Origin of the sequence: Streptomyces sp. CS113 (genome assembly GCF_002188365.1) — a bacterium.
In the GTDB taxonomy this organism is placed as follows: Bacteria; Actinomycetota; Actinomycetes; order Streptomycetales; family Streptomycetaceae; genus Streptomyces; species Streptomyces tendae.
In genome coordinates this window covers 6,746,215-6,801,239 of record NZ_KZ195574.1, presented here as the reverse complement: position 1 = coordinate 6,801,239, position 55,025 = coordinate 6,746,215, and the positions used below count along the sequence as shown (strand labels likewise).

At 73.5% G+C, this 55,025-nt stretch carries 57 protein-coding genes (1 of these 57 running past the window's edge); 25 read left to right on the top strand and 32 right to left on the bottom strand.

All coding sequences use genetic code 11. The features are described 5' to 3' along the window. Positions 1-422, bottom strand: partial view of a TetR/AcrR family transcriptional regulator gene (locus B9W62_RS30570; protein ID WP_087810178.1) — the 5' portion only. 208 nt of this gene lie to the left of the window's left edge; only the first 422 of its 630 coding nucleotides appear in the window; the start codon lies at positions 420-422; its stop codon lies off the left edge, out of view. A gap of 106 nt (positions 423-528) precedes the next feature. Further along, a complete protein-coding gene (locus B9W62_RS30565; RefSeq protein WP_087810177.1) occupies positions 529-1,098 on the bottom strand; it encodes a hypothetical protein in 570 nt (189 codons plus the stop codon). 223 nt (positions 1,099-1,321) lie between these two features. On the opposite strand from B9W62_RS30565, the gene hmgA reads away from it, so the two are divergent. The 3 genes from hmgA to B9W62_RS30550 are packed head-to-tail and all read left to right on the top strand — an operon-like array spanning position 1,322 to position 4,607. Next, complete coding sequence (gene hmgA, locus B9W62_RS30560; protein ID WP_087810176.1) at positions 1,322-2,647, top strand: homogentisate 1,2-dioxygenase; 1,326 nt, start codon at positions 1,322-1,324, stop codon at positions 2,645-2,647. 27 nt (positions 2,648-2,674) lie between these two features. Next, positions 2,675-3,424, top strand: a complete 750-nt coding sequence (locus B9W62_RS30555) for a GntR family transcriptional regulator (protein WP_087810175.1) — start codon at positions 2,675-2,677, stop codon at positions 3,422-3,424. 22 nt (positions 3,425-3,446) lie between these two features. Beyond that, positions 3,447-4,607: a type ISP restriction/modification enzyme gene (locus B9W62_RS30550; RefSeq protein ID WP_179235751.1), complete on the top strand. Its 1,161-nt coding sequence runs from the start codon at positions 3,447-3,449 to the stop codon at positions 4,605-4,607. 25 nt (positions 4,608-4,632) lie between these two features. Here the strand turns inward: B9W62_RS30550 and B9W62_RS30545 are convergent, their stop codons facing one another. Continuing rightward, positions 4,633-5,337, bottom strand: a complete 705-nt coding sequence (locus tag B9W62_RS30545) for a TetR/AcrR family transcriptional regulator (RefSeq protein ID WP_087810173.1) — start codon at positions 5,335-5,337, stop codon at positions 4,633-4,635. A gap of 63 nt (positions 5,338-5,400) precedes the next feature. Between B9W62_RS30545 and B9W62_RS30540 the strand changes: the two genes are divergently transcribed. Together B9W62_RS30540 and B9W62_RS30535 are read left to right on the top strand one after the other, a co-directional pair. After that, positions 5,401-6,396 carry an ATP-binding cassette domain-containing protein gene (locus B9W62_RS30540; RefSeq protein WP_087810172.1) on the top strand — a complete coding sequence of 332 codons (996 nt, stop codon included), beginning with the start codon at positions 5,401-5,403 and terminating at the stop codon, positions 6,394-6,396. Then, positions 6,393-7,208, top strand: a complete 816-nt coding sequence (locus B9W62_RS30535) for an ABC transporter permease (RefSeq protein ID WP_087810171.1) — start codon at positions 6,393-6,395, stop codon at positions 7,206-7,208. Before B9W62_RS30540 ends, B9W62_RS30535 begins: the two co-directional genes overlap by 4 nt. A 233-nt stretch (positions 7,209-7,441) precedes the next feature. Here the strand turns inward: B9W62_RS30535 and B9W62_RS30530 are convergent, their stop codons facing one another. From B9W62_RS30530 to sigK, 3 genes are all read right to left on the bottom strand, one after another. Then, positions 7,442-7,711 carry a hypothetical protein gene (locus tag B9W62_RS30530; RefSeq protein ID WP_087810170.1) on the bottom strand — a complete coding sequence of 90 codons (270 nt, stop codon included), beginning with the start codon at positions 7,709-7,711 and terminating at the stop codon, positions 7,442-7,444. 115 nt (positions 7,712-7,826) lie between these two features. Then, positions 7,827-8,579, bottom strand: coding sequence for an anti-sigma factor (locus B9W62_RS30525; RefSeq protein ID WP_087810169.1), 753 nt, complete (start codon positions 8,577-8,579; stop codon positions 7,827-7,829). Continuing rightward, a complete protein-coding gene (gene sigK / locus B9W62_RS30520; RefSeq protein ID WP_087810168.1) occupies positions 8,576-9,118 on the bottom strand; it encodes an ECF RNA polymerase sigma factor SigK in 543 nt (180 codons plus the stop codon). Before sigK ends, B9W62_RS30525 begins: the two co-directional genes overlap by 4 nt. 199 nt (positions 9,119-9,317) lie before the next feature. Between sigK and B9W62_RS30515 the strand changes: the two genes are divergently transcribed. Beyond that, positions 9,318-11,066: a serine/threonine-protein kinase gene (locus tag B9W62_RS30515; RefSeq protein WP_087810167.1), complete on the top strand. Its 1,749-nt coding sequence runs from the start codon at positions 9,318-9,320 to the stop codon at positions 11,064-11,066. On the opposite strand, the gene B9W62_RS30510 is transcribed toward B9W62_RS30515, so the two are convergent. Beyond that, the gene (locus tag B9W62_RS30510) at positions 11,036-11,842 is read right to left on the bottom strand and encodes an SGNH family lipase (RefSeq protein WP_087810166.1); all 807 of its coding nucleotides are present in this window, start codon (positions 11,840-11,842) and stop codon (positions 11,036-11,038) included. The two genes, B9W62_RS30515 and B9W62_RS30510, sit on opposite strands and share 31 nt — an antisense overlap. 216 nt (positions 11,843-12,058) lie before the next feature. On the opposite strand from B9W62_RS30510, the gene B9W62_RS30505 reads away from it, so the two are divergent. Then, the gene (locus B9W62_RS30505; RefSeq protein ID WP_087810165.1) at positions 12,059-13,153 is read left to right on the top strand and encodes a DUF5925 domain-containing protein; all 1,095 of its coding nucleotides are present in this window, start codon (positions 12,059-12,061) and stop codon (positions 13,151-13,153) included. A 38-nt stretch (positions 13,154-13,191) separates the two neighbouring features. Further along, complete coding sequence (locus B9W62_RS30500) at positions 13,192-14,025, top strand: DUF72 domain-containing protein (protein ID WP_087810164.1); 834 nt, start codon at positions 13,192-13,194, stop codon at positions 14,023-14,025. Here B9W62_RS30500 and B9W62_RS30495 read toward each other — a convergent pair. Next, positions 14,016-14,381, bottom strand: a complete 366-nt coding sequence (locus B9W62_RS30495) for a GntR family transcriptional regulator (RefSeq protein ID WP_179235750.1) — start codon at positions 14,379-14,381, stop codon at positions 14,016-14,018. The genes B9W62_RS30500 and B9W62_RS30495 overlap by 10 nt on opposite strands. 71 nt (positions 14,382-14,452) lie before the next feature. On the opposite strand from B9W62_RS30495, the gene B9W62_RS30490 reads away from it, so the two are divergent. Further along, complete coding sequence (locus B9W62_RS30490) at positions 14,453-15,379, top strand: GNAT family N-acetyltransferase (protein WP_087810162.1); 927 nt, start codon at positions 14,453-14,455, stop codon at positions 15,377-15,379. Beyond that, positions 15,360-15,860, top strand: a complete 501-nt coding sequence (locus B9W62_RS30485) for a ribonuclease FAU-1 family protein (protein ID WP_087810161.1) — start codon at positions 15,360-15,362, stop codon at positions 15,858-15,860. The genes B9W62_RS30490 and B9W62_RS30485 overlap by 20 nt, the downstream gene beginning before the upstream one ends. A gap of 63 nt (positions 15,861-15,923) precedes the next feature. Here B9W62_RS30485 and B9W62_RS30480 read toward each other — a convergent pair whose 3' ends face one another. Continuing rightward, on the bottom strand, positions 15,924-16,541 hold the full coding sequence (locus B9W62_RS30480) for a class I SAM-dependent methyltransferase (RefSeq protein ID WP_087810160.1): 618 nt from the start codon (positions 16,539-16,541) through the stop codon (positions 15,924-15,926). Positions 16,542-16,692: 151 nt separating this feature from the next. Between B9W62_RS30480 and B9W62_RS40935 the strand changes: the two genes are divergently transcribed. Beyond that, the gene (locus tag B9W62_RS40935) at positions 16,693-16,827 is read left to right on the top strand and encodes a hypothetical protein (RefSeq protein ID WP_087810159.1); all 135 of its coding nucleotides are present in this window, start codon (positions 16,693-16,695) and stop codon (positions 16,825-16,827) included. 24 nt (positions 16,828-16,851) lie between these two features. Here B9W62_RS40935 and B9W62_RS30470 read toward each other — a convergent pair whose 3' ends face one another. Beyond that, positions 16,852-17,319: a GNAT family N-acetyltransferase gene (locus B9W62_RS30470; RefSeq protein ID WP_087810158.1), complete on the bottom strand. Its 468-nt coding sequence runs from the start codon at positions 17,317-17,319 to the stop codon at positions 16,852-16,854. Between the two features lie 177 nt (positions 17,320-17,496). Here B9W62_RS30470 and B9W62_RS30465 point away from each other — a divergent pair, with 177 nt between their 5' ends. Next, positions 17,497-18,564: a lytic polysaccharide monooxygenase auxiliary activity family 9 protein gene (locus B9W62_RS30465; RefSeq protein WP_087810157.1), complete on the top strand. Its 1,068-nt coding sequence runs from the start codon at positions 17,497-17,499 to the stop codon at positions 18,562-18,564. A 99-nt stretch (positions 18,565-18,663) separates the two neighbouring features. Here the strand turns inward: B9W62_RS30465 and B9W62_RS30460 are convergent, their stop codons facing one another. Further along, positions 18,664-19,527, bottom strand: coding sequence for an esterase/lipase family protein (locus tag B9W62_RS30460; protein WP_087810156.1), 864 nt, complete (start codon positions 19,525-19,527; stop codon positions 18,664-18,666). A 178-nt stretch (positions 19,528-19,705) separates the two neighbouring features. Beyond that, complete coding sequence (locus B9W62_RS30455; protein ID WP_087810155.1) at positions 19,706-20,152, bottom strand: MarR family winged helix-turn-helix transcriptional regulator; 447 nt, start codon at positions 20,150-20,152, stop codon at positions 19,706-19,708. Between the two features lie 101 nt (positions 20,153-20,253). Between B9W62_RS30455 and B9W62_RS30450 the strand changes: the two genes are divergently transcribed. Then, entirely contained in the window at positions 20,254-20,628 is a 375-nt protein-coding gene (locus B9W62_RS30450; RefSeq protein ID WP_087810154.1) for a cupin domain-containing protein, read from the top strand. A 12-nt stretch (positions 20,629-20,640) separates the two neighbouring features. Here B9W62_RS30450 and B9W62_RS30445 read toward each other — a convergent pair whose 3' ends face one another. Next, positions 20,641-21,609, bottom strand: a complete 969-nt coding sequence (locus B9W62_RS30445) for a DNA polymerase Y family protein (protein WP_087810153.1) — start codon at positions 21,607-21,609, stop codon at positions 20,641-20,643. Further along, positions 21,606-25,157: a DNA polymerase III subunit alpha gene (locus tag B9W62_RS30440; protein ID WP_087810152.1), complete on the bottom strand. Its 3,552-nt coding sequence runs from the start codon at positions 25,155-25,157 to the stop codon at positions 21,606-21,608. Before B9W62_RS30440 ends, B9W62_RS30445 begins: the two co-directional genes overlap by 4 nt. Positions 25,158-25,330: 173 nt before the next feature. On the opposite strand from B9W62_RS30440, the gene B9W62_RS30435 reads away from it, so the two are divergent. Continuing rightward, entirely contained in the window at positions 25,331-26,410 is a 1,080-nt protein-coding gene (locus tag B9W62_RS30435; RefSeq protein WP_087810151.1) for an ABC-2 transporter permease, read from the top strand. 166 nt (positions 26,411-26,576) lie between these two features. Here B9W62_RS30435 and B9W62_RS30430 read toward each other — a convergent pair whose 3' ends face one another. Next, entirely contained in the window at positions 26,577-27,659 is a 1,083-nt protein-coding gene (locus B9W62_RS30430; RefSeq protein ID WP_087810150.1) for a S1 family peptidase, read from the bottom strand. A 262-nt stretch (positions 27,660-27,921) separates the two neighbouring features. On the opposite strand from B9W62_RS30430, the gene B9W62_RS30425 reads away from it, so the two are divergent. Genes B9W62_RS30425 through B9W62_RS30410 form a run of 4 tightly spaced genes read left to right on the top strand, consistent with a single transcriptional unit; the run spans position 27,922 to position 31,356 of the window. Further along, a complete protein-coding gene (locus tag B9W62_RS30425; RefSeq protein ID WP_087810149.1) occupies positions 27,922-28,842 on the top strand; it encodes an ABC transporter ATP-binding protein in 921 nt (306 codons plus the stop codon). Further along, positions 28,839-29,558 carry an ABC transporter permease gene (locus tag B9W62_RS30420; protein WP_087810148.1) on the top strand — a complete coding sequence of 240 codons (720 nt, stop codon included), beginning with the start codon at positions 28,839-28,841 and terminating at the stop codon, positions 29,556-29,558. Before B9W62_RS30425 ends, B9W62_RS30420 begins: the two co-directional genes overlap by 4 nt. Then, positions 29,555-30,694: a sensor histidine kinase gene (locus tag B9W62_RS30415; protein WP_087810147.1), complete on the top strand. Its 1,140-nt coding sequence runs from the start codon at positions 29,555-29,557 to the stop codon at positions 30,692-30,694. Before B9W62_RS30420 ends, B9W62_RS30415 begins: the two co-directional genes overlap by 4 nt. Further along, complete coding sequence (locus tag B9W62_RS30410; RefSeq protein ID WP_087810146.1) at positions 30,691-31,356, top strand: response regulator; 666 nt, start codon at positions 30,691-30,693, stop codon at positions 31,354-31,356. The genes B9W62_RS30415 and B9W62_RS30410 overlap by 4 nt, the downstream gene beginning before the upstream one ends. A gap of 159 nt (positions 31,357-31,515) precedes the next feature. On the opposite strand, the gene B9W62_RS30405 is transcribed toward B9W62_RS30410, so the two are convergent. Then, complete coding sequence (locus tag B9W62_RS30405) at positions 31,516-32,418, bottom strand: S1 family peptidase (RefSeq protein ID WP_087810145.1); 903 nt, start codon at positions 32,416-32,418, stop codon at positions 31,516-31,518. 359 nt (positions 32,419-32,777) lie between these two features. Beyond that, positions 32,778-33,965 carry a DUF5685 family protein gene (locus B9W62_RS30400; protein WP_179235749.1) on the bottom strand — a complete coding sequence of 396 codons (1,188 nt, stop codon included), beginning with the start codon at positions 33,963-33,965 and terminating at the stop codon, positions 32,778-32,780. A gap of 289 nt (positions 33,966-34,254) precedes the next feature. Here B9W62_RS30400 and B9W62_RS30395 point away from each other — a divergent pair, with 289 nt between their 5' ends. Continuing rightward, positions 34,255-34,695, top strand: coding sequence for a cell division protein SepF (locus B9W62_RS30395; RefSeq protein WP_007447969.1), 441 nt, complete (start codon positions 34,255-34,257; stop codon positions 34,693-34,695). A 42-nt stretch (positions 34,696-34,737) separates the two neighbouring features. On the opposite strand, the gene B9W62_RS30390 is transcribed toward B9W62_RS30395, so the two are convergent. Then, positions 34,738-35,931 carry an acyl-CoA dehydrogenase family protein gene (locus tag B9W62_RS30390; protein ID WP_087810143.1) on the bottom strand — a complete coding sequence of 398 codons (1,194 nt, stop codon included), beginning with the start codon at positions 35,929-35,931 and terminating at the stop codon, positions 34,738-34,740. Positions 35,932-36,243: 312 nt separating this feature from the next. Beyond that, the gene (locus tag B9W62_RS30385) at positions 36,244-37,848 is read right to left on the bottom strand and encodes an MFS transporter (protein WP_087810142.1); all 1,605 of its coding nucleotides are present in this window, start codon (positions 37,846-37,848) and stop codon (positions 36,244-36,246) included. Between the two features lie 259 nt (positions 37,849-38,107). Here B9W62_RS30385 and B9W62_RS30380 point away from each other — a divergent pair, with 259 nt between their 5' ends. Further along, a complete protein-coding gene (locus B9W62_RS30380; protein WP_087810141.1) occupies positions 38,108-39,289 on the top strand; it encodes a mannosyltransferase family protein in 1,182 nt (393 codons plus the stop codon). A gap of 249 nt (positions 39,290-39,538) precedes the next feature. After that, on the top strand, positions 39,539-40,558 hold the full coding sequence (locus tag B9W62_RS30375) for a phosphatase PAP2 family protein (protein WP_087810140.1): 1,020 nt from the start codon (positions 39,539-39,541) through the stop codon (positions 40,556-40,558). Between the two features lie 40 nt (positions 40,559-40,598). Here the strand turns inward: B9W62_RS30375 and B9W62_RS30370 are convergent, their stop codons facing one another. Together B9W62_RS30370 and B9W62_RS30365 are read right to left on the bottom strand one after the other, a co-directional pair. Beyond that, positions 40,599-40,814 carry an I78 family peptidase inhibitor gene (locus B9W62_RS30370; protein ID WP_087810139.1) on the bottom strand — a complete coding sequence of 72 codons (216 nt, stop codon included), beginning with the start codon at positions 40,812-40,814 and terminating at the stop codon, positions 40,599-40,601. Positions 40,815-41,147: 333 nt separating this feature from the next. Beyond that, a complete protein-coding gene (locus tag B9W62_RS30365) occupies positions 41,148-41,999 on the bottom strand; it encodes a hypothetical protein (protein ID WP_087810138.1) in 852 nt (283 codons plus the stop codon). 411 nt (positions 42,000-42,410) lie between these two features. On the opposite strand from B9W62_RS30365, the gene B9W62_RS30360 reads away from it, so the two are divergent. Together B9W62_RS30360 and B9W62_RS30355 are read left to right on the top strand one after the other, a co-directional pair. Further along, the gene (locus B9W62_RS30360) at positions 42,411-43,202 is read left to right on the top strand and encodes a hypothetical protein (RefSeq protein WP_087810137.1); all 792 of its coding nucleotides are present in this window, start codon (positions 42,411-42,413) and stop codon (positions 43,200-43,202) included. 73 nt (positions 43,203-43,275) lie between these two features. Continuing rightward, positions 43,276-43,569: a hypothetical protein gene (locus tag B9W62_RS30355; protein WP_030868139.1), complete on the top strand. Its 294-nt coding sequence runs from the start codon at positions 43,276-43,278 to the stop codon at positions 43,567-43,569. A gap of 71 nt (positions 43,570-43,640) precedes the next feature. On the opposite strand, the gene der is transcribed toward B9W62_RS30355, so the two are convergent. The 5 genes from der to aroH all read right to left on the bottom strand — a co-directional run bounded on the left by der (position 43,641) and on the right by aroH (position 48,106). Then, positions 43,641-45,119: a ribosome biogenesis GTPase Der gene (gene der, locus B9W62_RS30350; protein WP_087810136.1), complete on the bottom strand. Its 1,479-nt coding sequence runs from the start codon at positions 45,117-45,119 to the stop codon at positions 43,641-43,643. 74 nt (positions 45,120-45,193) lie between these two features. Continuing rightward, on the bottom strand, positions 45,194-45,856 hold the full coding sequence (locus tag B9W62_RS30345) for a lysophospholipid acyltransferase family protein (protein WP_087810135.1): 663 nt from the start codon (positions 45,854-45,856) through the stop codon (positions 45,194-45,196). Beyond that, the gene (gene cmk / locus B9W62_RS30340) at positions 45,853-46,548 is read right to left on the bottom strand and encodes a (d)CMP kinase (RefSeq protein WP_087810134.1); all 696 of its coding nucleotides are present in this window, start codon (positions 46,546-46,548) and stop codon (positions 45,853-45,855) included. The genes B9W62_RS30345 and cmk overlap by 4 nt, the downstream gene beginning before the upstream one ends. Before the next feature lie 113 nt (positions 46,549-46,661). Next, positions 46,662-47,747: a prephenate dehydrogenase gene (locus tag B9W62_RS30335; RefSeq protein ID WP_087810133.1), complete on the bottom strand. Its 1,086-nt coding sequence runs from the start codon at positions 47,745-47,747 to the stop codon at positions 46,662-46,664. Beyond that, a complete protein-coding gene (gene aroH, locus B9W62_RS30330) occupies positions 47,744-48,106 on the bottom strand; it encodes a chorismate mutase (RefSeq protein WP_087810132.1) in 363 nt (120 codons plus the stop codon). Before aroH ends, B9W62_RS30335 begins: the two co-directional genes overlap by 4 nt. Before the next feature lie 144 nt (positions 48,107-48,250). On the opposite strand from aroH, the gene B9W62_RS30325 reads away from it, so the two are divergent. Then, a complete protein-coding gene (locus B9W62_RS30325; protein WP_087810131.1) occupies positions 48,251-48,655 on the top strand; it encodes a Rieske (2Fe-2S) protein in 405 nt (134 codons plus the stop codon). Positions 48,656-48,677: 22 nt separating this feature from the next. Beyond that, positions 48,678-49,430, top strand: coding sequence for a nucleotidyltransferase domain-containing protein (locus B9W62_RS30320; RefSeq protein WP_087810130.1), 753 nt, complete (start codon positions 48,678-48,680; stop codon positions 49,428-49,430). Here B9W62_RS30320 and B9W62_RS30315 read toward each other — a convergent pair. From B9W62_RS30315 to B9W62_RS30290, 6 genes are all read right to left on the bottom strand, one after another. Continuing rightward, positions 49,356-50,108 (bottom strand): nucleotidyltransferase domain-containing protein, encoded by a 753-nt coding sequence (locus tag B9W62_RS30315; RefSeq protein WP_087810129.1) that lies wholly within the window; start codon positions 50,106-50,108, stop codon positions 49,356-49,358. The two genes, B9W62_RS30320 and B9W62_RS30315, sit on opposite strands and share 75 nt — an antisense overlap. 4 nt (positions 50,109-50,112) lie before the next feature. Beyond that, positions 50,113-51,135 (bottom strand): ADP-ribosylglycohydrolase family protein, encoded by a 1,023-nt coding sequence (locus B9W62_RS30310; RefSeq protein ID WP_087810128.1) that lies wholly within the window; start codon positions 51,133-51,135, stop codon positions 50,113-50,115. Then, positions 51,132-51,851 carry an NUDIX hydrolase gene (locus tag B9W62_RS30305; RefSeq protein ID WP_087810127.1) on the bottom strand — a complete coding sequence of 240 codons (720 nt, stop codon included), beginning with the start codon at positions 51,849-51,851 and terminating at the stop codon, positions 51,132-51,134. The genes B9W62_RS30310 and B9W62_RS30305 overlap by 4 nt, the downstream gene beginning before the upstream one ends. A 92-nt stretch (positions 51,852-51,943) precedes the next feature. Next, positions 51,944-53,059: a pseudouridine synthase gene (locus B9W62_RS30300; RefSeq protein ID WP_087810126.1), complete on the bottom strand. Its 1,116-nt coding sequence runs from the start codon at positions 53,057-53,059 to the stop codon at positions 51,944-51,946. Beyond that, on the bottom strand, positions 53,059-53,730 hold the full coding sequence (gene scpB, locus B9W62_RS30295; RefSeq protein ID WP_087810125.1) for an SMC-Scp complex subunit ScpB: 672 nt from the start codon (positions 53,728-53,730) through the stop codon (positions 53,059-53,061). Before scpB ends, B9W62_RS30300 begins: the two co-directional genes overlap by 1 nt. Continuing rightward, positions 53,727-55,025 (bottom strand): segregation and condensation protein A, encoded by a 1,299-nt coding sequence (locus tag B9W62_RS30290; RefSeq protein ID WP_256976631.1) that lies wholly within the window; start codon positions 55,023-55,025, stop codon positions 53,727-53,729. The genes scpB and B9W62_RS30290 overlap by 4 nt, the downstream gene beginning before the upstream one ends.

The window sequence follows — 55,025 nt, the reverse complement described above, 5'->3', positions numbered from 1 at the left end:
TGATTGGGGACGGCGTTGCGGTCGCCGACCGGGATCTGGTTGCCGAAGTCGATCAGGGAGAAGCCGGGAGCGGTCCGCTTCATCGCCAGGTACTCGTCGAGCACGGCGTCCAGCGCGCCGCGCCAGCCACCGCCGTCCGGCCCCGAGTCCGTCTCCGTCAGCCGTTCGGTCACCCGCTCCGCGTAGCGCTCGAGGTTGCGCTGGGCCAGGGCGTCGGCCATCTGCCGCTTGTTGCCGAAGAAGCGGTACACGGACCCGATGGGGACGTCCGCGCGCAGTGCCACGGCCCGGGTGCTCAGGGCGTCGTAGCCCACCTCGTCGAGGAGGTCGGCGCAGGCGTCGAGGATCCGGGTCAGCCGTTCGGCGCTGCGCCGCTGTACGGGGGCACGGCGGAGCGGGGTCGCGTGGGACACGCTGCTCATGATGCCCTCCGGGACCGGCCGGGTGAACCGTGCCCTCCGGAAGAGCCGGCCGCACCGTGCGGACCCGGCCCTTGGGGGCGCGGGGCGGGCGCGGCGGGCGCGGCGCTCACCGGTCCGCCGCCGGTTCGGTGACCGTCCGGCCCTCGACCTCCTCCGGCTGCGTCGCCCCGGTCGGCTCGGCGTCCGACGCCGTGATGTCCGCCGTGCTCTCCACGGGCTCGCCGTCGACGGCCCAGACGGTGTCGTCGTCGGCGTACAGACGGACCGTGACCTGGTGCGTGCCGCGCGGGACCAGGTCGGCGGGGAGGCGGTACCGGGGGCCGCGCAGGCGGGTGAGGAGGTCGCCGTCGAGGAAGAGGTGGGCGACGCCGCGGCCGGCCACCGCCTTCGCCTCCGTGCCGTTCGGCGAGAAGCGGAAGTCGCGGACGGTCAGGCGGACGTCCCAGCTGTCGTCGGTCTCGGGCTGCACCTCGATCCCGACCTCGGGGGCGTGCTCGGCGTCCACCTCGCGGTAGCGCCGGCCCTCCTCGTCGGTGACGTCGAGCAGCCTGCCCACCGGTGTGGCCGAATTTCCGGCCTCCGGTTCACCCACGTCACCCGAGCCGCAGCCCGCCGATCCCGTCAACAGCAGGACACAGACCGCGAGCACGGCGAGCACTCCCCGCGTCCACGACATGACGCGAGACTAGAACACGGGTCCGACACTCCGGATCCCCCGGGGGTCTGGTTCCGGTCATCCTCGGGACGGACGACCGGGCGGACGCGGTGCGGGGAAGCCTGCTCAGGGGCCCCTCCTGCGCCAAGTCCCCCACGCCCTCTTGCGCCCGGGAAACCGCAATCCTACGGTGTGCCATAGGAATGGCACCGGAATCGGGTGTCGGGCTGCGAGGGAGCGAGCGATGAGCGGGGACGCGCGGAAGACCGCGGAGGGGCTGGCCTATCTGTCCGGTTTCGGCAACGAGCACAGCTCGGAGGCCGTGGCGGGCGCACTGCCCGAGGGCCGGAACTCTCCGCAGCGGGCGCCGCTGGGCCTGTACGCGGAGCAGCTGAGCGGCACGGCGTTCACGGAGCCGAGGGCACACAACCGGCGCTCGTGGCTGTACCGGATCCGCCCGTCGGCCGCGCACCCCGCGTTCACCCGCACGGGCAACGGCGCGATCCGCACGGCGCCCTTCAACCAGGCCGTGCCGGACCCGAACCGGCTGCGGTGGAACCCGCTGCCGGTGCCCGGGCCGGCCACGGACTTCGTCGACGGCCTGTGGACGCTCGGCGGCAACGGCGACGCGACCCAGCGCACCGGCATGGCCGTGCACCTCTACCACGCGACGGCGTCCATGGAGCGCGTCTTCAGCGACGCGGACGGCGAGCTGCTGATCGTCCCGGAACGCGGCGGACTGCTGCTGCGCACCGAGTTCGGGCTGCTGCACGCCGAGCCGGGCCACGTCGCGCTGATCCCGCGCGGGGTGCGTTTCCGCGTGGAGCTGCTGGACGCGGACGCCCGCGGCTATGTCTGCGAGAACTACGGCGCGCCCTTCCGGCTCCCCGACCTGGGGCCGATCGGTGCCAACGGCCTGGCCAACGCCCGGGACTTCCGGGCACCGGTCGCCGCGTACGAGGACGACGACAGCGCGGCGGGCCCGGTGGAGGTGGTCAACAAGTTCTGCGGCAACCTCTGGACCGCCCGGTACGACCACTCCCCGCTGGACGTCGTCGCCTGGCACGGCAACCACGTCCCGTACGTCTACGACCTGCGCCGCTTCAACGTCATCGGCACCATCTCGTACGACCACCCGGACCCGTCGATCTTCACGGTGCTCACCTCCCCGTCGGACACCCCGGGGCTCGCCGGTGTCGACTTCGTGGTGTTCGCGCCGCGCTGGCTGGTGGGCGAGGACACCTTCCGGCCGCCGTACTTCCACCGGAACGTGATGAGCGAGTACATGGGCCTGATCGAGGGGGCCTACGACGCCAAGGCGGAGGGCTTCGTGCCGGGCGGCGGCTCGCTGCACAACATGATGTCCGCGCACGGGCCGGACCGGGAGACCTTCGACCGGGCGAGCGCCGCCGAGCTGAGGCCGCAGCGGATCGACGACGGACTGGCGTTCATGTTCGAGACGCGGTGGCCGGTGACCCTCACCCCGCAGGCGGCCCGCGCCGAGCACCTCCAGCCCCGCTACGACGACGTCTGGCAGGGCCTGGAGCGGCACTTCCGCCCCTTGCACTGAGGTTTCCCCTACCGGTACGGATGGCCCGTGACCTCCTTCGCCCCGGACTCCATCGTCCTGAACCGCAAGCTGCCGCTCTGGTACCAGGTGTCGCAGTCGCTGCGCGCCTCGATACTCGGCCGCTCGCCCCGGGACCCGCTGCGCCTGCCCACCGAGGAGCAGTTGGCGGGGCACTACGGGGTGAGCGTGCTGACCATGCGGCAGGCGCTAAAGGAGCTGGAGGACGAGGGGCTGATCACCCGCCACCGCCGGCGGGGCACCTTCATCGAACCGCACGCCCGCCGGGGCGCCCCGGTGCGGCTGCTCGGCTCGGTGGACGCGATCGTGGCCCAGCAGTCCGGCATGAAGGCCGAACTGCTGGACCACGGCACCGCCCCCGTGCCCGCCGAACTCGCCGAGTACTTCCCGGAACTGCCGGAGGTGGCGACGTACCACCGGCTGCGCTGCGACGAGAAGACCGGCGAGCCGACCAACCACGCCCGCAACTACGTCCGTCCGGAGCTGGCCGCACGCATCGACCCGGACGACCTCGCCCGGTGGCCGATGACGAAGGTGCTGCGGGACGTGGTGGGCATGGACATCAGCCGGATCACCGACACCGTCGAGGCCCGGCTCGCGGACCCGGAGACGGCACGGCTGCTCGAAGTCCCGCTGCTCAGCCCGATCCTGCACTACACGGGCATCACCTACGACGGCGCGGGCCGGGTGCTCGACGTGGCCGTCATCCACTACCGGGGCGACCGGTTCTCCTTCACGGTCACCCTGGATGCCACGTGAGGCCGCGGCGCCCCGTCGTACGATGCCCGGCGTGACGCACGACGACGCCCCGCCGCTGGCGGACCTCATGCCGTGGTCCGTCGCACCGCCGCGGCTCGGCCGGGGGTGGCCGACGGCTCCCGACGCGGCGTCCCTCAAGGCCCGCTGGGACGCCCTGCTGAAGGCCGAGGGACCCGACCGGGCGACCCTGTTCGAGCCGACCCGCTCGCGCACGCCGTACTCGGCGGTCGGGCGGCTGCCGGGCGGCACCGGGGGCACCGAGCGGCTGGCGCGGGCCGTGGGGCCCTGCCCCGAGCCGGTCCGGGTGCTGCGCGCGCCGTTCGACGAGCAGTGGCTGATCCCCGACCACCGGCTGATCGACGCGGCCCGTCCGGAGCTGTGGCGGGTGGCGGACGCGCGGCAGGTGTTCGTGGTGGAGACGCCGGACGCCGCCGGCCCGCCGCTGCTCCTAGCGACCTCGCTGCTGCCGCTGTTCGGCCCGGCGCGCGTCCGCCCGCTGCACCGCCGCCCCGGCGGCGCGGAGCCCAACCTCGCCCCGGGCCTGCTGGACCACCTGGCCGCCCGCCTCGGTCTGCGTCCCGGGCCACTGGACGTGCTCGCCTGGGCGGTGGCGGCCGTGCGGCCCGGTGCGCTGGTCCCGCTCACCGCGGACCGGGCCCTGTGGGAGCGCGGGGTCGAACTGGGGCGGCGCGCCCTGTGGCTGATGCGCCGCGACGGGGAGCGCCCCAAGCTGCCCGGAGGCCGCCGCCCGTACGTCCGCGCCCCGCTGCCGCCGCGCCCGCTGACCCTGCGCTACGACCGGGACGAGGAGGCTCTCTTCCTGGACGAGGGCCGGGTCTCCCCCGTGCCGCCCGGTGCCTGGGACTTCGAGGTGGGCGGCGTGCGGGTGCTGGAGCAGTGGTTCGCGGCCCGCACGGCCGAGGGCGAGCCGGGCACGCTGACGGCGATCCGTCCGGTCGGCTGGCCGCAGACGTGGACGTCCGAACTGCTGGAACTGATCACGGTCCTCGCCCTGCTGCACGAAGTCCGGTGTGCGTGCCGGGAGTTGACCATCACGGCCCGGATCACCGCGGGCGAGCTGCGCGAGGCGGGCGTCCTGCCGGTGCCGGCGTCGGCCCGCCGGCCCGCTTCCGTCCTGGACGGCCGGGAGGAGGGGCCGGAGGGGCAGCTGGCGCTGCTGTGACCCCCGGCGGACTCGGCGGTGCCGCTCAGGCGAACCCGTCCAGCACCCGCGTCAGCGCCCGCTCGAAGACGCCCTCCAGGTCGATCGGGCCCGCGTCCTCGGCGAAGGACGCCGCCAGCCTCGGGTAGGCGCCGCTCGCGACCTGCCGGCCGAGGTAGGCGATGCGCACCGCGTGCTCCTGCTCCTGGGACCAGGGCAGCGAGCGGGTGCGCTCGACGGTGGCGATCTCGTTGCCGACGTACGTGGTCACCACGCCGTTGACCATCGCGATCAGCTCCATCTTGGTGCCGTAGGGCGCCTCGAAGGGGTCCAGGCAGGCCAGGCAGTGCTCCAGGTAGCGCAGGGCGTGGGGGCTGAAGCCGTAGACCGGGGACATCAGGCGGGGCAGCCAGGTGTGGCGGTGCATCAGGGCGCGGGTCTGGTGGGCGACGCGGATCAGGTCCGCGCGCCAGTCGCCGCTCGGCTCCCACAGCTCGTGCTCGCCGCTGACCGCGTCCATCATCAGCTCGTACAGGTCCTCCTTGCGGGGGACGTAGTTGTAGAGCGACATGGTGCCGCAGCCCAGTTCACCGGCGACGCGGCGCATCGTGACCGCGTCCAGGCCCTCGGCGTCGGCGATCCGCACCGCGGCGGCGGCGATGTCGGCGCGGGAATACGCCGGTCTCGGCCCCCGGCCGGTGCGCTCGGGGCGCGACCAGATCACTTCGGGTACGGCCGCTCGGCCCGTCATCGTGCATCACCTCGGCCACCATCCTAGTTACGTACAGCGTACGTAGTGCGCTATGGTCGACGCATGACTACTACGTACGCTGTACTTAGTGAGGGTCTGGAGAAGCGCTTCGGCACCGTGCACGCGCTGCGCGGCCTGGATCTAGCGGTGGCCGAGGGCACCGTCTGCGGGCTGCTCGGGCCGAACGGGGCCGGCAAGACCACGGCGGTCCGGCTGCTGACGACGCTGCTGCGGCCGGACGCGGGGTCGGCGCGGATCGCCGGGCACGACCTCGTGCGCGAGGCCGCCGCGGTCCGCCGCCGGATCGGGGTGACCGGGCAGTACGCGTCGGTGGACGGGGACCTCACCGGACGGCAGAACCTGCGGCTGTTCGCCCGGCTGCACCGGGTGCGGGACGCGGCGGCGCGGGCCGACGAACTGCTCGACCGCTTCGGCCTGGCCGACGCCGCCGACCGGCCCGCCTCCACCCTGTCCGGCGGCATGCGGCGCCGCCTCGACCTGGCTGCGAGCCTCGTGCGCCGCCCCGAGGTGCTGTTCCTGGACGAGCCGACGACCGGACTCGACCCGGCCAGCCGCAACCGCATCTGGGAGGCCGTGCGCGCCCTGAAGGCGGACGGCACCACCGTGCTGCTCACCACGCAGTACCTGGAGGAGGCCGACCGCCTGGCCGACGACATCGCCCTGGTGGACCGCGGCCGGGTCGCGCACACCGGATCACCGGCCGAACTCAAGGCACTGGTGGGGGCGTACGCGGAGGCCGTCGTCGCGGACCCGGACGCGCTGGCGCGGGCGGCGGCGGTCCTGGACCGGGTGACCGGTGCCGAGCCGGCCCTCGACCACGAGCGGCGCACCGTCGGCGCCGTCAGCACCGATCCGACGCTGACCCTGCCGCGCCTGGTGCGCGAACTCGACGCGGCGGGCGTGCCCCTGGTGGACGCGCGCCTGCGGCCGCCGACGCTCGACGACGTCTTCCTCCGCCTGACCGACGGCGACGGCAACGGTCACAGCGACGACACCGACGACAGCGACGGCACCAACAGCAGGGAGCTGGTGGCATGAGCACGGTCACGACGGGGGCGTACGGCTCGGCGTACGGACTGGCGTACGACGGGGCGGCCATGCTGGGCCGCCAGTTGCGGCGGGTCCGGAACAATCCGGGGCTGCTGATCCTCACCCAGACCATGCCGATCACGATGCTGCTGTTCTTCGGCTACGTCTTCGGCAGCGCGCTGGCGATGCCGGGCGAGGAGTACCGGGCGTTCCTGGTGCCGGGACTGCTGGTCGCCACGGCGGCCAACGGCATCATGACGGGCATGTTCCAGGCGGCCCAGGACACCCACCGGGGCGTGACGGACCGCCTGCGCACGCTGCCGGTGAGCCGGGCCGCGGTGCCGCTCGGGCAGTCGGTCGCCGACGTGCTCGTCACGGCCGCGGGGACGGTGCCGCTGCTGCTCGTCGGGCTCGCGGTGGGCTGGCGGGTGGAGGGCGGTGCGCTCGGCGCGGCGGGCGCGCTGGGACTGCTGCTGCTGTTCCGGTTCGCGACGACCTGGATCGGGATCTATCTGGGGCTGCTCACCCGCAGCGAGGAGGCCGCCGGTCAGCTGGGCGGCGCGACCTTCATCCTTCCGCTGCTGTCCAACGCCTACATCCCGACCGACGGACTGCCGGGCTGGCTGCGCACCGTCGCGGAGTGGAACCCGATCAGCGCGGTGACCACGGCGCTGCGGGACCTCTTCGGCAACGCCCCGGTGCCGGAGGGAGCGGCCTGGCCGGTGGCCCATCCGGTCGCCGGGTCGCTGGCCTGGTGCGCGGTGCTGCTCGCGCTCTTCGTCCCGCTCGCGGTGCGCCGGTACGCGCACGGGGGCCGCTGAACGGGCCGGGGCGCGTCACCGCCGGTGGGGAGTCGGCGGGACGGAACCGCGGTGCGGGAACGGGCGGACGCGTGCGGGACGGACGGACGTACATACGGGACGGACGTACGGAGTCGGGTGTACCGGGGACGACCCGCGCTCGGGAGCACACCGGGGCGCCGCTGCGTGCCGTGGGGATGACGGACGAGTGCCGCGGCGCCGCGCCGGGAGGTGTGGCCTCCGGAGCGCGGGCCTCAGTTGCCGCCGAAGAGCGAGCGGCGCAGTCGGCGCAGTGGCGCGAACAGCGAGACCCGGCGCACCCTGGCGCCCCGGTTGCTGCGCTTGTGTGCGGGCTCACGCGCGGTCAGCTCACGCATCAGCGACGTCGCCTCCACGGTCTCCCGCTGCGGCAGGGCAGGCCCGCCGAGCACCGCGAGATGACGGTCGAGGCGCGAGCTGCTCGCGCTGCTTCCGCAGGTGATCGCAGGGACCCTTGCCCTGCTGCGCACTGTTATCTGTTCCATGTCACTCCCCACCCGTACGAGTCCACCCGGCCCGGGCAGGGTAACCCTATCGCCCCGGTACGGCATGCGTGTATCGCGGTCACAGGATTCACCTTCCCCGTAAGGGGGTTGACGATTACTCTCCGAATCCGACAGATTCCAGGGCGAGTTGGACGACCGGCTCACTCGTCGGCCGGTCCGACCCCCCGCCGGGCTCGACGGTCACCGCGAGTGACGTCGCGAAGCGGCTGAGACCGGAGGCGATCAGGGGCGTGTCGCCGTCGAAGAGCCCGAGGGAGCGCGGCTCGGCGCCGGGGCGCATCAGCCACAGTTGGCGCACGCGGTCGCCCGGCGGCTCGCCGTACCCGCTCAGGGTCACCACCGCGCGCCCCCTGGACACGGAGGCGACCACCGCGACACCGCGGCCGCGTGCGTCCGCACCGCGCGTCGCACGGGCGTCCGGAGCGGCGAGAACGTGGGCGATCTCACGTGTCCGGTCCCGTGCGGTCTCCAACTCCTCCTGGGTCTGGTGGGCCCGTGCGGCGAACAGCGCGGCGACCACGAGCGCGGCGGCGGCCGTCACCGTGGCGAACGGCACGAGCAGGGGGCGCGGCCGGACCCGTCCGCCCGACCGCCGCGGGACCGGTCCGCGGGCGGGCGCGGGCTCCTGCGCGGTGGTGCGTACGGCGGACAGGACCCGCTCGCGCAGCGCGGGCGGTGCGGGGGCGGCCGTGGACCGGGCCAGCCGGACGGCGTCCTCGGCCAGCGCCCGCACCTCGGCGGCGCAGCGGGCGCAGCCCTCCAGGTGCCGTTCGAAGCGGACCCGTTCGGCACCCTCCAGGGCGTCCAGGGCGTAGGGGGCGGCGAGCGAGTGGCCGAAGGGGCTCATGCGACGCCTCCCAGGCACTCGCGCAGGCGGCCCAGCCCGTCTCGCATCCGGGTCTTCACCGTGCCCAGCGGGAGGCGGAGCCGCTCGGCCACCTCCCGGTAGGTGTAGCCGTCGTAGTAGGCGAGGGTGACCGACTGGCGTTGCAGCGCGGTCAGGCGGTCGAGGCAGCGCCGCACCCCCTCGCGTTCGAGCCCCGCCTCGACCTCCTCCGCGACCTGGTCGAAGGCGGTCTGGTGGGCGCGGCGGGCCTCGCGCCGTTCGCGTTCGCCGGCCGCGCGGGCACTGCGCACCCGGTCGACGGCGCGGCGGTGGGCGACGGTGAGGATCCACGCCAGGGCGCTGCCCCGGCCAGGGTCGAAGCGCGCCGCGGACCGCCACAGTTCGAGCAGCACCTCCTGCGCCACCTCCTCCGACTGGGCCGGGTCGCGCACCACGCGCCGCACGAGTCCGAACACCGGCCCCGACACCAGCCCGTACAGCTCCTCGAAGGCCTTCTGGTCGCCGCCCGCCACCCGCACCAGCAGCTCGTCCGCCGCCATCCGTCCCCCTCTCCGCGGACCGTGTCCGGCCCGTCGACGCCGCCGTCGGGCGCACGCGACGGCACACCCTCCGCAGGGGTTACGGACGAGCGGCCCGAAAACGCCAGTCCCCGAGCCGGATCGGCGTCAGGGGGGCCGCATCCGCCCCGGGCTGGGCTACTTTGTGAAGGGTCCGCGCGCGACGTCATAGGGGGCGCCCGTGTCCGGAGAACCCGACGGTGAGCGTGTGATCGCCGGCCGCTACCGTCTCCTGTCCCCGCTCGGCGAGGGCGGCATGGGCACCGTGTGGCGCGCCCGCGACGAGCTGCTGCGGCGCGAGGTCGCCGTCAAGGAGGTGCGCGCCCCGGCCGGACTGCCGCAGGCCGACGTCGGGCGGATGTACGCCCGGCTGGAGCGCGAGGCGTGGGCCGCCGCCCGGATCTCCCACCCCAACGTGGTCACGGTGTACGACGTGGCCACCGACGGCGGCCGGCCGTGGATCGTGATGGAACTGGTCCGCGGGCTGTCCCTGGCCGACCTGCTGGACGCCGAGGGCTCGTTGACACCCGGGCGGGCCGCGCTGATCGGTGCCGAGGTGCTGGCCGCGCTGCGGGCCGCGCACGCCGCGGGGGTGCTGCACCGGGACGTGAAGCCGGCCAACGTGCTGCTGGCGAACGACGGCCGCGTGGTGCTCACCGACTTCGGCATCGCCAGGGTCGAGGGCAGCGAGGCGCTGACCATGACCGGCGAGGTCGTCGGCTCGCCCGAGTTCCTCGCGCCGGAACGGGCGCTGGGCCGCACGCCGGGTCCCGCGTCCGACCTGTGGTCGCTGGGCGTGCTGCTGTACGCGGCGGTGGAGGGGGTCTCGCCGTTCCGTCAGGACACGCCCCTGAGCACCCTGCGGGCGATCGTCGACGACGAGTTGCCGCCGCCGCGCCGGGCGGGGGCGCTCGGGCCGGTGGTGGAGGGCCTGCTGCGCAAGGACCCGGCCGGGCGGCTCCCGGCGGACGAGGCGGAGCGGGAGCTGCGGCTGGTGGGCGCCGGTGGGACACCGTCCGGCGGACCACGCGCCGGCGCGGCACCGTCCGGCGGATACGCCCCGACGGTCGTGGCCCACCCGGGGCCACTCGGCGCGCCGGGACCACTGGGGTCACCGGGGTCACCGGGATCACCGGGGTCATTGGGATCATCGGAGTCACCCACCGCCTCGACGCCGCCGATGCCCGTGCCGGCGGCCGGGGACACGTCCGCGCCCGGTGCGTCCGGTGCGTCGAGGGGCCGGGACCGGCGGGCGCGTGCCGTGCTGGTGGCGGGGCTGGCCGTGGTGGTCGTGGCGCTGGCCGCACTGACGTACGCGCTGCTGGACCGCTCGGACGGGAATGGGGGGACGGAGGGCTCGGGCGGGAGCCCGGGCCCGGGGGCCACGTCCGCGGCGACGGGCGGCGGCGGGTCGAGCCCGCCGGCGTCGTCCGGGAGCGGCAGCGGGGAGGGCACTCCCGCGCCGCAGTCGGTGAAGGTGTCCCTGGTCGGCTCGCGCACGCACTACACGGGGGCCTGTCCGCCGCCGCACGACCGGGCGCCCGTCTTCACGGCGACGTTCACGGTGGGGCGGCTGCCCGCGGAGGTCGGCTACCGCTGGGTGACCGCGGACGGGGCGGTCTCCGACCCGGGCTGGCGGACGCTGTCCTTCCCGTCGGGCGGCGACCGTTCGCGCCAGGACACCGTGGTGGTGACGACGCACGACGACAGCGGCGCGTTCGAGAGCGCCGTGCGCGTGGAGGTGCGGACCCCGGTGCGGGCCACGTCGAACGCGGTGGCGTTCTCGGTGACCTGCGGGACCGGGACCGGGACGGGGACGGAGACGGAGACGGAGACCCCGACCGGCGGGGCCTCCTCCGCTTCTCCTTCCGCCTCTCCTGCTTCTCCCTCCGCCCAGGGTCAGGCGGCGCCGTTGAGGACCGGCAGGTAGCCGCCGGACTGCCCGGCCGCGGTGGGGTGGTACGACTCGCCGATGTTCAGCCAGTTGACGCTGTGCAGCCAGGGGCTGCCGGAGCACAGCTCGTGGCCGGTGAAGGTGGTGCGCACGTCGCCGAAGGTGAAGCCGTGGGCGGCGGCGCGCTGGGCGATGACGGTGTTGAGGTGGTCGGAGGCCTTGTTGATCGCCGTCCGCTTGGTCTCGGACAGGCCGATGCAGGAGGTGCCGAGCTGGTAGAAGCGCGGGTAGCCGATGACGACGACGTGGGCGTTCGGCGCCTTGTCGCCGATCGCCGAGTAGACGCCGTCGAGCTTGCCGGGGAGCGTCGAGTCGACGTACGCCTCGGCGGTGGCGATCCGCGACAGGCAGGAGCTCTCGGACTGGAGCACACAGGTCGTCATGGTGTCGGCGAACCCGGCGTCGTTGCCGCCGATGCTGATCGAGACGAGGCCGGTACCGGAGCCGAGCGGGCCGAGCTGTCCGGAGAGAACATCACCCGTACGGGCGCCGGAACAGGCGGTGAAGTCGAACGTGGAGGGCGAGTGGGCGGCCGCCCACAGGTACGGGTGGGACTTCGTACTGCGCTTGCAGTCGCCGCTGGAGCTGATGTAGCTGCCCGATCCGACCCCCGAGGAGTAGGAGTCGCCGAGGGCCACATAGCCGTCGGCTGCGGCGTGTTGGGCCGCCTGGGCGGTCGCGGCCCCGGTGAGGGCGGCGCCGGCGGCGAGGAGGAGTGAACTCAGGTACCCGACAAGTCGGAAACGTCTCATGGAACCTCCCTTAGCAGGATTGCTGCCACAACCGTGGTAGCGGCTACGCGCGTTGACTGGAAGTGCTCATGTCAACAATTGGCTGACACTCGTTCACATCCGGACGAAAATCGGGCGTTTGAACGGCCGTCGGGGCGCGGCGCCTCGGGTGTCCGTGACGCACGCGGGCCCGGGAAAGCGGGTGCACGCGGCGGCCGGGTGCCCGATCATGGCGGCATGTCCGTGAACCCGCACGAAGTCCTGCCGATCCGGCTCAACGTGGACGACAGCGACTCCCCGTCCGATGTCGTCGACGCGCTGTTCCTCGGCCGTTTCGCCACGGGTGAGCAGCCGTACTCGCACGCGGCGAACATCGACCGCGTGCGGTCCGGTGCCACGCTGCTGCCGCCCGGCGCGCGCGTGCTGCGGATCGCCCGCGACGACGACCGCAGCGCGACGCTGGCGGAGGGCGACGGCTGGACGCTGCTGATCTCGCGCTGGAGCCGGGGCGCCGACGTCACGGTGACGGCGACCAGCGCCGACCTCGCCGAGAAGGTGCTCGGCGAGGCGACGGACGGGGCGGCGGACGAGCCCGAGCCGCAGCCGGAGAACGTGACGATGGGCTTCTGGTACGTCTCCCCGCGGCGCGGCCCGCACCGCACCACCCGCCAGATCGCCGCGGGTACCTGGGACGAGGTCCGGGCCAACTACACGGCGCCGGTCGCCGAGGCGATGGACGGCCTGATGAAGACGACGCCCGAGGACATCGCGGGCCGGCTGCTGCTCCTGCACGGGCCGCCGGGCACCGGCAAGACCTCGGCGCTGCGCACGCTGGCCCGTTCCTGGCGGGACTGGTGCCAGGTGGACTGCGTCCTCGATCCGGAGCGGCTCTTCTCCGACGTCGGCTATCTGATGGACATCGCCATCGGCGAGGAGGACGCGGCGGGCAAGGGCCGCTGGCGGCTGCTGCTGCTGGAGGACTGCGACGAACTGATCCGCGGCGAGGCCAAGCACACGGCGGGCCAGGCCCTCTCCCGCCTGCTCAACCTCACCGACGGGCTCCTCGGCCAGGGCCGCAACGTCCTGGTGGGCGTCACGACCAACGAGGACCTGGAGCGGCTACACCCCGCCGTGGTCCGCCCCGGCCGCTGCCTGGCCCGCATCGAGGTCGGCCCGCTGACCCGGCGGGAGGCGGTGGACTGGCTCGGCACCGAGGAAGGGATCGGCCGCGAGGGCGCCACCCTGGCGGAGCTGTACGCCCTGCGCCGGGGCACCTCGCCCACCGCGCTGCCGGAGCCGCGGGCGGGCGCGGAGGCCGGACTGTACCTGTAACCCGGCCTCCGCGCCCGGCTCGGTGCTTTGATGAGGGTATGACCCTGTTCGTCGGCACGTCGGGCTGGCAGTACCGGGACTGGCGGGAGAGCTTCTACCCGCCCGGTCTGCCGGTCCGGCGCTGGCTGGAGCACTACGCGGCCGCCTTCACGACGGTCGAGATCAACAACGCCTTCTACCGCCTGCCCGCCAGGGAGACCTTCGCGGCCTGGCGGGACCGCGTCCCACCGGACTTCACGGTCGCGGTCAAGGCCAGCCGCTACCTGACGCACATCAAACGCCTGCGCGACCCGGCCGAACCGGTCGACCGCCTGATGACCCACGCGGCCGGACTGGGCGACCGCCTCGGCCCGGTCCTGCTGCAACTGCCGCCGACCCTGCGCGCCGACCCGGACCTCCTCGACGTCTGCCTGGCCTGCTTCCCGCCGGGCACCCGGGTCGCGGTGGAACCCCGGCACGCGTCCTGGTGGACGCCCGAGACCCGCGAGGTCCTGATGTCCCGGCGAGCGGCCCTGTGCTGGGCGGACGTTCGGGCCCGCCCCGTCTCACCCCTGTGGCGCACCACCGACTGGGGCTACGTCCGCTTCCACGAGGGCCGGGCCGCGGCCTGGCCGCACTACGGCCGCCGCGCCCTGGCCACCTGGATCGACCGCATCACCACGACTTGGCCGGACACGAGCGACGTATACACGTACTTCAACAACGACCCGAACGCGGCGGCGGTACAGGACGCCGCGACGTTCGCACAATTGGCTCGCACGTCGGCACTGAGGGTCACACGCACGCTCTCAGGGGCGCGGGGAACTGCGCGACAAGCCACAGCGAACCGGCAGCCGGGCGGCGGCCCGAACCCCAACGGCGCTCACCCATAAGCCGCCCGCAGGGCATCCCGCACGGCGTCGATCGCGTCCCCCTCGGGGACCCCGAGCCGCCGAGCCCGCTCGGCATACCCCTGGGCCGCCGCGGCAACCTCCCGCTGAGCCGCAGAGCCCGCCGCAGCGACGAACGTTCCGTTGCGCCCCCGCGTCTCGATCACCCCGTCCGCCTCCAGCGCCCGGTACGCCTTGGCGACCGTGTTCGCGGCGAGCCCCAGGGACTCGGCCAGTCCGCGCACGGTCGGCAGCCGGTATCCGACCGGCAGCGCCCCCGACCGCGCCTGTTCGGAGATCTGCGCGCGCACCTGCTCGTAGGGCGGCGTGCCGTCATCGATATGGATCTTCAAGGTCACCCGGCGATTGTCCCGTATCCCCGCGAAAATGAGAGGCACGCGACCGCCCGGCCGCCGTAGCGTGCGCCCCCATGACCGTTCTTGTACGCGACCTGCGTTCCGACGACCCGGCCGACGTCGCGGCCTTCACCCGGGTCCGCCATCGCGCCCTGCCGTTCATCCTGTGGACGCCACAGGCCGTCGTGCACCGGCTCGTCCACACCCACCCGGACGCCCGGAGCCGGTCCCTGGTCGCGGAGGAGGACGGGGAGGTGATCGGCACGGCCCAGATCGGGCTGGTGCACGACAGCCCGGAGCCCGGTCAGGCCTTCCTGAACATCTACGTCGATCCGGAGCGGCTGCGGCGCGGGGCCGGCGGCCTGCTGGTGCGTACCTCCGAGGAGTACCTGAGCGGCGAGGGCGCGACGAAGCTGTACGCCTGGGTGCTGGACGGCCCCGCCAACCTGGCCTTCGCCGAACGGCACGGTTACGCGCGCAGGCGGGCCGCGCACTTCCTCCGGCTGGACCTGGCGAACGCCGCGCTCCCGCCCCTGTGGTCGCCTCCCGCGGGTGTCGAGCTGCCCACCGCCGCCGACTTCGCGGACGACCCCCGGCCCATGTTCGAGCTGGACGCGGAGACGGTCGCGGACGAACCGAGCGACGTCGACGTCGAGTTCACGGACTACGAGGCGTGGCTCGCGGAGACCTGGCGGCACCCGCTGCTCGATCGGGAACTGACCACGGTCGTGGTCGTCGACGGCCGCCCGGCCGCGTTCAGCGTCGCCTACACCGACGGCACCCGGTACTCGACCGCGATGACCGGCACGGTCCGCGCGCAGCGTGGCCGGGGCCTGGCCAAGCTCGCCAAGACCGACTCCCTGCGCCGGGCCCGCGCGGCCGGGTACACGGAGGCGCTCACCGGCAACGACACCGACAACGGCCCGATGCTCGCCATCAACAAGTGGCTCGGTTACGAGATCTGCGCGACGGAGGTGCGCCATGTCCGCGAACTCGGCTGAACCGGCGGCCGAGGTGAGTGTCGCCCTGGTCAAGGCGGGGCGTACGAAGATCCGGTACGCGGCGACGCTGCTGCACGACGACGGCACCCGCCTCGCCGTCCGCGCCCCCTGGGCCGGTGACGGCGTGCGCGACTTCGGCTTCGTCCGCTTCGAGGCGGGGGACGTCTTCACGGAGTACTACTGGCGCGACCGGTGGTATGCGGTGAAGGAGGTCAGGACCGCGGCCGGGGTGCTGAAGGGCTGGTACTGCGACGTCACCCGCCCCGCCGTCCTGACCGGCACGGACCTGGTCGTCGAGGACCTCGACCTGGACCTGTGGCGCTCCGCCGACGGCACGGACGTACGCCGCCTCGACGAGGACGAATTCGCCGGGAGCGGGCTGGCGGACCGGGATCCCGCGGCCGCGGCCGCCGCGGTGGCCGCGCTGGACGAACTGGAGCGGCTGGCCCGCGGGGACGGCTTCACCGGCCTGCTGGAGTGACGACTCCACCGGACTGCTGGAGTGACGGCTCCACCGGACGGTCGGCAGGGCCCGCCGCACGGCTCAGTGGTACGTCGCCACCACCGCGTACCGCTCGTCCGTCACCTCTCTGCCCCACAGCGAGGGGTCGTCCGACAGCCGTTCCACCCGTGCCCGTCCGGCGAGCGGGCCGAGCAGGGCGGTGAGCCGGTCGGCGGACATGCCGACCGGGGCGACGCTCCCCCACACGCCCTCGACCAGGACCAGCCGCCCGCCCGGGCGCAGCAACTGCCGCCAGTGGCGCAGGGCCCGGCCGGGATCGGGCAGCGTCCACACGACGTGCCGGACCAGCACGGCGTCGAAGCGCTGCTCGCCCACCGGCGGTGCCGTGGCGTCACCGGTGAGGAACACCGCGTCACGACCGGCGAGTTTGGTCCTGGCCAGCTCCACCATGGCCGGGGAGAGGTCGACGCCGGTGACGTGGTGCCCCTGCTCGGCCGCGAGGAGTGACAGGCTGCCGGTGCCGCAGCCGAGGTCGAGGACGTCGCCGGGCCGGTCCGGCAGCCAGGAGGCCAACCGGGCGGCCCAGGCCCGGCGCACGTCCGCGTCGCGCAGGCCGTGGTCCGGTTCGTCGTCGAAGGAGGCGGCCAGCGCGTCCCAGTCGGCACCCGGCGCGCTCGCTCCGTCACTGTTCCCACTCATGCGCCCAGGGTGACACCTGGCACTGACAACGGAGTCGGGGCGCCGGAACGTGACAACCGCCACTGACAGGGATGCATCGATGAGTGAGTCTCGGGGAAAGGGTCTACCTCCGTGAGAACGCGGAACCCGGTGGATCCGTAAGGAGGCAGCCATGCGCCGTCTGACCGTGCAGAAGCCCCTGAAGAAGACCGACGCCCGCCGAGTCCGCGAGGAGATCGACGAGCGTCCCGCCGGGCGCCCGGAGGTCCGCAAGGACATCGCGCGCACCTGGTGGCCGGAGAGCTGACCGGCAGGCCTGGCATGAGACGCCTCAGAGCAGTCGCTTGCGGTAGTGGACGCGGTCGTAGGGCCCGTCCACTCGGCGTTCCACGACCTCGTACCCGTACCTCGGGTAGATCTTCTGGTTCTCCCACATCATGGCGTTCGTGTAGAGCCTGACCTCGGGCAGCCCCAGCGCCCGCGCGTGCGCGTCCACGAACCGCAGCAGCCGCCGCCCCACGCCCCTGCCGTGCGCGTCGGGGTGGACGGCGACGCTGTCCAGGAACAGGTGGTCCGCGTGCGCCTCCAGGACGACGAGGCCCACCGGTCCCGCCAGGCCCGTGCCGGGCTCCTCGGTGACGAACACCTTCCCCGCCGCCACGTTCGCCGCGTGGTCCGCCTCCATGGGCTGCGGCACCACCCCGATGCGCTCGACGTAGGGGCGGTAGGCGGCATCGGTCACGGCCTTCACCGCCGGGACGTCCGCGGTGACCGCCTGCCGGATCCACTCTCGTTCCATGCCGCGAACGGTAGCTACCTCAGCCCAGTCTGAGCACTCCCTTAACGCGACCATAAGGATCTCCGTCACCCGCCTCCAGCAGGCGATTTCACGGTTCCTCGGGGCTAGCTTGCTGATCAACCCCACGGGTTTCGGCCCGAGTTCCGCATCCCCAGTGACCGTTTCGAGGAGTTCCCCATGCCCGCACCGTCCGTGCCCCGCAGGGTCGCAGCCGTCGCCGTCGCCGGTCTCGCCCCGCTCGCCCTGACCACGTTGGCCGCCGCCCCCGCCTCGGCGCACGGTTCGATGGGCGACCCGGTCAGCCGGGTGTCGCAGTGCCACGCCGAGGGGCCCGAGAACCCGAAGTCGGCCGCGTGCAAGGCAGCGGTCGCGGCGGGCGGCACCCAGGCGCTCTACGACTGGAACGGCATCCGCATCGGCAACGCCGCGGGCAAGCACCGGGAACTGATCCCGGACGGCAAGCTGTGCAGCGCCAACGACCCGGCGTTCAAGGGCCTGGACCTGGCCCGCTCGGACTGGCCCGCGACCGGCGTGAGCAGCGGCTCGTACACCTTCAAGTACCGCGTGACGGCCCCGCACAAGGGCACCTTCAAGGTGTACATCACCAAGCCGGGCTACGACCCGTCCAAGGCGCTGGGCTGGGGCGACCTGGACCTGTCCGCGCCGGTGGCGACCTCCACCGACCCGGTCGCCTCGGGCGGCTTCTACACCTTCTCCGGCACGCTGCCCGAGCGGTCCGGCAAGCACCTGCTGTACGCGGTGTGGCAGCGCTCGGACAGCCCCGAAGCCTTCTACTCCTGCTCGGACGTCTCCTTCGGAGGCGCCGGCGGAAGCGGCGGCGAGAGCGGCGGCGGTGATGACGGCACGGCGGCCGGTAACGCCGCGGGCGCCGCCGCTCCGGCCCCCGAGGCGTCCGCTCCGTCCGAGGCGCAGATCGCGGCCGCCGCCGACAAGTCGACGATCGAGCACCACGGCCACGGCGACCAGGACGCCGAGACGACGACGGACCCGGCCGACCCGGCCGACCTGGCCGCTCCGGCCGCTCCGGCTTCCGAGGCCGCCGCGGCCGGTGGGCCCAACGAGGTCAAGGCCGCCGGTGCGGGCACCGAGAACCTCGCCGAGACCGGCGGGGACGACAGCACGCCCTACCTCGCGATCGGTGGCGCCGCCGCCCTGGCCGTCGGCGCGGCCGTGATGTTCGCGTCCGTGCGCCGGCGGGCCGCCGGGGGCAGGCACAGCGCCTGACCCCGGGACACGGGGGACGCGGGGCTCGTCCGGCGGCTCGGGCCGGACGAGCCCCGCCTTGGCGTGGGCCGGGGCGGGGGCCGGGGCGCGGGCCGCCCGTCAGCCGAAGACCGAGGCGCAGGTGGTGGGCGTGGCGTGCGCCGGGTCCAGGGCGTTGGTCACCTCGTGGAAGGCGATCCGGTCGAACAGCCCGATCGCCAGGTGCTCGGAGAGGTCGAGCGGGCACAGGTCCTGAAGCACGACGTTGCGCACGCCGGGGCCGTCGAGGAACTGGCCGCGGTACGGCGTGACCACCTCGTCGTACTTCGTGGCGAGGACGGTGTAGCGCACGCCGGGCACCGTGTCGCCGCCGGCGTTGAGCCTGGTGAGGAGGTCGGAGCCGACGACCTGGTCGGCGAGGGCGGGGGTGTGCTCGTTCAGCAGGTCCTCGACGCCGGGGAAGTACGGCAGCAGGCGGGTGAGGCCGGACAGCGTGGTGCCGTGGTTGCTGGGCGCGATGCCGACCAGGGCGTTCACCTCGGCGGCGCCGCCGAGGAACTTCAGGTAGTAGCGGGGCATCATGCCGCCCTGCGAGTGGCCGACGAGGTCGGTCTCGGCGGCGCCGGTCGCGGCGAGCACCTTGTCGACGTGGGCGGCCAGTTGTTCCGCCGACTTGTCGACCGGGCCGAGTCCGTGGAAGAGCGGGACGCCGGGCAGTTGGCCGTAGTCGAGGGAGAAGACGCAGTAGCCGCGGTTCTTCAGGTAGGGCGCGAGGCCCAGCCAGTTGTCGACGGAGTTTCCGAAGGTGCCGTGGACCAGGACCACGGGGCGGGGATGGGCGGCGGAGGGCTTGCAGGTGTAGTCGTTCCAGCCGGAGTGGGGGCGTGCGTCCGCGGCGTGGGCGGTGGTGGCGGGGACCAGGGCGACCGCGGCGGTCAGCAGCAGGGCGGTCAGGGGTCTGAGCGCGCGTCTCCAGGGCAGCATCGGGTGATCTCCTTGCGGGGCAGGGGAGTTTCGATGGCAGGACGCCCTGTGATCCGGATCACGGGATGCTGTTCACTCGTCAAGTTACGGGCGAGTAGCGCACGTGTGAAGTTACGCGTCAGTAAAAACTTCCAGTGCTAACCGACGCCGTCGTGGCGCAGGTGATAAAGGGCCCGGGTCACCAGCTGGGCCGGATCGGCCCGCCCGGCGCCACGCGCAGCAGACCGTCGCGCAGCGCGCGCACCCCGTCCTCGCCGAGCACCTCGGCCCACGCGCCCACGGCCTCGGCGGCCGCCGCCTCCGCGGCCCGCGTACAGGCCCACCCCGCCTCCGTCATGACGACGAGCCGGGCGCGCGCGTCGGCGGGATGCGGCCGGCGCTCGGCGTACCCCTTGCGGACCAGCTCGTCGACGAGCTGACTGGCGGCCTGCTTGGTCATCCCGAGGTGCACGGCCAGCTCGGTGACCGTCGCACCGTCCGGGGCGAGCCGGACGAAGGCGAAGCCGTGCGCGGGCCGCACCCCCTCGAAGCCCCGGGCGACGACACCCTCGTGGATGCGCTGCGTGAGTCCGCCGGCCGCGGCGAGCAGGGCGGCGGTGAGGGCCATGGCGTCGGAGTTCTGCACGACCGCATTGAAACACCCTTGACACTTTGGTCAAGCAGCTTGACTATAAGGGTCCCGACGATAGTCAAGCTGCTTGACCATAATTCCAGAGGAGTGCTGTCATGCCCGTCGTCCGCTCGTCCGAAGGCGTCACCCACGAGATCCACGGCGCCCGCTTCGTCTCGTACGCCAGTCCCCGCACCGGCAGCAAGGAACTCTGCGCCTGGCGCGGCGAGATCCCGGCGGGGACGAGGGCGCCCGCGCACACCGTCAGCCGGGAGGAGGTCTTCCACCTGCTCACGGGCGAGCTGCTGATCACCCTCGACGGCCGCACCGAGCGCCTCACCGCGGGGGACACGGTGATCGTCCAGGCCGGCGCCGCCTTCGCCGTCGAGAACCCCACCGACCGGACCGCGACCTCCTGGGTCACCACCTCGGTCGGCCTGACCGCGGAGCTGGCCGACGGCACCCTGATCACTCCCCCGTGGGCCAACTGACCCGCGGGGGCCTCACGCCGCCAACGACCCCGGCATCACCGCCTTCGGCCCGAACTTCGCCCGCGCGCGGTCCGCGACCTCCTCGATCCGGCGGACCTTCTCGTCCACGGGGTCGAAGGTGAGCTGGTGGGAAGCCTGTTCGGCGGAGGTGAGCCCCTCGGCGCGCAGGGCGACCGAACGGACCCGGGCGCGCTGGAGGCCGAGCGCCTCGTACAGGTCGTACGCGGTCCGGGTCAGGGCCGCCGAGTGCGCGGTCGGCTCCTTCAGGGTGCGGCTGCGGGTGGTGGCGGAGCGGTCGGCGTAGCGGACGGTGAGGGTGAGGGTGCGGCAGACCTTGTCCACGGCGCGCAGCCGGGCGCCCAGCTCCCCGGCGGACGAGAGCAGGGCGCGGCGGTGGCGGTCGGGGTCGAGTTCGTCGCGGTCGAAGGGGCGGTCGGCGGCCAGGGACCGGGAGACGCCGTTGGGGACGACCCGGCCGCGGTCGACGCCGTTCGCCTTCTCGTGCAGCTCGCGGCCGGTCCTCGCGCCGACCAGGCGCTGGAGCGTGGACAGCGGCGCGGCGGCGACCCTGCCGAGGGTGTCGAGGCCGTACTCGCACAGTGTGCGGGCGGTCGCGGTGCCGACTCCGGGCAGCGCGGCGACGGGCTTGCCGTCGAGGAACGCGCGCTCCTCGCCGCCGGGCACCGCCCGGGTCAGTCCCGGCCGGGCGTCGCGCAGCGCCATGCGGGCCAGCATCGGGCCGGGACCGGCGCCGATCACGCAGTCCACGCCGTACAGCGCGAGGGCGCGCACCCGGATCACCGAGGCCAGTTCCACGGCGTCCCGCCCGAAGTACCGCTCGGCGCCGCGCAGGTCGGCCAGCGCGCCGTCGGGCGGCAGCGCCTCGACGACCGGCGTGAACTCCTCGAGGAGACCGAGCAGTTCGGGCAGGGCCGCCTCGTACATCGGCGGCAGCTGGAAACGTACGCAGAGGATCGTCATCCCGCACTCCCCGGACTCTGGTGCCACAACTTCCTTCCGACCGCGGGCCCTTCGCCCGCGGGGCGCAGATCGGCCCAGGGGTGCATCTCGTACCCGGTGGACATGCGGATCTTCCGCTGCTCCATCGGGTCCTGGGCCGCGGAGCCGGCCGGCGCGGGCCGCCCGTCCGAACCGGCGAGGCGGCGGCGCGCCGGGCCGCCCCCGGGGTCGTCGCCCTCCTGGCTTCCGCCCGCCCCGGCCAGCCGGGCGGCGACTCCCTCCAGGCCCTCCTCCCGGCGCACCTCCAGCAGGTCGGCGAGGTTCCAGGCCGCGGAGCCGACGACGCTGAGGCTGCGCGGGCCGCGCCGCTGCACCACCCCGCGCACCAGCAGCAGCCAGGAGTGGAAGACGGTGTGCGCGCAGGCGTCGTGCGAGTCGTCGAAGAAGGCGAGGTCGACCAGGCCCGAGCCGTCGTCCAGGGTGGAGAAGATGACGCGGCGCCCGGAGCGGATCGGCGGGGTCTGGGTGGCCGCCTTGGCACCCGCGACCAGCACCGTCTCCCCGTGCCGGGCCTCGCGCAGCCGCTTGGCCGACACCACGCCCAGCTCGCGCAGGAAGGTGCGGTGGTCGTCCATCAGGTTGCGCGAGGCGTCCATGGAGAGCACGCCGAGTTCGGCGCTGAGCTTCTCCTCGGAGGTGAGGTCGGGCAGCCCGGCCGACGCGGTCTTGCGGCCGCCGGACAGCGGGAGCTGGTCGCCGCGTCCGCCCCGGGCGCCGCGGTGCAGTTCGGTCAGGTGCAGTTGCAGGTCGCGGCGGTTGGCACCGAACGCGTCCAGCGCGCCGACCTGGGCGAGCCGCGCGGCCAGCGGCCTGCTGGGGCGGGCCCGTTCCCAGAAGTCCAGCAGGGAGGCGTAGGGCTGCCCCTCGGCGATCCGCTCCGCCTCGGCCTCGCTGATGCCGTGCACGTCAAAGAGGGCGAGGCGCAGGCCCCACACGTCGGGCTTCCGTGACCGCGCCTTCCGTGATTCAGACACCAGTTCGATCCTGTGTGCGACCCCGGACTTGTTCACGTCCAACGGCAGGATCGGCACCCCGCGCCGCCGCGCGTCCGCCAGCAGCAGCCGCTTGGGGTACATGCCGGGGTCGTGGGTGAGCAGCCCCGCGTAGAAGGCGGCCGGGTGGTGGGCCTTCAGCCACGCCGACTGGTACGTCGGCACCGCGAAGGCGACGGCGTGCGCCTTGCAGAAGCCGTAGCTGCCGAAGGCCTCGACGATCTCCCAGGTCCGCTGGATCGTTTCCGCGTCGTAGCCGTTCGCCGTCGCGTGCTGGGCGAACCACACCTTGATCCGCCCCTGCGACTCCGGGTCGGAAAGACCGCGCCGCACCCGGTCCGCCTCACCGCGTCCGCAGCCGGTCATGATGGCGACGATGTCGATGATCTGCTCGTGGAAGACGACGACCCCGTACGTCCCCGCCAGCGGCTCCGCCAGGTCCTCGTGCGGGTGGCGCACCGGTGCCCGCCCGTGCCGGGCCTCGATGAACGGCCGCACCATGTCGGCGGCGACCGGTCCCGGCCGGAAGAGCGAGATGTCGACCACGAGGTCGTGGAAGGTCGACGGCTGGAGTCGGCCGACCAGGTCCCGCTGGCCCGGGGACTCGATCTGGAAGCAGCCCAGCGTCTCGGCGGACTGGATCATCCGGTACGTCGCCGGGTCGCCCTCCGGTACGGCGTCCAGGTCGACCCGCTCCCCCGTCGCCCGCTCCACCTCGGCGACCGCGTGCGCCATCGCCGACTGCATCCGCACCCCGAGCACGTCCAGCTTGAGCAGTCCGAGGTCCTCCACGTCGTCCTTGTCGAACTGCGCCATCGGGAAGCCCTCGCCGCTGGTCGGCATGACCGGCGTACGGGAGAGCAGGGAGGCGTCGGACAGCAGGACGCCGCAGGGGTGCATGGCGACGCCGCGCGGGAGGGCGTCCAGGCCCTCGACCAGCTCCCAGAGCTTGCCGTACTTCTCCTTCTCCCCCGCCAGTTCCCGCAGCTCGGGCAGCTCGTCCAGCGCCGCGCGGGCGTCGCGGGCGCGGATGTGCGGGAAGGACTTGGCGACCCGGTCGATCTCGGCCGGGTCCATGGACAGGGCGGCGCCGACGTCGCGGATGGCGTGGCGCACCCGGTACGTCTCCGGCATGGCGACCGTGGCGACCCGCTCGGTGCCGAACCGGCCGATGATCGCGCGGTAGACCTCCAGGCGGCGGGCGGACTCCACGTCGATGTCGATGTCGGGCAGCACGACCCGCTCCTTGGACAGGAACCGCTCCATCAGCAGCCCGTGCTCGACCGGGTCGGCGTGCGCGATGCCGAGCAGGTGGTTGACGAGCGAGCCCGCGCCGGAGCCGCGCGCGGCGACCCGGATGCCCATGTGCCGTACGTCGTCCACGACCTGGGCGACGGTGAGGAAGTACGAGGCGAAGCCGTGGTGGGCGATGATGTCCAGCTCGTGGTGCATCCGCTCCCAGTACTCCCGGCGGTCCCGGCGCCGGTCGTAGCCGCGCCGCACCATCCCCGCCGCCGCCCGGGAGGCGAGCGCCCGCTGGGCGGTGCGGCGGCCGGCGCCCACCAGGTGCGGTTCGGGGAAGTGGACGGCGCCCATGCCGAGGTCGTCCTCGGGGTCGACCAGGCACTCGGCGGCCGTGGCCCGGGTCTGCTCCAGCAGCCGGTGGGCGGTGTCGCGCCGGAAGCCCGCGGACTCGACGATCCGCTCGGCGGCGTCCCGCATGGCACCGGCGTCCTTGAGCCAGGCCTCGCCGGAGTCCAGTTCCTTGGTGGCGTCGATCGGGACCAGGCGGCGGGCGGCGTCCAGGACGTCGGCGACCTGGCCCTGGCCGGGGTCGGCGTAGCGGACGGCGTTGGAGAGCACCGGCCGCACCCCCTGCTCGGCGGCGAAGCCGACGGTGCGGGAGGCCAGCCGCAGGGAGCCGGGGCCGGTGCCCTCGCGGCCGTGCCAGACGGCCTCCAGGCGCAGGGCGTCGCCGTAGACCTCCCGCCAGGGGGCGAGGAGCCGCGCCGCGCGGTCGGGACGGCCCACGGCGAGGGCGCGGCCGACGTCGGAGCCGGGGCCGAGCAGGACGGTCAGGCCGTCGGCGTGGTTGTCGGGCCAGGACAGCAGCGGGCTGCCCTCGGCCGTGTGGGCGGCGGAGACCAGGCGGCACAGGTCGGCCCAGCCGCGGGCGCCGTCGCGGGCGAGGAAGGTCACCCGGGGGGCCGACTCGTCGACGAAGGCGCCGCCGCGCACCGGGGCACGGCGCCGGTCCCGGCGTACGGAGGTCTCCGTGCGGTCGGCCGCCTCGGGCGCGGGGGCGGCCACCGCCAGCTCCGCGCCGAACAGGGGGCGGACGCCCGCCTTCGCGCAGGCCTTGGCGAAGCGGACCGTGCCCGCGAGGGTGTCGCGGTCGGTGAGGGCGAGGGCGTCCATGCCCCGCTCGACGGCGCGCTCGGCCAGCCGCTCCGGGTGGGAGGCGCCGTAGCGGGCGGAGAACCCGGAGACGGTGTGCAGATGCGTGAAACCCGGCATCACGCACCTCCCGACTCATGAACCGACGCATGACCACGTATGCCCGAACGCCATTATCGAACGCCTGTTCCCAGCTACTCCACCCACCATACCCCCATCCTCGAATGTGTGTACGACATCCGTTCGGCCCCGCCCCACCTGCGCGAACACCCCCCGACCAGGACTGTGGGGACATGTCGCACACACCGGGCCCCGGCACGCGAAGAGGCACGCGAAGCGGCTCCTTCCTCGGTGAGGTGAAGGACGCCGTCACCCCGCGGGCCACCCTGCTCGTGCTCGGCGTGATCGCGCTCCAGCTGCTGTTCATCGCCTCCTACGTGGGGGCGCTGCACGACCCGAGGCCGAAGGACGTGCCCTTCGGGGTGGTCGCGCCCGGAGCGGCCGCCCGGCAGACCGTGGACCGGCTGGAGCGGCTGCCCGGCTCCCCGCTGGACCCGCGCACGGTGGCCGACGAGGCGAGCGCCCGGCGGCAGATCACGAACCGGGAGATCGACGGCGCCCTGGTCATGAACCCCGAGGGTGGACCGGACACCCTGCTGGTCGCCTCCGGCGGCGGCACCGTCCTCGCCACCACCCTGGAGGGCATCGCCGGCAAGGCGGAACAGGCCGAGCGGCGCACGGTGCGGGTGGTCGACGTGGCCCCGGCCTCCCGCCACGACTTCGACGGGCTGTCGTCCTTCTACCTGGTCGTGGGCTGGTGCGTCGGCGGCTACCTGTGCGCCTCGATCCTGGCGATCAGCACCGGCGCCCGGCCGGCCAACCCGCGCCGGGCGGCGATCCGGCTGATCGTGATGGCGCTGGTCGCGATCGTCGGCGGGCTCGGCGGCGCGGTGATCATCGGGCCGGTCCTGGGCGCGCTGCCCGGCAGCGTGGTGGACCTGTGGGGGCTCGGCGCGCTGCTCACCTTCGCGGTGGGCGCCGCCACGCTGGCCCTCCAGGGCGTGTTCGGGATCGTCGGCATCGGTCTGGCGATCCTGCTGGTGGTGATCGCGGGCAACCCGAGCGCGGGCGGCGCCTTCCCGCTGCCGATGCTGCCGCCGTTCTGGAAGGCGATCGGCCCGTGGCTGCCGCCCGGTGCGGGCACCTGGACGGCCCGCTCGATCGCCTACTTCAAGGGGAACGACGTGACCGTCTCCCTGCTGGTGCTGTGGGCGTGGGCGGTCGCGGGAACGGTGATCACGATGCTGGCGGCCGTACTGCCGCGCCGCGGGCGGCAGGAGACGGAACTGCCGCCCGCGACGCCGGCCGACTGACCCTCCGCCCGCGACGCCGGCCGACTGACCGTTCGCCCGCGCCGGGCTGCCGACCGTTCGCCGCGCCGGCCGACCGACCGCCGTACGGACGCGGGGGCCCTCGGCGGACACGCGGAAGTCCCGCCCCTCGCGCGCGGGACGGGACTTCACTGGGGTGCGGGTGCTGCTAGCCGATCTGCGTGCCGGTGGCCGACAGGGCCTCCGTCACCGGCTGGAAGAAGGTCTCGCCGCCCGAGGTGCAGTCGCCGCTGCCGCCGGAGGTGAGGCCGACGGCCTGGTCGCCCGAGAAGAGCGAGCCGCCGCTGTCGCCGGGCTCGGCGCAGACGTCGGTCTGGATCAGGCCGTTGACGATGTCGCCGTTGCCGTAGTTCACGGTGGCGTCCAGGCCGGTCACCGTCCCGTCGTGCACCTGGGTGGTGGAACCGCTGCGGGTCACCTGCATGCCGACGGTGGCCTCGGCGGCGCCCGAGATGGCCTGCGAGGAGCCGTTGTAGAGGTTCACCTCGCTCGGGTGGTCCACGTCGGCGGTGTACTTGACCAGGCCGTAGTCGTTGTCCGGGAAGCTGGACGCCGCGTTCTCGCCGATGACGTTCCCGGAGGAGTCCGACCAGGTCGAGATGGACTCGGTGCAGTGGCCGGCCGTGATGAAGTACGGCTCGCCGCCCTTGGTCACGTTGAAGCCGAGCGAGCAGCGCCCGCCGCCTCCGGTGATGGCGTCGCCGCCCGCGACGAACGGCTTGTACTCGCCCTTGGTCCGCTTGAGCTCCGCCTTGGCGCCCAGCCCGTCGACCACCTTGGTCAGCTTGGCCAGTTCGGCCCCGGAGACCGTGCGGTCGGCGGTGACGACGACCTTGTTGGTGGTCGGGTCGGTCGCCCAGGACGTGCCCGGGATGGTCGCGTCCTGCGTGAGCGTGGTGCGCGCGCTCTTCAGGTCGGCGAGCGAGTTCTCGACGACTCTGGCCTGGGCACCCGCCTCCTCGACGGTCTGCGCGGCGCTCTGGTCGAGCACGTTGACGACGAGGCTCTTGGCCTGCGCGTCGTAGTACGTGCCGGCCGCGTCGGTGCCGAGGTCGCCGAGCAGCGTGGAGGCGAGCTTCCCGGCCGCCGTGACCGAGAGGGTCTCGGGCGCGGCGGCCTGCGGGGCCTCGCTGGCGTTCGCGGTCTGGAAGGTGACTCCGGCCGCGACCAGTGCGGTGATTCCCGCACCTACCACGGCGGCCCGCCGCCTGGGTATGCGTCGGTGCTTCAACTCACGTCCTCCTGTGGGGGGTCGGTCCGCGAGGTTGTGGGGACCCCGTGAACCGGAAGGCTGGTTGACGAGCGTTAACTCTTCCGATTCCACAGGCCGTACACAAGGTCGACTCCAGGACGTGCGCACGACAACTCCAGCGCGGTCACACGGCCTTCACCTCTTCCCCGCGGGAAGCGGTGGTGATCTCCGCCTCTGGTGGGAGTCCGGGTTTCGACCGTGGGGGGAAGACGGGGAGATCACCGCGCCGGAGGCTGTGGACATGACTTCTTCACGAGGTGCCGGGGACGCGACGGCCATCAGGGTCGAGGGACTGACCAAGCGTTACGGCCGCAGAACCGCGGTCGACGACCTGTCGTTCGCGATCGGGACGGGCAGGGTGACGGGCTTCTTCGGCCCGAACGGGGCGGGGAAGACCACCGCGCTCAAAGCGGTCGTCGGACTGGCCCGGCCGACCGCGGGCCGGGCCTTCGTACGGGGCACGCCGGTCACGGCACTCAGACCCGACGCCCGCCTGCTGGGCGTGCACATCGAGCCGTGCGGGGCCCACCCCGGCCGCACCGGCAGGGCGCACCTGCGCTCGCTGGCCGCACTGGCCGGACTGCCCCGCCGCCGGGTCGGTGAGGTGCTGGAACTCGTCGGCCTGGAGGAGGCGGCCGGGGGCCGGGTCGGAAAGTACTCGATGGGCATGCGGCAGCGGCTCGGGCTCGCCGCTGCGCTCCTGGGCGATCCGGAGATCCTGGTGCTGGACGAGCCGGTGAACGGCCTGGACCCGCAGGGCATCCGCTGGTTGCGCACATTGCTGCGGGAGCGGGCCGCGAAGGGTGGCACGGTCCTGCTGTCCAGCCACATGCTGGGCGAGGCGGCCCGGACCGTCGACGACGTGCTCGTGATCGAACGGGGCCGGCTGGTCCACGAGGGATCGATCCGGGACCTCGAACGGTCCGGCAGGAAGGCGGTCGCGGTGCGCACCGCCGCGGCCGAGCGCCTGTCGGAGCTGGTGACCGCGGCCGGTGGCCGCACGAAGACCGACGACGCGGGCGGGCTGCTGGTCGAGGGGCTCGACGTCGCGGAGGTGGCGCGGCTGGCCCACCGCGACGGTGTCCTGCTGGAGGAGATCACCGAGCGGACCGCGTCGCTGGAGGACGCGTTCTTCGGTCTCACGGGAGGGGCGGACCGGTGAGCCATCTGCTGCGCGGCGAACTGCTCAAGACCGTGACCACCCGGACCGTCCTGGGCTTCGCGGTGGGCACGGTCGCGTTCGCCGCTCTCAACGCCCTTGTGGTCGCCGCGTGGTCGGGCACGCTGGACGAGGTGCCCGAGAAGGAGGAGGCCCTGTCGGCGATGCCGATCCTGCTCCTGCTCTGGGGGCTGGTCGGTGCGGCCGGTGAGTACCGGCACCGGACGGCCGCACCGGCGGCGCTGGTGGGCCGCCGTGGCCGCGGGGTCGTGCTGTCGGCGAGAATTGCCGCTTACGCGCTGACCGGGCTCCTGCTCGGCGCGCTGACGACCGCGGTGTCGGTCGGGCTCGCGCTGCCGCTGCTGAGTGACCAGCCGGGTCCCGATCTCACCTCGGGAGACGTCGGTGCCGTCGTGGCGGGCAACCTGGTGGCGTTCGTCCTGTCCACGATCCTGGGTGCCGCCCTCGGGGCCCTGATCCGTAGCCCGGTCCTGGGAGTGGTCGTCCTGCTGGTCGTGAACTTCGCGGTGGTCCCGCTGCTGTCAGGCGTCTGGGAAGCGGGCGTCAATCTCACGCCGTTCGGCGCGGCCGGGGTCCTGAGCCGGATGACGCACCACACGACCCTGTCGGTGGTCTCGGCCGGGTGGGTGCTGGCCGCGTGGACGGTCGCGGTCACACTGGTCGCGGTCGTGGTCGAGCGACGGCGCGATCTGGCGTGAACGGCCTCTTCGGGCGGGTCCGGGCGGCGTACGACCTGCTGGTCGCGCGCCGCTCGGCGCTGTTCGACCTCGTGCTGGCGGTGATCGCGACCGGGGTGGAGCTGGGGCTGCTCTTCGACGACGGGACCCCGGTCGCCGTGACCCCGGTCGTGGTGACGGTGCTGACCGGGTCCACCCTGCTCCTCCGCCGGCGTGCCCCGCTGAGCGTGCTCGCCGCGGCCTGTGCGGGGGCCGCGGCGCTCGTGCCGCTGGGCTACTCGCCGGGCGGGGCGCCCGTCGTGGTCGCCCTCGCCTCGCTCGCCGACCTGCGCGACCGGAGGGTGTCGGTGGCGGCGCTCGTCCCGACGGCGCTGTTCCTGCTGCTGGCGAGCATCTCCTCGCCGCCCGTCCCGATCGGCGCGTGGGCCCTCGGCTCGTACCTCCAGACCCGGCGGCGCTACACCCGGGCGCTGGAGGACCGCGCGGCCACCCTGGAGCGCGAGCGCGCGCAGCTCGACCAGCTCGCGGCGCAGCGGGAACGCACCGCCATCGCCCGCGAACTCCACGACATCGTCGCCCACTCGGTCACCGTCATGCTGATCGGTGTGCGCGGCGCCCGGGACGTCCTGCCGACCGACCCCCGGGTCGCGGGCGAGACCCTGGAACGGGTCGAGGTCAACGCGGAGCAGAGCCTGGCCGAGTTGCGCCGGATCCTCGGCCTGCTGCGCGCCTCCGAGCACGGCGCGCAGTGGCGGCCGCAGCCGTCGCTCGGCCAACTCGCCGAACTGGTCTCGGGATATCGGACGGCCGGGATGCCCGTGCGGCTGGAGTTCACCGGCGAGGCCCGGCCGCTGGCCGACGGCCTGGAGCTGTCGGCCTACCGAATCGTCGAGGAGGCACTGACCAACGTGCTCAAACACACCGACCCCACCCGGGTCGCGGTGACGCTCCACTACGGCCGGAGCCGGCTGGACGTCACGGTCGAGGACGACGGCCACGGCGGCCGCGACCCGGTCCCGTCGGCCGCCGGGCACGGCATCCTCGGGATGCGGGAACGTGCGGCGGTGACGGGCGGCAGCCTGGACGCCCGCCGTACCGCCGACGGGTTCGTGGTGACCGCCCGCCTGCCCGTCGAGGATGCCGGGGGCGCGGCATGACCATCCGCCTGCTGATCGTCGACGACCAGGAGCTGATCCGTACCGGCTTCCGCCTGTTCCTGCACACCCAGGACGACCTGGAGGTCGTCGGGGAGGCCGGCGACGGCCACGAGGCACTGGCCCGAGCCGCCGCCCTGCGCCCCGACGTGGTCCTGATGGACATCCGCATGCCCCGCATGGACGGTGTCGAGGCGACCTCCCGGCTGACCGCCTCCGACTCCCCGCCCCGGGTGCTGATCCTCACCACCTACGACCTGGACGAGTACGTCTTCGGCGCACTGCGGGCGGGCGCGTCGGGCTTCCTGCTGAAGGACGCCTCGCGCGCCCGCCTGCTGGAGGCGATCCGCGTCGTGCACGCCGGTGAGGCCCTGCTGTCGCCGTCGATCACCCGCCGGCTGATCGAGGACTACGCCACCCGCGCCGCACCGGTCCGGCCGCGGGCCGCGGTGCTGGCCGGTCTGACGCCACGGGAACGGGAGATCCTCCTCCTGGTGGCCAGGGGCCTGTCGAACCCGGAGATCGCCGCGCACCTGGTCGTGACCGAGGCGACGGTGAAGAGCCACATCGGCAGCATGTTCGCCAAGCTCCAGCTGCGCGACCGGGCCCAGGCCGTGGTGTTCGCCTACGAGAACGGCATCGTCCTCCCCGGCAGCACGGGCTGAGCCCCCGCACACCGTGGCCGCGGTGTACGGGGGCTCGGCGCGCTGCCGGCTGCGCTCGTTGCGTGACGTACTGCCTTACGGACGTACTGCCGTACGGACGTACTGCCGTACTGGCCTACTCGCCGTACGGACCTACTCCCGTACTGGCGGACCGGCCGACTAGTAGACGCTGACGCCGTAGGCGCTCAGGGCCTCCGTCACCGGCTGGAAGAACGTCGTACCGCCGGAGGAGCAGTTGCCGCTGCCGCCGGAGGTCAGACCGTACGCGGTGCCGTTGCTGCCGTAGAGCGAGCCGCCGGAGTCGCCGGGCTCGGCGCAGACCGTGGTCTGGATCAGCCCGCCGACGACGTCGCCGCCGCCGTAGTTGACGGTGGCGTTCAGGGCGGTGACCCGGCCGCTGTGGGTGCCGGTGGTGGAGCCGTCGCGGATGACGGTGGTGCCCACGCTCGGGGTGGCCGCGCGGGTGATGTCCACGCCGTTGGCGGTGCCGGGCCGGGAGACGGACCCGGTGTACTGCACGATGCCGTAGTCGTTGCCCGGGAAGCTGGAGCCCGCCGTCTGGCCGATGACGGTGCCTCCGGAGCTGGCGCGCCAGGCGCCCGCGCCGTCGGTGCAGTGTCCGGCGGTCAGGAAGTACTCGGCGCCGTTGCTGGCACGGACGTTGAAGCCGAGGGAGCAGCGCCAGCTGCTCGCGTAGATGGCGTCGCCGCCCTGGATGAGCTTGTTGAACGTGCCGGGGGTGCGCTTGATCGTGAAGGCACCGGCCTTGTCGCCGGCCTGCTCCTTGATCTTCGCTATCTCGGCCTGGGAGACGGTGCTGTCGACGGTGAGCAGCACCCGGCCGGACTTGCTGTCGACGGCCCAGGCGGTACCCGGGACGTCGGCCTTGAGCACCGCGCTGCCGGCACTGCTCAGCTCGGCGGCGCTGAAGGTGGCCGGGGTGGGTGCCGCGTTCGCGCTGGGGATCGCGACGGCGGCCGCGGCCACGAGGCCGGTGGATACGGCGATCAGCCGAGTCCGTCTCGTGATGCCGCTGCGGGGGGTGGTGCGCTTGATCCTCACTTTTCGTTCCTCCACAGGGGAAGTCGGGGGCCCCTCTCGTGGGGGTGGGGGCCCGTGAGGCGCAGCCAGGGGTGGACCTCCGGGTTCCGGATACGTCGTGCCCCTGACAAGCGCTGAGGTTGGAGTATTCGGCCGAACGACCGGTCGGCGCAAGAGTGCCTTTCGGCCGTCAACCTTTGAACGACCTTTACCCACTCCCCGCAGGGCCGCACGAAGCGGTCGGCGCGGACGGCCCGCGGCAAGCCCCCGGAGATGTCCGGAAGTTACCCGCCCGGATGCCCGGATGCCCCGCCGGCGGCGCCCCCGCGCCGATCACGGCCTGCCGGACGGACAGCCCCCGCCGAAGGACTGACGGCGCCTCAGCAGTTGCACCCGCAGTCGCAGCCGTCGCAGCCGCAGTCGCACCCGTCGTCCCCGCAGCAGTTGCCGCAGCAGTCACAGCAGTCGCAGCAGTTGCCGCAGTCGCACTGGGAGCAGAGGCTTTCCCTGCGCTGCCCGCTCCAGGGGTCCTCGAACGTGCCGCAGCACATCTGGCACGTGCAGGCCAGCCCGAGCCACACGGCGCAGCCCGCGAGCAGCCCGCGCCGGTCGCGGCGGGGCGGCTCCGGGGGCGTCGGCCCACCGGGACCGCCGGGGGCGCCCGGGGTGCCGGGAGGGGCGTACGGATGGTTGCCGTGGGCGCACGCGACCGTGCCGAACGCGCGGTCCACGGAGGCGCCCAGCTCGTGCACGAGCAGCCGGTGCACCAGCCGCCCGTCGGTGAACTCGGCCTCCCGCAGGGCCAGCCGCACCCCGTGCACGGCGTCGTCCGCGAGCCGCCGGGCCTCAGTGAGCGGCGTCCCGGTGGCGGTGAGCGGGTTCCAGGCGCCGGTGGCGGCGTCCGCCTCCCGGTCCTCCACGGCGTCCAGGAGATGGGCGAGCCGGCCGAAGAGCCGTCCGGCCTCGGCGAGCGGCACGGCGTTGTACGGCCGCCCGGCGAGGTGCGCGGTGTGCGCGAAGGCGGCGGCGGTCGCCGTCTCGGTCGGTTCGGTGACGGTGAGCAGCGGCGTTCCGGGCCCGGCGAGCGCCTCGATGCCGCCCTGCCGGTCCACGGCGTCGACCAGTACGGCGGTGTCGAAGCCGACGGCACCGCCGCCGCGCGCTCCGGCCGCGTCCCAGCCGGTGGCGATCCGGCGGGCGGCGAGCGCCACGGGGCGGCGGGCCAGCAGGCCGTCCCCGTCGGCGACGTGGTCGCGTACCTTGGCCGAGGCCAGCACCAGGGAGACGGCCGCCGCGAGCCGGGCCCCCTCACCGTGCGCGACGGACGCGGTGCGCATCCCGCGCAGCGGGCAGGGCCCGGCGGTGCGCCGCCCGGCGCCCGCACCGCCCTGTCCGGCCTGAGCCTCCGTCAAAACCGATATGAGCAGCCCGTCATAGTTCGTCACGATCCGCGCGAACTGTCCGTGGTCCTTGCGCAGCGCGAGGCACAACCCGCACAAATGAGCCATCCACTGGCTCGTGAGGCTCTCTCCGAGCCGGTGCCTGCACGGCCTGACGATTCCGAACACGACGCTCCCCCGTGGTTGGTACGACGCTGAGCTGCGGCATCGTACCGACCGCCGGCATCACCCGTACGCACCCGCTCTCACCCGTGTGCCGTGAAGAATCATATTTCACTCACAGTCAGCAGCCGTTTGGGAAACGACCCTTGGGACACAAGGACTCTCGACGGATCCGCTGTGCACCAGTACCGTCACAAACCCCCCGCGCGGCGTCTATCCACTTGGCGCGACGTCCGCATCATGGATGACCATAGGGATGCGGAAGCACGAAAGACCGCTGTGAGAGGAGGCGTCCATGGGATCGGTACGCAAGGCGAGTGCGTGGCTCGGCCTCGTCGACGACAACGATGACGAGCGTTACTACGACGACGACTACTCCGAGGGCACCGAGCAGCCCGGGGACGCCTGGGTCACGGACCCGCGGGTCAAGGTGGCCTCGGACGTGGCCGAGGAGAAGGGCCGCCGCATCGCGACGGTCACGCCGGACAGCTTCCGGGACGCACGGGCCATCGGTGAGCTGTTCCGGGACGGGGTCCCGGTCATCGTGAACCTGACGGCCATGGAGGGCACCGACGCCAAGCGCGTCGTCGACTTCGCGGCCGGACTCATCTTCGGCCTGCGCGGTTCGATCGAGCGGGTCTCCACCCGGGTGTTCCTGCTGAGCCCGGCCGACACCCAGGTCATCAGCGGCGAGCCCGCCGCGCACCGTTCCGACGGTTTCTTCAACCAGAGCTGAGGCGGGGCCGCACACCACGGCCCCGCCCCACCCCCGGGCCTCCTACCGGAAGGCGTCGAGTCCGGTGAGCGCCTTGCCCAGCACCAGCTGGTGCATCTCGACGGTGCCCTCGTAGGTGAGCACCGATTCCAGGTTCGTCGCGTGCCGCATCACGGGGTACTCCAGGGAGATCCCGTTGGCGCCGAGGATCGTGCGGGCCGTACGGCAGATGTCGATGGCCTCGCGGACGTTGTTGAGCTTGCCGAAGCTGACCTGCTCGGGACGCAGGCGGCCGGCGTCCATGCGCCGCCCGAGGTGGTGGGCGAGCAGAATCCCCTTGTGCAGTTCGACCGCCATGTCGGCGAGCTTGGCCTGGGTCAGCTGGAACCCCCCGATGGGCCGCCCGAACTGCTCCCGCGACTTCGCGTACTCCACGGCCGCCTCGAAGGAGCTGCGGGCCGCGCCCATCGAGCCCCAGACGATGCCGTAACGGGCGTGCGACAGACAGCTGAGCGGGCCGCGCAGCCCGGTCACCTCCGGCAGTACGGCGTCGGCGGGCAGCCGTACGTCGTCGAGGACGAGTTCACTGGTGACGCTGGCCCGCAGGGACCACTTGTGCTTGATCTCGGGCGCGGAGAACCCGGCGCTGTCGGTCGGCACGACGAACCCGCGGATCCCCTCCTCGGTCCGCGCCCAGACCACGGCGACGCCGGCCACCGAGCCGTTGGTGATCCACATCTTGCGCCCGTTGAGCACCCAGTCCCCGCCGCCGTCGCGCTTGGCGTGGGTGCGCATGCCGGCCGGGTCGGACCCGTGGTCGGGCTCGGTCAGCCCGAAGCACCCGATGACCTCGCCGGCGGCCATGCGCGGCAGCCACGTCTGCTTCTGCTCCTCGCTGCCGAAGCGGTGGATGGCGTACATGGCGAGGGAGCCCTGCACGGAGACGAGGGAGCGGATGCCGGAGTCGGCCGCCTCCAGTTCCAGACAGGCCAGCCCGTACTGGACGGCGCTCGCACCGGCGCAGCCGTACCCGTCGAGGGACATCCCGAGCGCGCCGATGGAGCCGAGCTCGCGCGCCAGCTCCCTGATCCCGGGCAGCTCACCCTTCTCGTACCAGTCCGCGACGTACGGCAGCACGCGGTCCGCGGCCCAGCTCCGCACGGTGTCCCGGACCGCCAGGTCCTCCGGCTCGAGCAGGTCGTCGATGCCGAGGGGATCGGCGGGGTCGAACGCGGGCAACTTGGGGGACGCGGCCATGGGACACCCTCCGGGACTCTTAAAACTAGCGCCGCTAGTCACGGCTGTCGTTGCCGACGTTACGATGCGGCGCGCGACACGTCCACCATGCTCCGGCCGGGCGATCCCCCTCCGGCCCACGAGCCGCGGCCGCCGACGGCGGACCACCGCCACGGGAAACATCCACCCCTCGGCCGACGGCGAACGGGTGGTACGTGGGTGAGAGACAAACGACGACGGCCCGCAGCCGCCGACGCTCCCCGGCCACCCACGGGAAACATCCACCCCTCGGCCGACGGCGAACGGGTGGTGCGTGGGTGGGAGGCCGTGGGGTCACACCGAGACGCGGGACTGCGCATCCACCGAGCCCCGGGGCGCAGGCACCGAAACCTCCTCGCACTGCATCACCCGCGGCAACCGCAGCGCCATCACCGCCCCCAGCAGCAACAACCCCGCGCTCACCACCAACGTCACATGCAGCCCGTGCACGAACGCGTCCCCCGCGGCCCGCCGCAACGCCACCCCCGCCGGCCCCCCGAGCTGCGCGGCAACCTCGTACGCCTCCCCCAGCGAATGCCCCGCCGCCGCCGACGCCGGCCCCGGCACCCCCGGCACACCCCCGGTCAGCCCGGGCGCGTACGCCGCGTTCATCACGCTGCCCAGCAGGGCGATGCCGATCCCGGCGCCCAGCTGGTACGAGGTCTCGCCGATCGCCGCCGCACCCCCCGACTGCTCCTGCGGCGCCTCGCTCAGCATCGACTCGTACGCCCCGAACAGCGTCGTCTCCAGACCGAAGCCGAGCAGCACGAACCCGGTCAGCAGCAGCGCGCAGTTGTCGGCCCGGCCCATCGCCGTCAGCAGCACCACCGCGAAGGCGGTCAGGCAGAACCCCGCGCACACCGTCCGCCGCGGCCCGAAGCGCCGCAGCAGCCGCGCACCCGCCAGCCCCGCCGCCATCGCCGCGAAGGTCAGCGGCAGCAGCCGCAGCCCGGTCTCCAGCGGGGACAGACCGAGCACCAGTTGCAGGTACTGCGCCGCGATCAGCTCGAGCCCCACCAGCGCCAGCATGGCCAGCACGATGCACCCGACCGACGTACTGAACGCCGGCCGCCGGAACATCGCGAGGTCCACCAGCGGATACGTACGCCGCCGCTGCCGCCGCACGAAGCCCGCCAGCAGCGCCGCGCCCAGCACCAGCGGCAGCACGGTGAGCAGGCTCGCCACCGGCTCCCCGCCGCCCAGCCGCTTCACGCCGAGGACGACCCCGAACAGGCCGCCCGCCGCCATCAGCGCGCCGACCACGTCCCAGGGCCCGCGGCCGTCGCCCTTCGACTCGGGCAGCAGCAGCCGCCCCACCGGCAGGCTGACCAGCATCAGCGGGATGTTGACGAGGAAGACCGAGCCCCACCAGAAGTGCTCCAGCAGGAAGCCGCCGAGCAGCGGGCCGACCGCCGCGCCGACCGCGGCCACGGCGCTCCAGATGCCGATGGCCAGCGCCCGCTCCCGCCGGTCGGGGAAGACCTGCCGCAGGATCGACAGCGTCGCCGGCATGATCATGGCGCCGCCGACGCCGAGCAGCGCGCGGGCCGCGATCAGCACCTGGGCGGTGTCGGCGAGGGCCGCCAGCGCGGAGGCGACGCCGAAGAGGGTGTAGCCGAGCAGCAGGACCCGTCTGCGGCCCACCCGGTCGCCCAGCGTGCCGAAGAGGATCAGCAGCGAGGCGCAGACGAGCGGGTAGACGTCGACGATCCAGAGCAGCTCGATGGCGCCGGGCCGGAGGTCCTCGGTGACGGCGGGGACCGCCACGTGCAGCACGGTCGCGTCCACGGCGACGAGCAGCAGGCTGACGCAGAGGACGACCAGGACCACCCAGCGGTTGGCACCGGCCCCGGCCGCCCGACGGCGCTGCGCGGCGGCAGCCGTGGTCGTCCCGGACATGTACGTACCTCCAAGATGTTCCCTCGCGTCCGGCGGGCCGCGGGGTGGGGACTCCCCTGCGGCTCGGCCGGAGAGGAGCGGGGGGCTCCGGGCCGTGCAACGGAACGCGAGTGACTCGCCAGAGTACGCGAGACCCGCCACCGCACACGTGGCGGGCCTCACACATCCCGCGTCACCCGTGTGGCGTGCGCCACTGCGGCCGCCGTCCCGCCCGCCCCGGCGGAACGGCGGCCCTCCCGCCCGGCAGATAATCGAGCCCGTGACCGATCTTGAAACGCGCACCGCGGGCCGCCCGGGCGCCTCGGGTCCGTCCGGCGCCCTGCGCCGGGCCGCCCCGGCGCTCCTCGGCTACGCGGCCGTGCGCGCCCTGGGCCTGCTCGCCCTGGTCCTGTGGAGCGCGGCACGCGACAAGAGCGCGTACACCCTGCTGACCGCCCGCTGGGACTCCCTCTGGTACACCAGGGTCGCCGAGCTGGGGTACGGCTACGAGGTGCGGCTCCCCAACGGGGACGTGCACTCCAACCTGGCGTTCTTCCCGCTGCTGCCCTGGCTGGAGCGGCTGGGCGCGGCCATCTCCCCGCTGTCGTACGCGGACGCGGGCTTCGTCGTGAGCCTCCTCGCCTCGCTCGCCGCGGCCTGGGGGATCTTCGCGGTGGCGGACCACGTGTACGGCGCCCGCGCGGGCGTGTGCGCGGCGCTGCTGTGGGCCGTGCTGCCGGTCGGGATCGTGCAGTCGATGGCGTACAGCGAGTCCCTGTTCACGGCGCTGGCCGCCTGGTCGCTGTACGCGGTGCTGACCGGGCGCTGGGTGACGGCCGGGACGCTGGCCGCGCTGGCAGGGCTGACCCGTCCGGTCGGGCTCGCGGTGACGGCGGCGGTGTGGGTGGCCGTGATCACGGCGTTCGTGCGGAGCAGGAGTGGCGGTGACCGGGACGGCGCTCCCGGCGCGCGGCACGTGCTCGGCATGCTGCTCGCGCCCCTGGGCGCCGCCGGTTACGTCCTGTGGGTCGGCCACCGCACCGGCAAGGGCCCGCTCGGCTATCTCGACGTGCAGGCCGGCTGGCGCAACGGCTTCGACGGGGGCGTGGCCTTCGCCCGCTTCGTCGCCGGGAGGTTCACGTCGTTCCCGGGGGCCTTGGCGGGCGTCGGGCTGATCGTCGGGGTCGCGCTGCTGGTCTGGCTGTACGTGGTCTGCGTACGGCAGCGCCAGCCGTTGCCGCTGCTGGTCTACGCGGGGCTCGTCACGCTGCTCGCCCTGTGCGCGTCGAGCTACTTCGGCTCCAAGCCCCGGCTGCTGCTGCCCGCGTTCCCGCTGCTGTTCCCCCTGGCCCTGGGCCTGGCCCGGCTGCGTACCCCCAGGGCGACGGTGGTCGTGTGCGCCGTCGCGGCGGCGTCGGCGGTCTACGGGGCCTTCTGGCTGAACGGCTCGGGCCCGCCCTGACCCGCCCTGACCCGCCGGGGGCCGCCCGATGGCCGCCGGGACAATTCCGGGCCAGCATTCGGTGAACGAATTCATAAGCACGATAAAACCGTCGGCCGGGCAGATCAAAGGAATTGAAGTCCGCACTGGGACCGCATTGCGGATTACCCGGAAACAATGCACCTCCTGAGAGGAATCCCACATCACATCGTCATCACAAAGCCGTTGATTCGGCCGGGATCACTCCTCACTCGCTGTAACGTCGATTGGGTGCGTACCGAACGGAAGCCCACCCGTCTGGACCGGGTGTTCGCGAGACTGGACCGGGAGCCGGAACGACCGGAGCTCCTGGACGTGCCGGAGATGTCCCGGCACAGGTTCGCGCTGTTCGCCGGGACCCTCGCGTTCTACCTCGCGATCGTGTGGGCCGTAGTGATCACCTCGTGGCTGGTGCGGCTCGACTGGCAGGTCATGTTCTTCAGGCCCTACCAGCAGTGGCCGGAGATCCACGCCTTCGTCGACTACTACGTGGTGCTCGGCCAGCGCGGTCCCACCGCCGTGATGGTCGCGGCCTGGCTCGGCTGGCGCTCCTGGCGGCAGCACACCCTGCGTCCGCTGCTGGCGCTCGGCGTCTCCCTGCTCCTGCTGAACGTCACCGTCGGCGCCGCCAAGTACGGCATGGGCCGGCTGGGACCGCACTACGCGACCACGATCGGCGCCAACGAGATGTGGCTCGGCGGCGATATATTTCCGAGCGGTCACACCGCGAACGCCGTCGTGACCTGGGGCATCCTCGCCTACCTGGCCTCGACGCACCGGGCCCGGCGCTGGCTGTCCGCGCTGTCCGCGGTCACCTCGCTCGGGGTGGGCATGTCCACCGTCTACCTCGGTACGCACTGGCTCAGCGACGTGCTCCTCGGCTGGGCGGCGGGGCTGCTGATCCTGCTGGCGCTCCCCTGGTTCGAGCCGCTGATCACCCGTGCGGAGGCCTGGATCCTCGGGCTGCGCGACCGCTGGTTCGCCCGCCTCGGCCGCGCGCGGACGACGAAGCGGCCGGTCGGCCGGCCCGTGCCCGTCGCCCCGGCGGGCTCCGCCCGGCCGGAGGCGCCGGCCCGCGAGCCGGTCTCCACGCCGCGCACCGCCCGGACTCCGGTGTACCTGGCCCCGGGCCCGCACACGGCCCGCTCGGACCGTACGCCGGTGACCCCGGCCGGCAGCCGCCGGCCGCCGCACGCCGACCGCCACCCGCGCAACGCGGCCTCGGCCGCACGCCCCCTGTCGGGCGGCTGAGCGCGCCCCTGCGCCGTCCTGGGCCGCCCCAGCCCTCGCCCTAGCCCTTCCAGGCCCGGGACACGCGGCCGTCCTTCACCTCGAAGTTGAGGCGGCCCACGCGGTACTCCATGGTGATGACCGTGCCGGGTGCCAGGGACCGCACCGTCGACCAGCCCCGCTCCCGCGCCAGCCGCTCGGCCGCGTCGGAATCGAGCCCGACGTAGCTGTCCGGGCTGTCGTGGGGCTCGGCGGGGGGTGTCGGAATCGGTGCCATGCCGCCACGCTATGCCCTGCCCCGGGACCGGGGAAGCCCGAGTCCGTAACACGGGTCACGGATGCACCTACGGTCACATTTCTGTCACAGGATCATGATGGGCGTTTTGCTGAAACTCGTTCACACGGACGGACGGATTCGCACGCGTTCCACAGGCGGCCCAGGTGAATTCCCGCGTGTCGCGGTACTCCGTCGAATAAGCGGACGGAAAAGACGTTCGGTACGGCCCGGCGGCGTCCCGCATTTCACGTCCGAACACTCCCGAACGGACTTGCGTGTGCCGCCGCGGAACGGCCCCGGATCACTTACACGAATCGAACATCGGACATGCGGTCAGGCTTCCAGCGGGGCTACGGCGAGCGACAGGTCGTTGTCCCGGGTGTAGTACGGCCCGGCCTCCACGGGGCCGTGGGGCGTCCGTACCCGCGCGCGGGGAAACGTGAGGACGGGGTTCTTGTCGGCCACGTCGTCCAGCAGTCGCGCGAGGCGCACCACCGGACCGGCGTCCCCGGCGGGCCGCAGCCACAGGTCCCACAGGCCCGGCGCCAGGCCGTCGTAGGCCACGGTGAAGGCGAACTCCGTCCGCTCGGCGGCGATCTCCAGCCGGCGCACCCCGCCGCCGCCCCGGCCGCCGTCCCCGTCGTCGGGCCGGGCGCGCAGCTCGGCGTCCGCCCCGGGCACCAGCTGGGTGCCGTAGACGCGCCCGCGTACGGTCAGTCCGCCGCTCGCCAGGCGCAGCTCCACCGCTTCCGCGTGCGGGGCGCGCAGCCAGCTGCGGACGGTGAGGTTGCCCTGCCGGGTGGCGTACGGGATACGGACGGCGACGTGGCCGAGCAGCCCGCTGGGGGTGCGCTCGGCGAGGGAGCGCAGGTCGGTGACGCCGGGCACCAGGCGTCGCGGCCGGCCGTCGGACAGCCGGGCGTAGGCGTCCCAGCGGCCCTCGGGCAGGGACACGCTGCTGGGCAGCGCGGCGCGCAGCCGGCCCTCCGCCGCCGGGGCCAGCGGCAGGCTGACCGTGTCCGCGGCGGAGTCGGCGGCGCCGACGGCGTCGGTGACGCGGCGGCGCAGGACCAGCAGGGCCGCCCCGGTGTTTCTGCGCGCGGCGACGTCGAAGGTCAGACCGCCCGCGGAGTCGCCGATACAGTCGGCGCGCAGCGGGGCGGCCGGTGGGGCCGGCGGCGTCATTGCGGTGCGGTTCCTCCGATGGGCGTCTCGTCGTCCGGTTAGACCCGGAACCCCGCCTTCTGGTTGTCCGTGTCCGATTGCGATGTGGTCACGACGGGGAGGAGCGCCCCACGACGGCTGTTTCCGGTCACCCAGTTCATTCGCTGATTTCATGATTTGTCGACTCCCGGGCACGTCGCCCCGCCCGGTTACCGCGACCCAACGCCCCTTCGGTGCGGCCCACTTGGGCACGGAGCGACGATCGCGGCTCCCGGGCGCTCGGGTGCCGCGCATGGTTCGATTCCGTTGGCCATGGGGCGTGACTCCCGCCACTGGTCCCCCGTTGTCCTTGCATGAGCCGGGGACCCGCCCGGACCACGGCCCGGGAGCCACCCCGGTCCGGTCACGCACCGCATCCCGAGGGAGCAACCCGTGCCGCGCATGCTCGACGTCAGCGACGACGTACGCGCCGAGATCGGCGACGAAGAAGCCGACCGCCTGCTGGCCGGGGAGTCCGCCCCGGGCAGCTACGACTGCACGTCCTGCCGCACCCCGGGCGACTGCGAGCAGGAGCGCACCAGCACCGTCCTGTTCATCGGGGACGAGACCGCTGTGCTCGCCTTCGCCCACGCGGGCTGCCTGCCCTCGCAGGTCGTCAAGGTCACCGAGGAGCAGCTCCAGGGCGCGGTGCGGTCCATCAGCGCCGACCAGGCCCGTTCCGAGCCCGCCGCCCCGGAGAAGGCCGCGCCCGAGCAGGCCGTGCTCGGGGTGACCAGCGGGCTGATCCTGATCGCCGGGGAGCTGCACCCGGCCCTCGTGGTGGAGCCGACCGCGCCCATCGCCCGGCCCGGCACGGCCGGCGCCGGCGACGACTTCCTGCCGCTGCTGATCGAGCAGGGCTTCATGCCGGTCACCGAGCTGGCGTCGACGCCGGCCGTGCTGCACGGCTGGTCGGTCCTGCTGGCGATGGGCCAGCTGCACGCGGTGCTCCAGCCGGGGACGAACGGCGGCAGGCCGGTGGCCTGGTGGCAGGCACACCAGCCGCTCCAGGTCACCGAGGGCTGGCGCACGGCGGCCAACAAGCACCAGCAGGTGCTGATGTTCGCGGCGCCCGTCGGGTCGATCGGCCGGCAGCCGCGCGAGGACCTGCTGCGGGACGCGCTGGACAAGGCGGCGGCGAACGGACAGCTGGTCGCGGCGGCGCTGCCGCTGGCGGGAACCTGAGCCGGTTCACGCGGCTGCCGGACGGCCGCCGCCTGGGCCGCATCCCTTCCCGCGCGGGGTCGTTTGGACATACGTGTACGCATACGACGCCTTCCACCGCCACGGCGGCCCCTCGGCCACGCCGATCTACGACGCGCTCTACGCCGAGTACGTCAGGTCCTTCCGATCGCTGCCGGGCGATCGCAGCGGTGAGGAGGAGCTGGGATTCACGGCCTTCAGGAGCATCCCGCGCGGCAGAGGCGGCTACAGCGCCTACAGCGCGGGGGCCCAGAGCGCCCGGGTCGGCCAGCAGTCGGTGTGGCAGCGCGTCGGCGGCACGCACCACGTCCCGGCGGCGCTGCCACCGGCCCCGCGGTCCGGCAGCTGACCGCCGGGCCACTGCCGTACGACTGAGGGGGAGGGTGCCCGGCCGGGCGCCCTCCCCCTCAGTCGTGCGTGCTACTTCTTCTTCGCGCCGCGCTTCTCGCGCACCCGCACGGAGATGTGGATCGGTGTGCCCTCGAAGCCGAACTCCTCGCGCACCCGGCGCTCGATGAAGCGCCGGTAGCCCGCCTCGATGAAGCCGGAGGAGAAGAGCACGAACCGCGGGGGCTTGGTGCCCGCCTGGGTGCCGAAGAGGATCCGCGGCTGCTTGCCGCCCCGCACGGGGTGCGGGTGGGCGGCGGCCAGCTCGCCGAGGAAGGCGTTGAGCCGGCCCGTCGGGACCCGGGTCTCCCAGCCCGCCAGGGCGGCCTCGATGGCCGGGACGAGCTTCTCCATGTGCCGGCCGGTCTGCGCCGAGACGTTGACCCGCGGCGCCCACGCCACCTGGCCCAGCTCCGTCTCGATCTCCCGCTCCAGGTAGTAGCGGCGCTCCTCGTCGAGGGTGTCCCACTTGTTGTAGGCGACGACGACGGCACGGCCCGCCTCGACGGCCATGGTGACGATCCGCTGGTCCTGGACCGAGATCGACTCGGAGGCGTCGATGAGGATGACGGCGACCTCCGCCTTCTCGACGGCGGCGGCGGTGCGCAGCGAGGCGTAGTAGTCGGCGCCCTGCTGGAGGTGGACGCGCTTGCGGATGCCCGCCGTGTCGACGAACTTCCAGGTGACGCCGCCCAGCTCGATCAGCTCGTCGACCGGGTCGCGGGTGGTGCCGGCCAGCTCGTTGACGACGACGCGCTCCTCGCCGGCGACCTTGTTCAGCAGCGAGGACTTGCCGACGTTGGGGCGGCCGATCAGGGCGATGCGGCGCGGGCCGCCGAGGGCGGTGCCGAAGGTCTGCGCCGGGGCCTCGGGCAGGGCCTCCAGGACCCGGTCCAGCATGTCGCCGGTGCCGCGGCCGTGCAGCGCGGAGACCGGGTGCGGCTCGCCCAGGCCCAGCGACCACAGGTAGGAGGCGTCGGCCTCGCCGCTGGGGCCGTCGACCTTGTTGGCGCACAGCACGACGGGCTTGCCGGCCTTGCGCAGCAGCCGGACGACCGCCTCGTCGGTGTCGGTGGCGCCGACCTTGGCGTCCACGACGAAGACGACCGCGTCGGCGGCCTCGATGGCGTACTCGGCCTGGGCGGCCACGGAGGCGTCGATGCCGAGGACGTCCTGCTCCCAGCCGCCGGTGTCGACGACCTTGAAGCGGCGCCCGGCCCATTCGGCCTCGTAGGTGACGCGGTCGCGGGTGACGCCGGGCTTGTCCTCGACGACGGCCTCGCGGCGGCCGATGATGCGGTTCACGAGGGTCGACTTGCCGACGTTGGGGCGGCCGACGACGGCGAGGACGGGCAGCGGGCCGTGCCCGGCCTCCTCGATGGCGCCCTCGACCTCCTCGACGTCGAAGCCCTCTTCGGCGGCCAGCTCCATGAACTGCGCGTACTCGGCGTCGCCGAGCGCCCCGTGGTCGTGCTCCTCGCCCGAGCCCTCGGGGTGGATGTGGTCGTTCATGAAGTCCGTACCTCGTTCATCGTGGTGATCGGTGGAACACCCCTGTACCGGGTGATCCACTACTCAAGTGTCACTCAGCGCCCGGTGAGGCGCCTGGCGTTTTCCAGGTGCGCGGTGAGCTGCTTCTGGATGCGTTCGGTGGCCTCGTCCAGGGCCTTGCGGGTGCGCCGCCCGCTGCCGTCGCCCGCCTCGAAGGGGTCGCCGAAGACGACGTCCACGCGGGAGCGCAGCGGGGGCAGCGCCTTTATCAACCGTCCGGGGCGGTCCGTGCTTCCCAGCACCGCGACCGGGACGATCGGCGCGCCGCTGCGCACCGCGAAGTAGGCGAGCCCGGCGCGCAGTGAGGCGAAGTCGCCCTCGCCCCGGGTGCCCTCCGGGAAGATGCCGAGCACGCCGCCGTCCGTCAGCACGCCGAGCGCCTGCCCTATCGCCGCGCGGTCGGTGGAGTGGCGGTCCACCTTGAGCTGGCCGATGCCGGTCAGGAACCGCCCGAGGGGGCCGACGAAGGCCTCCTTCTTGATCAGGAAGTGCGTCGGCCGGGGCGCGACGCCCATGACCATCGGACCGTCGATGTTGTGCGCGTGGTTGACGGCGTAGATCACCGGGCCGGTGGCGGGCACCCGCCAGGCGCCGAGCACGCGCGGCTTCCACAGGCCGTACATCAGGCCGACGCCGATGCGCCGGCCGACCTCGGCGCCCTTCTCGGAGGGGACGGGCGCGGCGGAGGATGCGGTCACTTCCCCGCCCGCTTATCCTCGACGAGGGTGACGACGCACTCGATGACCTGCGGGAGGGTGAGGGCGGTGGTGTCCACCTCGACCGCGTCGCCGGCCTTGGCCAGCGGGGAGGTCTTGCGGCTGGAGTCGGCCGCGTCCCGCTTGATCAGGGCCTCGCGGGTGGCGTGGACGTCGGCGCCCTTCAGTTCGCCGCTGCGGCGGGCGGCGCGGGCCTCGGCCGAGGCGGTGAGGAAGATCTTGAGGTCGGCGTCCGGCAGCACGGTGGTGCCGATGTCGCGGCCCTCGACGACGATGCCGAGCGGCGCGGCGGCGGCGATGGAGCGCTGCAGCTCGGTGATCCGGGCCCGGACCTCCGGCACGGCGCTGACCGCGCTGACCTTGGAGGTGACCTCCTGGGTGCGGATCGGCCCCGCCACGTCCACGCCGTCGACCGTGATGGTCGGACCGGCCGGGTCGGTGCCGGAGACGATCTCGGGCTTGCCGGCCGCGGCGGCCACGGCGTGCGGGTCGTCGGGGTCGATGCCGTTGCTGACCATCCACCAGGTGATCGCCCGGTACTGGGCACCGGTGTCCAGGTAGCTCAGGCCGAGCTGGGCGGCAACGGCCTTCGACGTGCTCGACTTGCCCGTGCCGGAGGGGCCGTCGATGGCGACAATCACGGCCGGGACGGTCGGGGCGGCGCCGTTTTCCACGAGGGGACACCTTCCTGGTGCGGTGCGGTGGGTGGTGTGCGGGACGCGAGCGCGTCCCGCACAAGGTTACCGGGCCTTGGCGACCCCTCCGACAGGCGTCCGGCGCCCCGTGATCACTGGCGGATCGCCCAGCCCCGCTCCTTCAGGGCCGCCGTGAGGACGGCGGCGGCCTTCGGCTCCACCATCAGCTGCACCAGGCCCGCCTGCTGCCCGGTCGCGTGCTCGATCCGTACGTCCTCGATGTTGACCCCGGCCCGTCCCGCGTCCGCGAAGATGCGGGCCAGCTGGCCGGGCTGGTCGTCGATGAGGACGGCCACCGTCTCGTAGGCCCGCGGGGCCGAGCCGTGCTTGCCGGGGACGCGGACCTGCCCGGCGTTGCCGCGCCGCAGCACCTCGGCGATGCCGGTGCCGCCCTCGCGGCGCTTGTCCGCGTCGGAGGACTGAAGGGCGCGCAGGGCCCGTACCGTCTCCTCCAGGTCGGCGGCGACGTCGGTGAGCAGGTCGGCGACCGGCCCCGGGTTGGCGGCGAGGATGTCGATCCACATCCGGGGGTCGGAGGCGGCGATCCGGGTCACGTCGCGGATGCCCTGCCCGCACAGCCGTACGGCGGCCTCCTCGGCGTGCTCCAGGCGCGCGGCGACCATGCTGGAGACCAGGTGGGGCATGTGGGAGACGAGGGCCACGGCGCGGTCGTGGGCGTCCGCGTCCATCACCACGGGCACCGCGCGGCAGTGCGAGACCAGCTCCAGGGCGAGGTTCAGCACCTCGGTGTCGGTGTCCCGGGTCGGGGTCAGCACCCACGGGCGGCCCTCGAAGAGGTCGGCGGTGGCGGCCAGCGGGCCGGACTTCTCCCGGCCCGACATGGGGTGGGTGCCGATGTACGCCGACAGGTCCAGGCCGCGCGCCTCCAGCTCCCGCCGGGGGCCGCCCTTGACGCTGGCCACGTCGATGTAGCCGCGGGCGGCGCCGCGGGCCATGGCGTCGGCGAGGACGTCGGCCACCAGGGCGGGCGGGGCGGCGACGATCGCGAGGTCGACCGGGCCGTCCGGGGCGGCGTCGGTGCCGGCGCCGAGCGCGGCGGCGGTGCGGGCCTGCTCGGGGTCGTGGTCGGCGAGGTGGACGGTGACGCCCCGGTCGGTCAGCGCGAGGGCGGCGGAGGTGCCGATGAGGCCGGTGCCGATGACGAGTGCGGTTCTCACTGGGCGATGTCCTTGCGCAGGGCCGCGGCGGCGCCGAGGTAGACGTGGGCGATCTCGGCGCGGGGCCGGTCGGACTCGATGTGGGCGAGGACACGCACCACGCGGGGCATGGCGCCCTCGATGTCCAGCTCCTGGGCGCAGATCAGCGGCACGTCGGTGATGCCGAGCCCGCGGGCCGCGGCGGCCGGGAAGTCGCTGTGCAGATCGGGGGTGGCGGTGAACCACAGGCTGATCAGGTCGTCGACCGTCAGGCCGTTGCGCTCCATGAGGGTGGTGAGCAGCGCCGCGACCTGCTCGTCCATGTGCCCCGCCTCGTCCCGTTCCAGTTGGACGGCGCCCCGGACCGCTCGTACCGCCACGGCGATGCTCCTTGCTCACAGTGCTGACGCATGTATCGGTTCTTGGTCCGTCCAGCCTAGTCAGCCCGCCGCGTACCGGCCCGCGGCGCCCGTCTCCTGAGACGCTGGCCCCGCCGCCCGACCCCCCTCCCCCGGAGTTGCGACATGACCCAGAACCCGACCCGCCGTACGGTCCTCCGCTGCACGGGCGCGGGCGCGGCGGCGCTCTGCGCGGGCTGCGGCGACGGGGGCGGTGACGGCGGCTCCTCGGCCGTCTCGCCCGGGCGGGAACTGGCGGCCACGGGCGACATCCCGATCGCGGGCGGCAAGGTTCTCACCGAGGAGAAGATCGTGGTGACCCAGCCGGCGAAGGGCGAGTTCAAGGCGTTCTCGGCGGTCTGCACCCACCAGGGCTGCATCGTGTCGGACGTGCGGGACGGCACCATCGACTGCGCCTGCCACGGCAGCAGGTTCGCCGCGGCCGACGGCTCGGTGGTGCGGGGCCCGGCCACGAAGCCGCTGCCGGAGAAGCGGATCACGGTGGAGGGAAATTCGGTCCGCCTGGCGTGAGCCGCCCGCGTACGCTCCCGCCATGCACCCCCAGACCCCCGAGGCCCTGGTCCGCGACCACACCGTCTACTCCTGCGTCATGGGCTCGCGCGCCTTCGGTCTGGCGACGGAGGACAGCGACACGGACCGCCGGGGCGTCTTCCTCGCGCCGACCGCGCTGTACTGGCGCTTCGAGAAGCCGCCGACGCACGTGGAGGGTCCCGGGGAGGAGCAGTTCAGCTGGGAGCTGGAGCGCTTCTGCGAACTGGCCCTGCGGGCGAACCCGAACATCCTGGAGTGCCTGCACTCCCCGCTGGTGGAGCGGCTGGACGACACCGGCCGCGAACTCCTCTCCCTCCGCGGGGCGTTCCTCTCCCGCCGGGCCTACGAGACGTTCACCCGCTACGCCCACGGCCAGCGCCGCAAGCTCGACGCCGACGTACGCACCCACGGCGCCCCGCGCTGGAAGCACGCGATGCACCTGCTGCGGCTTCTGACCAGCGCCCGTGACCTGCTGCGCACCGGCGCCCTCACGATCGACGTCGGCGAGGCCCGTGCGTCGCTGCTCGCCGTGAAGCGCGGCGAGCTGCCCTGGCGGGAGGTGGAGGCGCGGATGAACCGCCTGGCACGGGAGGGCGAGGAGGCGGCCCGCCACAGCCCCCTCCCCGACGAGCCGGACCGCCCCCGGGTGGAGGACTTCCTGATCCGCACCCGCCGCGCCTCAGCGCTCCAGCCGGACCCGTACGACGAAGTCGTGCAGGGCGTCGTACGCGGCCGGGGCGTCGGGGAGGCCTGACGCGGCCTGCGCCTCGTCGAGCACGGTGTGCAGCCGCTCCACGTCGGCCCGCACGCGCGCGTGGTCGACGCCCGCGTCCCCGTGCTCGCGCTCGGCCTTGGCGGCGATCAGCTCGGTCAGGTGGTCCGGGGCGGCGTCGACCTCCCCGAGGAGGGTGGGCAGGTGGGGCTGCACCTCTCCGGTGCGCATCAGGTGGATGCCGGTGAGCAGCACCCGGAAGGTGTACAGGAGCGGCTTCAGCTGGCCGGTCTTCTCGAACAGCCGCCACTGGGTGCCCGCGAACCCCCGGTAGTGGTGGGCGTGGTGGCTGGTGAGGACCCCCGGCGCCAGGGCGGCCAGCTCCCGGTGCGCCTCGGTGGTGTGCACGACCAGCGGGGAGAGCAGCTGCTCCAGCACATAGCCGTTGCGGCGGAGCATCAGCCGTACGAACTTGCGCAGGTCGTGCGTGACCAGGTCCATCTCGACACCGTCCCGGTCCCACATCCGCGACCGGGTCTCCTCCGGCTCGCGCAGCCCGACCAGGTCGGCGGCAGGCAGCAGGTGCACGCCGCGCAGGTCCACGTCGGAGTCGCGGGAGGGGAAGCCGTAGAGGTGGGCGCCGGAGACGGTGGCGAACAGCACCGGGAAGGGCTGTTCGGCCACCACCGGCGCCAGGTCGATGTCGAGGGCGTCGATCATGGGCTCAAGCGTCCCAGAGTGCTCCCAGGGCCAGCAGGTCGCCCCGGTACTCGATGCGGTCCGCCCAGTCGGTGGGCCAGGCGTCGGCTCCCAGGTGCGCGCCCGCAAAGGCGCCCGCGAGGCAGGCGATGGAGTCGGAGTCGCCGGAGGTGCAGGCGCCGCGGCGCAGGGCGGTGAGCGGCTCGTCGACGAAGAGCAGGAAGCAGAGCAGCCCGGCCGCCATGGCCTCCTCGGCGATCCAGCCCTCGCCGACGGCCAGGCAGGGGTCGGTCTCGGGCGAGACGGTGCGCGCCGCCTCCTGGAGCCGGTCGAGGCTCGCCAGGCAGTCGTCCCAGCCGCGCGCGATGAAGTGCTCGGGCGTCGGGTCCTGGGCGCGGGTCCACAGGTCCCCGAGCCAGCGCTCGTGGTAGCGGGTGCGGTTGTCGTAGGCGTACGAGCGCAGCAGCCCGACCAGGCCGGTCGGTTCGGCGCCCTCGGCGAGCAGCCGTACGGCGTGCGCGGTGAGGTCGGAGGCGGCGAGCGCGGTGGGGTGGCCGTGGGTGAGCGCGGACTGCAACTGGGCGGCGCCCGCGCGCTGTTCGTCGCTGAGGCCGGGGACGAGTCCGACCGGTGCGACGCGCATGTTGGCGCCGCAGCCCTTGGAGTGGATCTGGCTGGCGTCCTGCCAGGGGCGGTCCGGGGTCTTGAGGAGGTTGCAGGCCTTGAGGCAGGTGTTGCCCGGCGCGCGGTTGTTCTCCGGTGACTGGTACCAGTCGACGAACTCCTCGCGCACCGGCCGTTCCATGCGCTTGGGGCCGAGCAGCCCCCGGTCCATGGCCGTCCGCAGGCCCTTGCCCAGCGCCAGTGTCATCTGGGTGTCGTCGGTGACGATCGCGGGCCGGGGCAGCGCCATCTCCCGCCAGGGGCCGCACTTGGCGAGGATGGCCGGGACGTCGTTGAACTCGGTCGGGAAGCCCAGCGCGTCGCCGAGGGCGAGTCCGGTGAGCGCTCCGGTGGCGGCGCGCTTGGTGCCGGTGGTCGTGGTCATGCGGGGCGTCCTTCCCGAGGGGTGCGGAGCAGGGGCGGGTGCAGGGTGGTGGCGGGGCCCGCGCGGTACACGGCGGCGGGTTTGCCGCGGCCGCCGGTGAGGCGGGCGGCGCCGGGGACCGCCTCGACGAAACCCGGTGTGGCGAGGACCTTGCGGCGGAAGTTGGGCCGGTCCAGGGCCGTGCCCCACACCGTCTCGTAGACCCGGTGCAGCTCGCCGAGGGTGAACTCGGCCGGGCAGAAGGCGGTGGCCAGGCAGGTGTACTCCAGCTTGGCGCCGACCCGGTCCCGGGCGTCGGCCAGGATCCGGTCGTGGTCGAAGGCCAGGTCCCGGGCCTCGTCGTACGGCACCCAGCGGGCCGTTGCCGCGTCACCGCCGCCGTGCGGCTCGGGTGGGTCGGGCAGCAGCGCGGCGAAGGCCACGGACACGACCCGCATCCGGGGGTCGCGGCCGGGTTCGCTGTAGGTCCTCAGCTGCTCTAGATGCAGCCCCGTCACGTCCGCCAGGCCGGTCTCCTCGGCCAGTTCCCGGCGGGCCGCCGTCTCCGCCGACTCCTCGGGCAGCAGGAAGCCGCCGGGCAGCGCCCAGCGGCCCGCAAACGGCTCCTGTCCCCGTTCGACCAGCAGCACGTGCAGCGCCCCCGCGCGGAGCGTGAGGACGGCGAGATCGACGGTGACGGCGAAGGGTTCGTAAGCGTGCTTGTCGTAGCCGTGCACGACCGGCCACCCCCTTAATAGTCACTACGACTATAAAAGGGGGTGGCCGGTCGGCACAAGCCTCGTCCGGGCGGGCCCGCCCGGACCGCGGCCTAGAGGTCGACCTCCTGCATCAGCATCCCGACCTCCGTGTTGGACATGCGGCGCAGCCAGCCCGACTTCTGGTCGCCCAGCGTGATCGGGCCGAAGGCGGTGCGCACCAGCTTGTCGACGGGGAAGCCCGCCTCCGCCAGCATCCGGCGGACGATGTGCTTGCGGCCCTCGTGCAGGGTGACCTCGACCAGGTAGTTCTTGCCGGTCTGCTCGACGACCCGGAAGTGGTCCGCGCGCGCGTACCCGTCCTCCAGCTGGATGCCGTCCTTGAGCTGCTTGCCGAGGTCGCGCGGGATCGGGCCGACGATGTGCGCGAGGTAGGTCTTCTTCACGCCGTACCGCGGGTGGGTCAGGCGGTGGGCCAGCTCGCCGTGGTTGGTGAGCAGGATGACGCCCTCGGTCTCGGTGTCGAGCCGTCCGACGTGGAAGAGCCGGGTCTCGCGGTTGGTGACGTAGTCACCGAGGCACTGGCGGCCCTCCGGGTCCTCCATGGTGGAGACGACACCGGCGGGCTTGTTCAGCGAGAAGAACTGGTACGACTGCGTCGCCACGGTCAGGCCGTCGACCTTGACCTCGTCCTTCTCCGGGTCGACGCGGCGGCCCTGCTCCAGCACGATCTCGCCGTTGATCTCGACCCGGGCCTGCTCGATCAGCTCCTCGCAGGCGCGCCGGGAGCCGTAGCCCGCGCGCGCGAGGACCTTTTGCAGCCGCTCGCCCTCCTGCTCGGCGCCCGGGAAGGTCTTGGGCAGCTTGACGTCCTTCTTGCCCGCGTACCGCTCGCGGTTGCGCTCCTCGGCCCGCGTCTCGTACTCGCGGGACGTGGCCGGGGCGGTGCGGCCGCGCTGCTGGGGCCGCTTCGGGCCGCCCTTGGCGCCGCCTCGGGCCGCGCCGCCGCGCCCCGCCTTGGGGCCGTCCTTCGTGGCGCCGGGCCCCACGTCGTAGCGCCGCTCCTCCGGGCGCGGCTTCTTGGGGCGGCCGCCCTGCTTGTCGTCGCGGTCGTTGCCGGCGCCGCGGTAGTTGCCGCGGCCCCCGCTGCTCCCGCCGCGGCCGCCGCTGTTGCCACCACGGCTCCCGCCGTTGTTTCCGCTGCTGTTCCTGCCGCTGCTGCTTCGCATCAAAATTCCGTCTTGTCGTGTGCGCCCTCGGTGTCCGGGGCGTCCGGATCGAACGACGGGACCCCTTCCAGTGTGTCGGCCTCGATCGCCTCGGCCTCCGGGAGGAAGGGCGCGAGCTCCGGGAGCTCGTCCAGGCCGCGCAGGCCCATCCGCTCCAGGAAGTAGTTCGTCGTCACGTACAGGATCGCACCTGTTTCGGGTTCCGTGCCCGCCTCCGCCACCAGGCCCCGCTGAAGGAGGGTGCGCATCACGCCGTCGCAGTTCACACCGCGCACCGCGGAGACGCGGCTGCGGCTGACCGGCTGGCGGTACGCGACCACGGCGAGGGTCTCCAGGGCGGCCTGGGTGAGGCGGGCGTGCTGGCCGTCCAGGACGAAGCCCTCGACGGCCGCGGCGTACTCGGGCCGGCTGTAGAAACGCCAGCCGCCCGCGACCAGGCGCAGCTCGAAGCCCCGGCCCTGGACGGCGTACTCGTCGGCCAGCTCGCGCAGGGCGTCCGCGATCCGCCGCCGGGGCCGTTGCAGTATCTTCGCCAGCTGCTCCTCGGTCGCGGGCTCGTCGACGACCATGAGGACGGCCTCCAGGGCCGGCTTGAGGTCGAGTCCTGCGACACCGTCCGGCCCGTCCGGAGCCCCGGTGGCGGCTGCCGCCTCGGTGGTCTGTTCCCTCACGCCTTCTGCTCCTCCTTCGGTGCCTCGGGCGGCCGGTCGAACTCGTCGGTCACCACCGGCTGCGTCTGACCGTCGCCGCCGGTCCAGCGCACCAGCAGGTCGCCGAGGGCGGTCTCCTGGTCCAGCTCGACGGCCTTCTCCCGGTAGAGCTCCAGGAGGGCCAGGAAGCGGGCGACGACGGTCAGGGTGTCCTCGGTGTCCCGGACCAGCACGCGGAAGCTGGCCTCGCCCAGCTCCTTCAGGCGCGCGACGACGATCCCGGCCTGCTCCTGCACGCTGACCAGGGGCGCGTGGATGTGCTCGACGTACACCTGCGGCTTGGGCCTCGGCTGCATCGCCTTGACGGCCAGCTTGGCGAAGCCCTCCGGCCCGATGCTGATGACGACCTCGGGCAGCAGCTCGGCGTGGTGCGGCTCCAGACCCACGGTACGGGGGTAGCGGCGGGCCTCGGCCTCCAGCCGCTGGTTGAAGATGTCCGCGATCTGCTTGTACGCGCGGTACTGGAGCAGGCGGGCGAAGAGCAGGTCGCGGGCTTCGAGCAGCGCGAGGTCGGCCTCGTCCTCGACCTCGGCGGCGGGCAGCAGCCGGGCCGCCTTCAGATCCAGCAGCGTGGCCGCGACCACCAGGAACTCGGTGGTCTGGTCGAGGTCCCAGTCCGGCCCCATCGCCCGGATGTGCGCCATGAACTCGTCGGTCACCTTCGACAGCGCGACCTCGGTGACGTCCATCTTGTGCTTGGAGATCAGCTGGAGGAGCAGGTCGAACGGCCCCTCGAAGTTGGCGAGCCGCACCTTGAAGACACCGTCGCCCGCGTCGTCCGGGGTCTCCTCCGGGGTCCGGGGAGCCTGTTCCGGCCCGGGGGGCGGATCCGCGGCGGGCGGGCCGCCGTCCGCCCCCACTCGCCGACCGGCAGACGCGGCGGCCGGCGAGTGGGGGCGGACGGGTGGGACCGAGACCCGCCCGATCGCCGCCGGCGCGTCCGTCGCCGTTCCCACGTCGGTCGGCTCCACCTCCGCGCGCGCGACGGGGGCAGCGGGGCCCGGTTCCGCTCCGGGCGCGACCGCGCCCGGCGCCCCGGTGCCGTACTCCGCCGCGCCCGGCCCCGCCGTCTCCCGGACCGACGCCGGGCCTCCGGGGCCAGCGACCGCCGCCCCGGCCGACCCGGCGGCGGGGGCGGGTGCCGGGGCGGTGGGGGCGGATGCCGACCGGACGGGGGCGGGTGCCGAGGCGGTGGGGCCGGAGGCCGGCCCGACGGGGGTGGGCGTCGGTCCGACGGGATCGGGTGCCGGCCCGAT

Bases quoted from the DNA above. Each gene is read 5' to 3' on its own strand.
- B9W62_RS30320 (WP_087810130.1), top strand. From the start codon at position 48,678: ATGCACCCCCAGACCCCCGAGGCCCTGGTCCGCGACCACACCGTCTAC.
- B9W62_RS30485 (WP_087810161.1), top strand. From the start codon at position 15,360: ATGTCCGCGAACTCGGCTGAACCGGCGGCCGAGGTGAGTGTCGCCCTG.
- B9W62_RS30325 (WP_087810131.1), top strand. From the start codon at position 48,251: ATGACCCAGAACCCGACCCGCCGTACGGTCCTCCGCTGCACGGGCGCG.
- B9W62_RS30500 (WP_087810164.1), top strand. From the start codon at position 13,192: ATGACCCTGTTCGTCGGCACGTCGGGCTGGCAGTACCGGGACTGGCGG.
- B9W62_RS30465 (WP_087810157.1), top strand. From the start codon at position 17,497: ATGCCCGCACCGTCCGTGCCCCGCAGGGTCGCAGCCGTCGCCGTCGCC.
- B9W62_RS30435 (WP_087810151.1), top strand. From the start codon at position 25,331: ATGTCGCACACACCGGGCCCCGGCACGCGAAGAGGCACGCGAAGCGGC.
- B9W62_RS30505 (WP_087810165.1), top strand. From the start codon at position 12,059: ATGTCCGTGAACCCGCACGAAGTCCTGCCGATCCGGCTCAACGTGGAC.
- hmgA (WP_087810176.1), top strand. From the start codon at position 1,322: ATGAGCGGGGACGCGCGGAAGACCGCGGAGGGGCTGGCCTATCTGTCC.
- B9W62_RS30490 (WP_087810162.1), top strand. From the start codon at position 14,453: ATGACCGTTCTTGTACGCGACCTGCGTTCCGACGACCCGGCCGACGTC.
- B9W62_RS30535 (WP_087810171.1), top strand. From the start codon at position 6,393: ATGAGCACGGTCACGACGGGGGCGTACGGCTCGGCGTACGGACTGGCG.
- B9W62_RS30440 (WP_087810152.1), bottom strand. From the start codon at position 25,157: ATGCCGGGTTTCACGCATCTGCACACCGTCTCCGGGTTCTCCGCCCGC.
- B9W62_RS30565 (WP_087810177.1), bottom strand. From the start codon at position 1,098: ATGTCGTGGACGCGGGGAGTGCTCGCCGTGCTCGCGGTCTGTGTCCTG.
- B9W62_RS30385 (WP_087810142.1), bottom strand. From the start codon at position 37,848: ATGTCCGGGACGACCACGGCTGCCGCCGCGCAGCGCCGTCGGGCGGCC.
- B9W62_RS30310 (WP_087810128.1), bottom strand. From the start codon at position 51,135: ATGACCACGACCACCGGCACCAAGCGCGCCGCCACCGGAGCGCTCACC.
- B9W62_RS30545 (WP_087810173.1), bottom strand. From the start codon at position 5,337: ATGACGGGCCGAGCGGCCGTACCCGAAGTGATCTGGTCGCGCCCCGAG.
- der (WP_087810136.1), bottom strand. From the start codon at position 45,119: ATGAACGACCACATCCACCCCGAGGGCTCGGGCGAGGAGCACGACCAC.
- B9W62_RS30525 (WP_087810169.1), bottom strand. From the start codon at position 8,579: ATGAGCCCCTTCGGCCACTCGCTCGCCGCCCCCTACGCCCTGGACGCC.
- sigK (WP_087810168.1), bottom strand. From the start codon at position 9,118: ATGGCGGCGGACGAGCTGCTGGTGCGGGTGGCGGGCGGCGACCAGAAG.
- B9W62_RS30460 (WP_087810156.1), bottom strand. From the start codon at position 19,527: ATGCTGCCCTGGAGACGCGCGCTCAGACCCCTGACCGCCCTGCTGCTG.
- B9W62_RS30425 (WP_087810149.1), top strand. From the start codon at position 27,922: ATGACTTCTTCACGAGGTGCCGGGGACGCGACGGCCATCAGGGTCGAG.
- B9W62_RS30445 (WP_087810153.1), bottom strand. From the start codon at position 21,609: ATGACGATCCTCTGCGTACGTTTCCAGCTGCCGCCGATGTACGAGGCG.
- B9W62_RS30390 (WP_087810143.1), bottom strand. From the start codon at position 35,931: ATGGCCGCGTCCCCCAAGTTGCCCGCGTTCGACCCCGCCGATCCCCTC.
- B9W62_RS40935 (WP_087810159.1), top strand. From the start codon at position 16,693: ATGCGCCGTCTGACCGTGCAGAAGCCCCTGAAGAAGACCGACGCCCGC.
- B9W62_RS30530 (WP_087810170.1), bottom strand. From the start codon at position 7,711: ATGGAACAGATAACAGTGCGCAGCAGGGCAAGGGTCCCTGCGATCACC.
- B9W62_RS30450 (WP_087810154.1), top strand. From the start codon at position 20,254: ATGCCCGTCGTCCGCTCGTCCGAAGGCGTCACCCACGAGATCCACGGC.
- B9W62_RS30510 (WP_087810166.1), bottom strand. From the start codon at position 11,842: ATGAGACGTTTCCGACTTGTCGGGTACCTGAGTTCACTCCTCCTCGCC.
- B9W62_RS30550 (WP_179235751.1), top strand. From the start codon at position 3,447: ATGCCCGGCGTGACGCACGACGACGCCCCGCCGCTGGCGGACCTCATG.
- B9W62_RS30480 (WP_087810160.1), bottom strand. From the start codon at position 16,541: ATGAGTGGGAACAGTGACGGAGCGAGCGCGCCGGGTGCCGACTGGGAC.
- B9W62_RS30470 (WP_087810158.1), bottom strand. From the start codon at position 17,319: ATGGAACGAGAGTGGATCCGGCAGGCGGTCACCGCGGACGTCCCGGCG.
- B9W62_RS30315 (WP_087810129.1), bottom strand. From the start codon at position 50,108: ATGATCGACGCCCTCGACATCGACCTGGCGCCGGTGGTGGCCGAACAG.
- B9W62_RS30370 (WP_087810139.1), bottom strand. From the start codon at position 40,814: ATGGCACCGATTCCGACACCCCCCGCCGAGCCCCACGACAGCCCGGAC.
- B9W62_RS30410 (WP_087810146.1), top strand. From the start codon at position 30,691: ATGACCATCCGCCTGCTGATCGTCGACGACCAGGAGCTGATCCGTACC.
- B9W62_RS30300 (WP_087810126.1), bottom strand. From the start codon at position 53,059: ATGCGAAGCAGCAGCGGCAGGAACAGCAGCGGAAACAACGGCGGGAGC.
- B9W62_RS30365 (WP_087810138.1), bottom strand. From the start codon at position 41,999: ATGACGCCGCCGGCCCCACCGGCCGCCCCGCTGCGCGCCGACTGTATC.
- B9W62_RS30395 (WP_007447969.1), top strand. From the start codon at position 34,255: ATGGGATCGGTACGCAAGGCGAGTGCGTGGCTCGGCCTCGTCGACGAC.
- B9W62_RS30540 (WP_087810172.1), top strand. From the start codon at position 5,401: ATGACTACTACGTACGCTGTACTTAGTGAGGGTCTGGAGAAGCGCTTC.